General features: G+C 71.6%; 39 protein-coding genes and 1 pseudogene. 17 read left to right on the forward strand and 23 right to left on the reverse strand.

What is annotated here, in order from left to right; all coding sequences use genetic code 11:
• The 5 genes and pseudogenes from ACYF6T_RS38260 to ctaE form a co-directional block, all read right to left on the reverse strand.
• A pseudogene (locus tag ACYF6T_RS38260) lies at window positions 1-473 on the reverse strand (anthranilate phosphoribosyltransferase); the annotation flags it as partial.
• 147 nt (window positions 474-620) lie between these two features.
• The gene (gene qcrB / locus ACYF6T_RS38265; protein WP_461702453.1) at window positions 621-2,258 is read right to left on the reverse strand and encodes a cytochrome bc1 complex cytochrome b subunit; all 1,638 of its coding nucleotides are present in this window, start codon (window positions 2,256-2,258) and stop codon (window positions 621-623) included.
• Window positions 2,255-3,310, reverse strand: a complete 1,056-nt coding sequence (qcrA, locus tag ACYF6T_RS38270; RefSeq protein ID WP_461702455.1) for a cytochrome bc1 complex Rieske iron-sulfur subunit — start codon at window positions 3,308-3,310, stop codon at window positions 2,255-2,257. Before qcrA ends, qcrB begins: the two co-directional genes overlap by 4 nt.
• Window positions 3,307-4,116, reverse strand: coding sequence for a cytochrome bc1 complex diheme cytochrome c subunit (gene qcrC, locus ACYF6T_RS38275; RefSeq protein ID WP_461702457.1), 810 nt, complete (start codon window positions 4,114-4,116; stop codon window positions 3,307-3,309). Before qcrC ends, qcrA begins: the two co-directional genes overlap by 4 nt.
• Before the next feature lie 80 nt (window positions 4,117-4,196).
• Window positions 4,197-4,817: an aa3-type cytochrome oxidase subunit III gene (gene ctaE, locus ACYF6T_RS38280; RefSeq protein ID WP_461702458.1), complete on the reverse strand. Its 621-nt coding sequence runs from the start codon at window positions 4,815-4,817 to the stop codon at window positions 4,197-4,199.
• Window positions 4,818-4,974: 157 nt separating this feature from the next.
• Here ctaE and ACYF6T_RS38285 point away from each other — a divergent pair, with 157 nt between their 5' ends.
• Complete coding sequence (locus ACYF6T_RS38285; RefSeq protein WP_461702460.1) at window positions 4,975-5,376, forward strand: response regulator; 402 nt, start codon at window positions 4,975-4,977, stop codon at window positions 5,374-5,376.
• Window positions 5,377-5,381: 5 nt separating this feature from the next.
• Here ACYF6T_RS38285 and ACYF6T_RS38290 read toward each other — a convergent pair whose 3' ends face one another.
• The 4 genes from ACYF6T_RS38290 to ctaC all read right to left on the reverse strand — a co-directional run bounded on the left by ACYF6T_RS38290 (window position 5,382) and on the right by ctaC (window position 9,862).
• The gene (locus tag ACYF6T_RS38290; protein WP_461702462.1) at window positions 5,382-6,644 is read right to left on the reverse strand and encodes a L,D-transpeptidase; all 1,263 of its coding nucleotides are present in this window, start codon (window positions 6,642-6,644) and stop codon (window positions 5,382-5,384) included.
• 130 nt (window positions 6,645-6,774) lie between these two features.
• Window positions 6,775-7,173 carry a cytochrome c oxidase subunit 4 gene (locus ACYF6T_RS38295; protein WP_461702464.1) on the reverse strand — a complete coding sequence of 133 codons (399 nt, stop codon included), beginning with the start codon at window positions 7,171-7,173 and terminating at the stop codon, window positions 6,775-6,777.
• Entirely contained in the window at window positions 7,170-8,906 is a 1,737-nt protein-coding gene (ctaD, locus tag ACYF6T_RS38300) for an aa3-type cytochrome oxidase subunit I (protein ID WP_461702465.1), read from the reverse strand. The genes ACYF6T_RS38295 and ctaD overlap by 4 nt, the downstream gene beginning before the upstream one ends.
• Window positions 8,903-9,862 (reverse strand): aa3-type cytochrome oxidase subunit II, encoded by a 960-nt coding sequence (ctaC, locus tag ACYF6T_RS38305; protein ID WP_461702467.1) that lies wholly within the window; start codon window positions 9,860-9,862, stop codon window positions 8,903-8,905. The genes ctaD and ctaC overlap by 4 nt, the downstream gene beginning before the upstream one ends.
• Window positions 9,863-10,105: 243 nt before the next feature.
• Between ctaC and ACYF6T_RS38310 the strand changes: the two genes are divergently transcribed.
• The gene (locus ACYF6T_RS38310) at window positions 10,106-11,482 is read left to right on the forward strand and encodes an aminotransferase class V-fold PLP-dependent enzyme (RefSeq protein ID WP_461702469.1); all 1,377 of its coding nucleotides are present in this window, start codon (window positions 10,106-10,108) and stop codon (window positions 11,480-11,482) included.
• A gap of 4 nt (window positions 11,483-11,486) precedes the next feature.
• Here the strand turns inward: ACYF6T_RS38310 and ACYF6T_RS38315 are convergent, their stop codons facing one another.
• Window positions 11,487-12,461 (reverse strand): carbohydrate kinase family protein, encoded by a 975-nt coding sequence (locus ACYF6T_RS38315; RefSeq protein ID WP_461702470.1) that lies wholly within the window; start codon window positions 12,459-12,461, stop codon window positions 11,487-11,489.
• A gap of 133 nt (window positions 12,462-12,594) precedes the next feature.
• Between ACYF6T_RS38315 and ACYF6T_RS38320 the strand changes: the two genes are divergently transcribed.
• Window positions 12,595-12,804 (forward strand): hypothetical protein, encoded by a 210-nt coding sequence (locus tag ACYF6T_RS38320; protein ID WP_461702472.1) that lies wholly within the window; start codon window positions 12,595-12,597, stop codon window positions 12,802-12,804.
• Window positions 12,805-12,993: 189 nt separating this feature from the next.
• The gene (locus ACYF6T_RS38325; RefSeq protein WP_461702473.1) at window positions 12,994-14,976 is read left to right on the forward strand and encodes an ICP22 family protein; all 1,983 of its coding nucleotides are present in this window, start codon (window positions 12,994-12,996) and stop codon (window positions 14,974-14,976) included.
• Between the two features lie 85 nt (window positions 14,977-15,061).
• On the opposite strand, the gene ACYF6T_RS38330 is transcribed toward ACYF6T_RS38325, so the two are convergent.
• Window positions 15,062-15,418 carry a HesB/IscA family protein gene (locus ACYF6T_RS38330; protein ID WP_111002424.1) on the reverse strand — a complete coding sequence of 119 codons (357 nt, stop codon included), beginning with the start codon at window positions 15,416-15,418 and terminating at the stop codon, window positions 15,062-15,064.
• A gap of 267 nt (window positions 15,419-15,685) precedes the next feature.
• Here ACYF6T_RS38330 and nadA point away from each other — a divergent pair, with 267 nt between their 5' ends.
• On the forward strand, window positions 15,686-16,870 hold the full coding sequence (nadA, locus tag ACYF6T_RS38335; protein ID WP_461702476.1) for a quinolinate synthase NadA: 1,185 nt from the start codon (window positions 15,686-15,688) through the stop codon (window positions 16,868-16,870).
• A gap of 16 nt (window positions 16,871-16,886) precedes the next feature.
• Here nadA and ACYF6T_RS38340 read toward each other — a convergent pair whose 3' ends face one another.
• The 4 genes from ACYF6T_RS38340 to ACYF6T_RS38355 form a co-directional block, all read right to left on the reverse strand.
• Window positions 16,887-17,570, reverse strand: coding sequence for a response regulator (locus ACYF6T_RS38340; protein ID WP_461702478.1), 684 nt, complete (start codon window positions 17,568-17,570; stop codon window positions 16,887-16,889).
• Window positions 17,567-18,799 carry a sensor histidine kinase gene (locus ACYF6T_RS38345; RefSeq protein ID WP_461702480.1) on the reverse strand — a complete coding sequence of 411 codons (1,233 nt, stop codon included), beginning with the start codon at window positions 18,797-18,799 and terminating at the stop codon, window positions 17,567-17,569. The genes ACYF6T_RS38340 and ACYF6T_RS38345 overlap by 4 nt, the downstream gene beginning before the upstream one ends.
• A 108-nt stretch (window positions 18,800-18,907) precedes the next feature.
• Entirely contained in the window at window positions 18,908-19,186 is a 279-nt protein-coding gene (gene pspAA / locus ACYF6T_RS38350) for a PspA-associated protein PspAA (RefSeq protein ID WP_461702511.1), read from the reverse strand.
• A gap of 31 nt (window positions 19,187-19,217) precedes the next feature.
• Window positions 19,218-20,009, reverse strand: coding sequence for a PspA/IM30 family protein (locus tag ACYF6T_RS38355; protein ID WP_461702481.1), 792 nt, complete (start codon window positions 20,007-20,009; stop codon window positions 19,218-19,220).
• Window positions 20,010-20,235: 226 nt separating this feature from the next.
• Here ACYF6T_RS38355 and ACYF6T_RS38360 point away from each other — a divergent pair, with 226 nt between their 5' ends.
• The 3 genes from ACYF6T_RS38360 to ACYF6T_RS38370 all read left to right on the forward strand — a co-directional run bounded on the left by ACYF6T_RS38360 (window position 20,236) and on the right by ACYF6T_RS38370 (window position 22,972).
• Window positions 20,236-20,910 carry a DUF3043 domain-containing protein gene (locus ACYF6T_RS38360; protein ID WP_461702482.1) on the forward strand — a complete coding sequence of 225 codons (675 nt, stop codon included), beginning with the start codon at window positions 20,236-20,238 and terminating at the stop codon, window positions 20,908-20,910.
• 80 nt (window positions 20,911-20,990) lie between these two features.
• Window positions 20,991-21,695 carry a class I SAM-dependent methyltransferase gene (locus ACYF6T_RS38365; protein WP_461702513.1) on the forward strand — a complete coding sequence of 235 codons (705 nt, stop codon included), beginning with the start codon at window positions 20,991-20,993 and terminating at the stop codon, window positions 21,693-21,695.
• 206 nt (window positions 21,696-21,901) lie between these two features.
• The gene (locus ACYF6T_RS38370; RefSeq protein ID WP_461702483.1) at window positions 21,902-22,972 is read left to right on the forward strand and encodes a S1C family serine protease; all 1,071 of its coding nucleotides are present in this window, start codon (window positions 21,902-21,904) and stop codon (window positions 22,970-22,972) included.
• A 28-nt stretch (window positions 22,973-23,000) separates the two neighbouring features.
• On the opposite strand, the gene ACYF6T_RS38375 is transcribed toward ACYF6T_RS38370, so the two are convergent.
• Window positions 23,001-23,231 carry a hypothetical protein gene (locus tag ACYF6T_RS38375; RefSeq protein WP_461702484.1) on the reverse strand — a complete coding sequence of 77 codons (231 nt, stop codon included), beginning with the start codon at window positions 23,229-23,231 and terminating at the stop codon, window positions 23,001-23,003.
• A 111-nt stretch (window positions 23,232-23,342) separates the two neighbouring features.
• Between ACYF6T_RS38375 and ACYF6T_RS38380 the strand changes: the two genes are divergently transcribed.
• Window positions 23,343-24,545, forward strand: coding sequence for a bifunctional adenosylcobinamide kinase/adenosylcobinamide-phosphate guanylyltransferase (locus tag ACYF6T_RS38380; protein WP_461702486.1), 1,203 nt, complete (start codon window positions 23,343-23,345; stop codon window positions 24,543-24,545).
• Here the strand turns inward: ACYF6T_RS38380 and ACYF6T_RS38385 are convergent.
• Window positions 24,534-25,058, reverse strand: a complete 525-nt coding sequence (locus ACYF6T_RS38385) for a methyltransferase domain-containing protein (RefSeq protein ID WP_461702488.1) — start codon at window positions 25,056-25,058, stop codon at window positions 24,534-24,536. The genes ACYF6T_RS38380 and ACYF6T_RS38385 overlap by 12 nt on opposite strands.
• A 138-nt stretch (window positions 25,059-25,196) precedes the next feature.
• Here ACYF6T_RS38385 and cobT point away from each other — a divergent pair, with 138 nt between their 5' ends.
• From cobT to ACYF6T_RS38400, 3 genes are all read left to right on the forward strand, one after another.
• Entirely contained in the window at window positions 25,197-26,297 is a 1,101-nt protein-coding gene (gene cobT / locus ACYF6T_RS38390) for a nicotinate-nucleotide--dimethylbenzimidazole phosphoribosyltransferase (RefSeq protein WP_461702490.1), read from the forward strand.
• Between the two features lie 745 nt (window positions 26,298-27,042).
• Window positions 27,043-28,773, forward strand: a complete 1,731-nt coding sequence (locus tag ACYF6T_RS38395) for a phosphatidylglycerol lysyltransferase domain-containing protein (RefSeq protein ID WP_461702492.1) — start codon at window positions 27,043-27,045, stop codon at window positions 28,771-28,773.
• Entirely contained in the window at window positions 28,770-29,516 is a 747-nt protein-coding gene (locus ACYF6T_RS38400) for a hypothetical protein (RefSeq protein ID WP_461702493.1), read from the forward strand. Before ACYF6T_RS38395 ends, ACYF6T_RS38400 begins: the two co-directional genes overlap by 4 nt.
• Here ACYF6T_RS38400 and ACYF6T_RS38405 read toward each other — a convergent pair.
• Window positions 29,414-30,178: a hypothetical protein gene (locus tag ACYF6T_RS38405; RefSeq protein ID WP_461702495.1), complete on the reverse strand. Its 765-nt coding sequence runs from the start codon at window positions 30,176-30,178 to the stop codon at window positions 29,414-29,416. The two genes, ACYF6T_RS38400 and ACYF6T_RS38405, sit on opposite strands and share 103 nt — an antisense overlap.
• A 60-nt stretch (window positions 30,179-30,238) precedes the next feature.
• On the opposite strand from ACYF6T_RS38405, the gene ACYF6T_RS38410 reads away from it, so the two are divergent.
• Both ACYF6T_RS38410 and ACYF6T_RS38415 read left to right on the forward strand, forming a co-directional pair.
• Window positions 30,239-31,033: an adenosylcobinamide-GDP ribazoletransferase gene (locus ACYF6T_RS38410; protein ID WP_461702496.1), complete on the forward strand. Its 795-nt coding sequence runs from the start codon at window positions 30,239-30,241 to the stop codon at window positions 31,031-31,033.
• A 58-nt stretch (window positions 31,034-31,091) separates the two neighbouring features.
• Window positions 31,092-31,709, forward strand: coding sequence for an RDD family protein (locus ACYF6T_RS38415; protein WP_461702498.1), 618 nt, complete (start codon window positions 31,092-31,094; stop codon window positions 31,707-31,709).
• Here the strand turns inward: ACYF6T_RS38415 and ACYF6T_RS38420 are convergent.
• The 5 genes from ACYF6T_RS38420 to ACYF6T_RS38440 all read right to left on the reverse strand — a co-directional run bounded on the left by ACYF6T_RS38420 (window position 31,657) and on the right by ACYF6T_RS38440 (window position 38,182).
• Window positions 31,657-32,436 carry an endo alpha-1,4 polygalactosaminidase gene (locus tag ACYF6T_RS38420; RefSeq protein ID WP_461702500.1) on the reverse strand — a complete coding sequence of 260 codons (780 nt, stop codon included), beginning with the start codon at window positions 32,434-32,436 and terminating at the stop codon, window positions 31,657-31,659. The two genes, ACYF6T_RS38415 and ACYF6T_RS38420, sit on opposite strands and share 53 nt — an antisense overlap.
• A complete protein-coding gene (locus ACYF6T_RS38425; RefSeq protein WP_461702502.1) occupies window positions 32,433-33,095 on the reverse strand; it encodes a spherulation-specific family 4 protein in 663 nt (220 codons plus the stop codon). The genes ACYF6T_RS38420 and ACYF6T_RS38425 overlap by 4 nt, the downstream gene beginning before the upstream one ends.
• Window positions 33,092-34,516, reverse strand: coding sequence for a hypothetical protein (locus ACYF6T_RS38430; RefSeq protein ID WP_461702504.1), 1,425 nt, complete (start codon window positions 34,514-34,516; stop codon window positions 33,092-33,094). The genes ACYF6T_RS38425 and ACYF6T_RS38430 overlap by 4 nt, the downstream gene beginning before the upstream one ends.
• Window positions 34,513-36,033: a GT4 family glycosyltransferase PelF gene (pelF, locus tag ACYF6T_RS38435; protein ID WP_461702505.1), complete on the reverse strand. Its 1,521-nt coding sequence runs from the start codon at window positions 36,031-36,033 to the stop codon at window positions 34,513-34,515. The genes ACYF6T_RS38430 and pelF overlap by 4 nt, the downstream gene beginning before the upstream one ends.
• Before the next feature lie 121 nt (window positions 36,034-36,154).
• The gene (locus ACYF6T_RS38440) at window positions 36,155-38,182 is read right to left on the reverse strand and encodes a hypothetical protein (RefSeq protein WP_461702506.1); all 2,028 of its coding nucleotides are present in this window, start codon (window positions 38,180-38,182) and stop codon (window positions 36,155-36,157) included.
• Window positions 38,183-38,538: 356 nt separating this feature from the next.
• Between ACYF6T_RS38440 and ACYF6T_RS38445 the strand changes: the two genes are divergently transcribed.
• The 3 genes from ACYF6T_RS38445 to ACYF6T_RS38455 all read left to right on the forward strand — a co-directional run.
• Window positions 38,539-40,068 (forward strand): leucyl aminopeptidase, encoded by a 1,530-nt coding sequence (locus tag ACYF6T_RS38445; RefSeq protein WP_461702507.1) that lies wholly within the window; start codon window positions 38,539-38,541, stop codon window positions 40,066-40,068.
• A 264-nt stretch (window positions 40,069-40,332) separates the two neighbouring features.
• Window positions 40,333-41,721 carry a dihydrolipoyl dehydrogenase gene (gene lpdA / locus ACYF6T_RS38450; protein ID WP_461702509.1) on the forward strand — a complete coding sequence of 463 codons (1,389 nt, stop codon included), beginning with the start codon at window positions 40,333-40,335 and terminating at the stop codon, window positions 41,719-41,721.
• A gap of 75 nt (window positions 41,722-41,796) precedes the next feature.
• A partial coding sequence (locus ACYF6T_RS38455) for a biotin/lipoyl-containing protein (protein ID WP_304941279.1) occupies window positions 41,797-41,936 on the forward strand: 140 nt, incomplete at its 3' end.

Below are 41,936 nucleotides of genomic sequence, written 5' to 3' on the forward strand. Positions count from 1 at the left end.
TCCAGGGCCACCTCGGGAACCCGCTTCACGGGCAGTTCCAAGTTGACGCCCAGCTTCTCCAGGACGTCGGAGGCCCCCGACGCCGAGGACGCGGCGCGGTTGCCGTGCTTGACGACCCGGGCGCCCGTGCCGGCGACGACGATCGAGGACATGGTGGAGATGTTCACCGTCTTGGCGCCGTCGCCGCCGGTGCCGACGATGTCGACGGTCGGGCCCGGCACCTCGATGACGTTCGCGTGCTCGTACATCGTCCGCACGAGCCCGTTGATCTCCTCGACGGTCTCGCCCTTGGCCCTCAGCGCCACCACGAACCCGGCGATCTGCGCGTCGGTCGCCTCGCCGCGCATCATCAGGTCCATCGCCCAGGCGGTGTCGTCGGTGCCGAGGTCCTTGCCGTCCAGCAGACCGTTCAGCAGCAGGGGCCAGGAACGGCCCGCCGCGGTGTCGCCTCCAGCGGGGGTCACAGCGCTCATCAGGCCGCTCCTGGGTGTCGTAGAACCATCGGTGTCGTAGAACCAACGCGGTGTGGGCCCACCCTATCCAGCCCCGGGCACGGCGAAGGGCCCCCGTCCGCACACCGGACGGGGGCCCTTCTGCCGTGGCGTGGCGAGCCGCAGCGATCAGTGGTGGCCGTGGCCGCTCGTGATCTCCTTGTACTCCTCGACGGTCGGCTTCGGGATCTGGGACTCCTCACCGAAGTACGCCTCGCTGAGCTTGGCGCGCAGCTTCTCGGAGCCGCTCACCTTGCGCTCGACGCCGTTGTCGTCGACCGTGGGGCCGATCTCGACCGGCTTGTACTGCTCGTGCGCGGTGAGGGTGTGCAGCGCCTCCTGGCTGAGCGGCTCGTGGACCTCGATGAACTCACCGTGCGGCAGGCGCTTGATGATGCCCGACTCGCGGCCGTGCAGCACCTTGTCGCGGTCCCGGCGCTGCAGGCCGAGGCAGATCCGCTTGGTGGCGAGGAAGACCAGCACCGGCACCACGAAGAAGCCGATGCGCACGAACCAGGTGACCGCGTTGATCGACAGGTGGAAGTGCGTGGCCCACAGGTCGTTGCCGCCACCGACCATCAGCACGAAGTACCAGGACACCCACGCGGCGCCGAACGCGGTGCGCGTCGGGGCGTTGCGCGGCCGGTCCAGGATGTGGTGCTCGCGCCGGTCGCCGGTGACCCAGGCCTCGATGAACGGGTAGACCGCGATCGCGACCAGGACCAGCGGGAAGATCATCAGCGGGATGAACACGCCCAGGACGAGCGTGTGGCCCCACAGGTTGATCTCCCAGCCCGGCATGGCGCGGATCAGGCCCTCGGAGAAGCCCATGTACCAGTCGGGCTGGGCGCCGGTGGACACCTGGTCCGGACGGTAGGGGCCCATGGCCCAGATCGGGTTGATCGAGGCGATCGCCGCGATGGCGGTGATGACGCCGAAGACCAGGAAGAAGAAACCGCCGGCCTTCGCCATGTACACCGGCAGCAGCGGCATGCCGACGACGTTGTTGTTGGTCTTGCCGGGACCCGCGAACTGCGTGTGCTTGTGGTAGAAGACCAGGATCAGGTGGCCCACCATCAGGCCCAGCATCAGACCCGGCAGCAGCAGGATGTGCACCGAGTAGAACCGGGCCACGAAGTCGCCGCCCGGGAACTCGCCGCCGAAGAGGAAGAACGACAGGTACGTGCCGACGATCGGCACGGACAGGATCGCGCCCTCCATGAAGCGGACACCGGTGCCGGAGAGCAGGTCGTCCGGGAGCGAGTAGCCGGTGAAGCCGGTGAACATGCCCAGGACCAGCAGCAGGAAGCCGAACAGCCAGTTGACCTCACGCGGCTTGCGGAACGCGCCGGTGAAGAACACGCGCATCATGTGCACGAACATGCCGGCAAGGAAGATCAGCGCGGCCCAGTGGTGGATCTGCCGGATGAGCAGACCACCGCGCACGTCGAAGGAGATGTGCAGGGTCGAGTTGAACGCCTCGGACATCATCTGGCCCTGCAGCGGGATGTAGCTGCCGTGGTACTCCACCTCGTTCATCGACGGGTGGAAGAACAGCGTCAGGTACACACCCGTGAGGATGAGGATGATGAAGCTGTACATGCACACTTCGCCCAACATGAACGACCAGTGGTCGGGGAAGATCTTGCGCATGTTGGTCTTGGCCAGGGAGTAGATCCCCAGCCGGCCGTCGGCCCAGTCGGCGACGCGCTCGCCGGCCGGTGCCTTCCCGCGGGCGCGGGCCTCTTCGTTCGTCGTAGTGCTCATCCGCGCTCCCAGAATGCAGGACCGACGGGCTCCTCGAAGTCGCCGAGCGCCTGGAGGTAACCCTCGTCGTCCACGCCGATGCGCAGCTGCGGCAGGGCGTGACCGGCGGGGCCGAAGATCACTCGGGCACCGTCGGAGAGGTCGAAGGTGGACTGGTGGCACGGGCACAGCACGTGGTGCGTCTGCTGCTCGTACAGGGAGATCGGGCAACCGACGTGGGTGCAGATCTTCGAGTACGCCACGATGCCCTGGTGCGACCAGTCGAGCTCGCGCTTGTCCTTGATGTTGTCCGGCTGGAGCCGGACGATCATCAGCGCCGCCTTGGCGATCTGGGTCTGGAAGTCCTCGTCGGACTCCTCCAGGCCGTCCGGCTTGGCGAAGGTCAGCGAGCCCACGGCCACGTCCTCGGGACGCAGCGGCTCGTTGGTGTTCATGTTGACGAGGCGCTTGCCCTTGGCCCACAGCGTGTGGCGCAGCTTGGTCTCGGGCAGCGGGCCCAGGTCGCGCAGCAGGACGAGGCCGGAGAGCGGCACCAGGGTGAGCGCGCCCAGCATCGTGTTGCGGATCAGCTTGCGCCGGCCGAGCGCCGACTCCTTGGCGCCCTGCTTGAAGTCCGCCAGGACCTTGGCCCGGACCTCCGGCGGCGCCTCGATCGGGTGCCGCTCGTCGGCGATCTCCACGTCGGACATCAGGGTGCGGGCCCAGTGGACCGCGCCCGCGCCGATGCAGAACAGCGCCAGACCGAGGGTCAGACCGAGCGCGAAGTTCAGCGCGCTGATGTGCCCGATCGGGAAGACGTAGATCGACTTGTCCGACGGGACCGCCACGTAGGAGGCGATGAAGCCGATCGTGGCCAGCATCGACACCGTGAACAGCATGGCCACCACACGCTCGGACCGCTTGGCGGCCCGCTCGTCGATGTCCTGGATCCGGTGCTCGTGGGGCGGCAGGCCGGGGTCGGCGAACGGGTTCTGCTCGTCCGCGACGCCTACGGCACCGTGCGCGTCCTGCTCAGCGGGCAGGTTCTCTTCTGGAATGTCTTGGCTACTCATGACTTCTTGGCCTTTGCGGTCCGAGCGGCGACCCAGACGGCGACCGCGATCAGCGCGCCGAGTCCGAAGACCCACGCGAACAGACCTTCGCTGACCGGACCCAGTCCGCCCAGTTCGAGGCCACCGGGGCTCTCGGTGTCGTCCCCGTTGACCGCGTTCAGGTACGCGATGATGTCCTTCTTGTTCTGCTCCGACAGCGTGGTGTCGGGGAACGACGGCATGTTCTGCGGGCCGGTCTGCATGGCCTCGTAGATGTGCTTCGGGGCCACGCCCTCAAGGCTCGGCGCGAACTTGCCGTGCGTCAGCGCACCGCCCTTGCCGGTGAAGTTGTGGCACTGGGCGCAGTTGGTGCGGAAGAGCTCACCGCCCTTGGCGATGTCCGCGCCGTCCGGACCGTACTTGTCCGAGGTCGGGATGGACGGGCCGGCGCCCAGCGAGGCGATGTACGCCGCGAGCTGGTCGATCTGGGCCTGCGTGTAGATGACCTTCTTGCGCGGGACCTGCGCGCCCGGCTGCTGGGCCGGCATACGGCCGGTGCCGACCTGGAAGTCGACGGCCGCGGCGCCCACGCCGACCAGGCTGGGACCGTCGGAACTGCCCTGACCGCCGGTGCCGTGGCAACTGGCGCAGCCTACGGAGTAGAGCTTCTTGCCCTCGTCGATGGCGAGAGACTGGGAGGTTTCATCGGCCTGCGCCTTGCTCGCGGGCGCGAACGCGGCGTACAGCCCCCCAGTGGCCGCCAGCGCGAGGAGTAGGACGACGACCGCCGCCAGCGGATGGCGTCGTCGTGCGGAGAGCTTTTTCACGGATTACCCCGGTGTCAGGATCTTCTGCGTCGATGCTTCTGGGATGTGCGCCCGCGAGGCGCACGCGGGTACGGGCCCGGCTACTTGATCAGGTAGATCGTGGCGAAGAGGCCGATCCAGACGACATCGACGAAGTGCCAGTAGTAGGACACGACGATGGCCGCGGTCGCCTGCTCGTGGGTGAACCTCTTGGCCGCGTAGGTGCGACCGAGGACCAGCAGGAAGGCGATCAGACCGCCCGTCACGTGCAGCCCGTGGAAGCCGGTGGTCAGGTAGAACACCGAGCCGTACGGGTCGGAGGACAGGGAGAGCCCGTCCTTCTTCACCAGCTCCGTGTACTCGAAGATCTGACCGCCGATGAAGATCGCACCCATGATGAAGGTGACGATGAACCAGCCCCGGAGCTTCTTCACGTCCCCGCGCTCGGCGGCGAAGACGCCGAGCTGGCAGGTGAGCGAGGAGAGCACCAGGATCGTGGTGTTGGTCGCGGAGAACGGAAGGTTGAGATGGCTCGCCATCTCCTTCCAGTGATCCGGACCGGTCACCGATCGCAGGGTGAAGTACATCGCGAAGAGGGCCGCGAAGAACATCAGCTCGGAACTCAGCCAGATGATGGTTCCGACGCTGGTGAGGTTCGGCCGGTTGACCGACGGGTGCGCGTGCCCGGTTTCTACTGTCGTTGCTGTCGCCACGACCGACATTATGTCGGTCGCTTATCCCGCCCTCACTCCGGGGGGTGCCGTTCGGAGTGTTGCCACCGTCCGAACCGGTGTTGACGTGGTGTTCACGGGGGTGACAGCGGGAGTAACATCCGCCCCGATGGGCCTGTCCGCACGACGAAGACGTCTCGGAGGAACTATGCAGCCGACCGCCACGGTGCTGGTCTACAGCGACGATTCCAACACCCGCGAGCAGGTCCGGCTGGCGACCGGGCGCCGGCCCGCTCCGGACGCCCCCGTCGTGGAGTTCGTGGAGTGCGCGACGCCCGCGGCGGTGCTGCGCGAGCTGGACCGGGGCGGCATCGACGTGTGCGTCCTGGACGGCGAGGCCGTGCCCATGGGGGGCATGGGGATGTGCCGCCAGATCAAGGACGAGGTGTTCAACTGCCCGCCGGTGCTGCTGCTCATCGGCCGGCCCCAGGACGCGTGGCTGGCGACCTGGAGCCGGGCCGACGCGGCGGTGACGCTGCCGGTGGAGCCGGTGGAGTTCGCGGGGGCGCTGGCTTCCCTGCTGCGCCGCGAGAGGCTGCAGAGCGCCTAGGCGGCTCACACCGCCGTCGGCCGTAGTCGTGCCGTCTGCTCGGGTCGCGGGGTGTCCGGCGTTCCCGCGACCAGGGCGCTGCCCGCGCGCCACTTCTTCCAGCTGAGGTTCCAGTCGCCGAAGCCGTTGCCGAAGGGCTCCATCTCGTCGCCGTTGGAGTTGACGACCTGGACCACGTCCCCCTCGTGGACGTGGTCGAAGAACCACTCGGCGTTGCCGGTGCTCATGCCGGTGCAGCCGTGCGAGACGTTCTCGTAGCCCTGGGAGCCGACGGACCAGGGGGCGGCGTGGACGTACTCGCCGCTCCAGGTCACGCGGGTGGCGTAGTAGACGGGCAGGTCGTATGACTCCGAGGAGCCCTCGGCGATGCCGACGGTGGTACCGCGCATACGTACGTACTGCTGCTTCTCCAGCACGACCTTGACGCCGTTGCGGGTCTCGAAGCCGGGTTTGCCGGTGGTGACGGGGATGTCCTTGATGTCCTCGCCGTTCCTGTAGAACGCCAGGGAGTGGGACGAGGCGTCCGTGACGGCGATGACGCGGTCGCCGATGCCGAGCTTCAGGGGCTTGCTCGCGGCGCCCCACAGGCGGTCGCTGATCTTGACGCCGTCGAGGTCGCTGTGCGCCTGGACGGTGGCGTGGGCGGGCCAGTACTCCTTGGGCCGGTAGTGGAGTTCCTTGTCGTCCACCCAGTGCCAGGCGCCCTCGACGGCCGGTACGGACTCCACGCGCAGGGCGCGTTCGACGACCGCGCGCTGGGCCTTGTCCTTGACAGCCTGGCTCAGTTCGGCCGTGATGGGCTGGCCCACCCCGTACGTGCCCGGCTTGGGCCCGAACTTCACCGACAGGCGCTTCTTGGCGGTGGGCTTGCTGGTGTCGAAGGAGAGGACCTTGCGGCCGGGCGCCCCGTCCTCGTCCTCGGTGCTGACCCGGACCGTGTAGTGGGCGTTGGCGGCCAGCGGAGAGGTGCTGTGCCACCGGGTGCCGTCGGCCGAGAGTTCGCCCGTCACATAGCGGCCTGTGGCGTCCGTGGCGGTGACGTCGGTGATGCGGCCGTCGTCGTCCTGGGCGGTGACCTCCAGGGGCTTGTCCGGGTCGGCCTTCCTGCCGTCGCCCGAGGGGCCGTTGAAGGAGATCTGGTCCGACGCGTCGTACGGCTTCGCGGACAGCGGGTTGCCGCCGCTGCCGCACGCGGTGCCGCCCGCACCGAGGGCGATCACCAGCAGCGTGCAGCTGACGACGGTGCGAGTGCGCGGATTGCGGTTCATGGCTTCACGCTAGGGAGCTTCGTCAACGGCGGCGCGGTGGGTAACTCGTACGAGGGACGAGGGGTGCGCAAAAGCAGGAGCCCGGACCCTCCTGACGGAGTGTCCGGGCTCGCTGGGCGCTCGGTGGGTGCTACTGGGTGCGGTTCTCACCGCGGTAGTACTCGAAGACCCAGCCGTACAGGCCGACCAGGATGATCGGCGCCGAGAAGTACAGCAGCCACCAGCCGATCGCGATCGACAGGAAGGCGAACGCACCACCGACCGCGAGGGCCAGCGGCTGCCAGCTGTGCGGGCTGAAGAACCCGACCTCGCCGGCGTCGTCCGCGACGTCCGCCTCCTTGTTGTCCTGCGCGCCCGCGTCGACCCGCCGGGCGGTGAAGCCCAGGTAGAAGCCGACCATGATGCACAGGCCGAAGGCCAGGAAGAGGGCCGTGGTGCCGGCCGGCTCCTTCGACCACACGCCGTAGACGACCGCCATGGCGAGGATGAAGACGCTCAGCCACATGAACATCTTGCCCTGGATCTTCACTTGCCGGCCTCCTTGCCACCAGCCAGAGCCTTCTCACCGTGCGGCGCGTTCTCCAGCTGGTCGAGCGCGGCGATCTCCGGGTGGTGCAGGTCGAACGCCGGGGATTCGCTGCGGATCCGCGGCAGGGTGAGGAAGTTGTGCCGCGGCGGCGGGCAGGACGTCGCCCACTCCAGGGAGCGGCCGTAGCCCCACGGGTCGTCGACGCCGACCGGCTTGCCGTACTTGGCCGTCTTCCACACGTTGTAGAGGAACGGCAGGATCGACATGCCGAGCAGGAACGAGCCGATCGTGGAGACCGTGTTCAGGGCGGTGAAGCCGTCGGCCGCCAGGTAGTCGGCGTACCGGCGCGGCATGCCCTCGGCGCCCAGCCAGTGCTGCACCAGGAACGTGGTGTGGAAGCCGATGAACAGCGTCCAGAACGTGATCTTGCCGAGGCGCTCGTCGAGCATCTTGCCGGTCATCTTCGGCCACCAGAAGTGGAAGCCGGAGAACATCGCGAAGACGACGGTGCCGAAGACGACGTAGTGGAAGTGCGCCACCACGAAGTACGAGTCGGACACGTGGAAGTCCATCGGCGGCGAGGCCAGGATGACACCGGTCAGACCACCGAAGGTGAAGGTGATCAGGAAGCCGGTCGCCCAGAGCATCGGCGTCTCGAAGGACAGCGAGCCCTTCCACATCGTGCCGATCCAGTTGAAGAACTTCACACCGGTCGGCACCGCGATGAGGAACGTCATGAAGGAGAAGAACGGCAGCAGCACACCGCCGGTGACGTACATGTGGTGGGCCCACACGGTCACGGACAGACCGGCGATCGCGATGGTCGCGCCGATCAGGCCCATGTAGCCGAACATCGGCTTGCGGGAGAAGACCGGGATGACCTCACTGATGATGCCGAAGAACGGCAGCGCGATGATGTACACCTCTGGATGCCCGAAGAACCAGAACAGGTGTTGCCACAGCAACGCGCCGCCGTTGGCCGCGTCGAAGACGTGCGCCCCGAACTTCCGGTCGGCCTCCAGCGCGAACAGGGCGGCGGCCAGGACGGGGAAGGCGAGCAGGACCAGCACCGCGGTCAGCAGCACGTTCCACACGAAGATCGGCATGCGGAACATGGTCATGCCGGGCGCGCGCATGCAGATGATGGTGGTGATGAAGTTGACCGCGCCGAGGATGGTGCCGAAGCCGGAGAAGGCCAGACCCATGATCCACATGTCGGCGCCGACGCCCGGGGAGCGGACCGCGTCCGACAGCGGGCTGTAGGCGAACCAGCCGAAGTCGGCCGCGCCCTGCGGGGTGAGGAAGCCGCCCACCGCGATGAGCGAGCCGAACAGGTACAGCCAGTAGGCGAACATGTTCAGCCGGGGGAAGGCCACGTCCGGGGCGCCGATCTGCAGCGGCATGATCCAGTTCGTGAAGCCGGCGAACAGCGGCGTCGCGAACATCAGCAGCATGATCGTGCCGTGCATCGTGAACGCCTGGTTGAACTGCTCGTTCGACATGATCTGCAGACCGGGCCGGGCGAGCTCGGCGCGCATCAGCAGCGCCATGACGCCGCCGATCAGGAAGAACGCGAAGGACGTGACGAGGTACAGCGTGCCGATCGTCTTGTGGTCAGTGGTCGTCAGCCACTTGATCACGACACCGCCGCGGTTCTGGCGCCGGACCGGCAGCTCGTCCGTGTAGTGGGACCCTGCTGCCGCGGCACCCTGGGGTTCGTTGAGGATGCTCACAGGTTGTTCGTCTCCCGGTTCTTCTCGTGGCTCGTCTGCGCGATGCCGGCGGGAACGTAACCGGTCTGCCCCTTCTTGGCGAGGTCCTTGAGGTGCTGCTCGTAGCGCTCCGGGGAGACGACCTTCACGTTGAACAGCATCCGGGAGTGGTCGACGCCGCACAGCTCGGCGCACTTGCCCAGGAAGGTGCCCTCCTTGTTCGGGGTCACCTCGAAGGCGTTGGTGTGGCCCGGGATGACGTCCTGCTTCATCAGGAACGGCACCACCCAGAAGGAGTGGATGACGTCACGCGAGGTGAGGACGAAGCGGACCGTCTTGCCCTTGGGCAGCCACAGGGTCGGCCCCGGGTTGCCGGTCTGCGGGTTGCGCGTGGCGGGCGTACCGGCGTCGTAGACACCGCCGGCGTTCGCCGGGAACGCGTCCTTGAACCGGTTCGGGATCGCGTCCAGGTTCTTGTCGGTCTTCGCGTCACCGGTGACACCGTCGACGGGCTCGATGTAGTTGAACGCCCAGCTCCACTGGTAGCCGACGACGTTGATGGTGACGTCGGGCTTCTTGTCGAGGCTCAGCAGCTTCGACTCGTCGCGGGCGGTGAAGTAGAACAGCACCGAGACGATGATGAGCGGGACGACCGTGTACAGCGCCTCGATCGGCATGTTGTACCGGGTCTGCGGGGGAACCTCGACCTTGGTCCGGCTGCGCCGGTGGAAGATCGCGCTCCAGATGATCAGACCCCACACCAGCACGCCGACGGCGAGCGCGGCAGCCCAGGAGCCCTGCCACAGGGAGAGGATCCGCGGAGCCTCTTCCGTGGTCGGGGTGGGCATGCCAAGGCGGGGGAAGTCCTTGTATGTGCAACCGGTGGCGGTCGCCAGGACCAGGCCCGCGGTCATTGCCTGCAGCAGCTTCCGCCGCATCGGGCGCCGCGGCGAGCGGTCGGAGCCGTTGGGACTCACGTAGCGCCTTCCCGAGAGTCTCGCCCGCGCGGATCGGCTGCGGCCTGGCCTTCTCGCTGGTCGGTCGCCGCCCTGCGTCGGGCAGGGGTTTGGATGTTTATGCGGACCAAACCCTAGCCGACGCTCTCCGAGGGTTCGCGGGGAGGGGGGCCTAGTGGGGCGGGGGTTCGCTTGTTTGGCGGCTGCGGGCCGGTTGTGGCTGGTCGCGCCGTTCCCCGCGCCCCTGGGAGTTAGCGTTGCCGTGTGCCTTACTTCGATGCCGCCTCCGGTGCTCCGCTGCATCCCGTCGCCCGTCAGGCGCTGTTGGCGTCTCTGGACGAAGGGTGGGCCGATCCCGCGCGGCTGTACAAGGAGGGCCGCAGGGCGCGGCTGCTGCTGGACGCCGCGCGGGAGGCCGCCGCCGAGGCGGTGGGGTGCCGGGCCGACGAACTGGTCTTCACCTCCTCCGGCACGGCGGCCGTACACACCGGTGTCGCGGGCGCGTTGGCCGGCCGACGGCGGGTCGGACATCACCTGATCGTGTCTGCCGTCGAACACTCCTCGGTGCTCCACGCCGCCGACGCGCACGAGGCCGGCGGCGGAAGCGTCACCCACATGGCGGTGGACCGGTCGGGCGCGGTGGATCCGGCCGCCTGGGCCGCCGCGCTGCGGCAGGACACCGCGCTGGCGTGTCTGCAGTCGGCCAACCACGAGGTGGGGACCGTCCAGCCGGTGGCGGAGGTGGCCGAGGCGTGCCGGGCGGCGGGGGTGCCGCTGCTGGTGGACGCGGCGCAGTCGCTGGGCTGGGGGCCTGTCGAGGGCGACTGGTCGCTGCTGACCGCGAGTGCCCACAAATGGGGCGGGCCGGCCGGAGTCGGGCTGCTGGCGGTCCGCAAGGGGGTGCGGTTCGCCGTCCAAGGGCCCGCCGACGAGCGGGAGTCCGGGCGGGCCGCCGGGTTCGAGAACCTTCCGGCGATCGTGGCGGCGGCCGCCTCGCTGCGGGCGGTGCGGGCCGAGGCGGCACAAGAGGCGGTACGGCTGCGGGAGCTGACGGAGCGGATCCGGGCCCGGGTGCCGCGGCTGGTGCCGGACGTGGAGGTGGTGGGGGACCCGGAGCGACGGCTGCCGGGGATCGTCACCTTCTCGTGTCTCTATGTCGACGGGGAGACACTGCTCCACGAGCTGGACCGGGCGGGTTTCTCCGTCTCCTCCGGATCGTCGTGTACGAGCAGCACGCTGACGCCGAGCCATGTGCTGAAGGCGATGGGGGTGCTGAGTGAGGGGAATGTGCGGGTTTCGCTGCCCCCGGGGACGGCGGAGGAGGAGGTGGAGCGGTTCCTGGAGGTGCTGCCGGGGGCGGTGGCGGGGGTGCGCGAGAAGCTGGGGGCGCCGGCGCCGGCCACCGTCGTGGAGCGGGACGCCCTGGTCGTCGACACCCTCGGCAAGCGCTGCCCCCTCCCCGTCATCGAACTGGCCAAGGTCATCGGCGACGTGCCGCTCGGAGGCACCGTGCGCGTCCTCGCGGACGACGAGGCCGCCCGCCTGGACATCCCGGCGTGGTGCGAGATGCGGGGGCAGGAGTACGTGGGCGAGGAGCCGGCGGACCAGGGCAGCGCCTACGTGGTCCGCCGTATCTCCTAGCCGGTCAGCCGAGGTGGACCCGGACCTCCTGGGCCGCCTCGTCGCCGTACGCCTTCGTGAACCGCTCCATGAAGTTCGCCCGCCGCAGCTGGTACTCCTGGGTGCCCACCGTCTCGATCACCAGGGTCGCCAGCATGCAGCCGACCTGGGCCGCGCGCTCCAGGGAGACCCCCCAGGCCAGGCCCGACAGGAACCCGGCGCGGAAGGCGTCGCCGACGCCCGTGGGGTCGGCCTTGCGGTCCTCGTCCGGGCAGCCGACCTCGATCGGGTCCTCGCCGGTCCGCTCGACGCGCACCCCGCGCGAGCCCAGCGTGGTGACCCGGTGGCCGACCCGGGAGAGGATCTCGGCGTCGCTCCAGCCCGTCTTGGACTCGATGAGCCCCTTCTCGTACTCGTTGGAGAAGAGGTAGGTCGCCCCGTCCAGCAGTATCCGGATCTCGTCGCCGTTCATCCGGGCGATCTGCTGGGAGAAGTCGGCGGCGAAGGGGATGGAGCGGGAGCGGCACTCCTCGGTGTGGCGGAGCATCGCCTCGGGGTCGTCGGCCCCGATCAGGACGAGGTCCAGGCCGCCGACGCGGTCCGCGACCGTCTTCAGCTCGATCTGCCGGGCCTCGCTCATCGCCCCGGTGTAGAAGGAGCCGATCTGGTTGTGGTCGGAGTCGGTCGTGCACACGAAGCGGGCGGTGTGCAGGGTCTCCGAGATGCGCACCGAGTCCGTGTCGACGCCGTGCCGCTCCAGCCAGGCGCGGTACTCGTCGAAGTCGAAGCCGGCCGCGCCGACGAGGATCGGGTTCGTGCCGAGCTGCCCCATCCCGAAGGCGATGTTCGCGCCGACGCCGCCGCGGCGGACGTCGAGGTTGTCGACCAGGAAGGAGAGCGAGACCGTGTGCAACTGGTCCGCGACGAGCTGGTCGGCGAAGCGCCCGGGGAAGGTCATGAGGTGGTCGGTGGCGATGGAGCCGGTGACTGCGATGCGCACGGCGTGGACTCTCCTGTGGGGAGAAACTGGGTTGACAGTTCACGCTACCCGGTCACGGCGAGCCTCTGAAGCCGCTAAAACTACCCGATAGTAGATCTTTCTCCGCGGGCTCCGACGTGCTTACGGTGCGAGCATGACGAACCTGAAGGTCCACGCTCCGGCCCCGGTCGACCTGGAAGGCGACCTCGCGTCGCTGCGCGGCGACTGTGCCCGGATGGCGCCTCACTGGGCCGTTCCCGACGAGCTCGCCTCCCGTCCGGTCCCGCCCTCGCTGATCCACGGGGTGACGGTGCCGTCGAGGTCCGCCCGGCTCCTGGACGCGATGTCGGACTACGGCGACTGACCGGGAGGGCCGCGCGGAGCCCGGTTCGGAGCCGGTGGCCCGCATCGGCGCGTTCCGGGGAACCGTGCGCTCCCCCGCTGCGTCCCATCGCCGTCCCCCGTGGAGGGGATGCGGGATACGACCCTCGGCCGGCCGATTTGACAGGGCCGGGTCAGGGTCACCGGGACAGTGCGGCAAAGGAGCGATGCGGTGAACACCGAGCGACCCGACCACCCCGAGCACGACGACGCCGACGGCTTCGCCGGGAAGCGGCGCGCGGGGGAGGAGCAGCGCACCGGGGCTGCGTCCGAGGGGGTCGAGGAGACCACCGTGGAGACGGAGTCGCCGGCGGACGGGCCCGCTGCCGACGCGAAGACGGAGTCGCCGGCGGAGGTCGCGACGGAGTCGCCGTCGACCGAGGGCGCGCCCACTGCGGAGGATGACGCGGGGGCACCGGCCGAGGATGGGCCCGCCGCGGAAGCGCCGGCCGGGGACGGGGCCGCCGCGGAGTCGCCGGCCGAGGGTGGGCCCGCCGCGGAGTCGCCGACCGAGAGCACGGCCGCTGCGGAAGCGCCGGCCGAGAGCGGGGCCGCTGCGGAGGCGCCGGCCGAGAGCGGGGCCGCTGCGGAGGCGCCGGACGAGGACGGGGCCGCTGCGGAGGCGTCGGGGGAGGGGGCTTTCCGGGGTGTGGGCGGGCCCGGTGCCGAGGTCACCGCCGTGGGCGAAGGCGGCGGCGAGGAGATGCCCGGTCGCTCTCGGCGACGCTCCCCCGTCGTCATCGCCTCCGTCGCCGCCGCCGTCCTGCTCCTCGGTGGGGGCGGGGCCTATCTCGCCGCCGCCTCGGGCGGGTCCGGCGGCCGTACGGGCTCCGGGGTGCCCGGCGACGACGGCACCACTCCCCCGCCGCTCGCCCTCGACGGCTACTCGGCGGGCGGCGGCACGAACGGGATCGCGCCCGGGGAACCCAATCCGTACGGCGTGACGTACCAGGTGCGCGGCAGCCTGCCGGACGGGCCGGACGCGGCGTCGGTGTACCGGGCGGCGGGCGAGGTGACCCGGGACGAGGTGGCCCGGCTGGCGAAGTCCCTCGGGCTGGACGGGACGCCGGTGGCGCGGGGGCAGTCCTGGCAGGTGGGGCCGGCGAAGGACGGTTCGGGACCGAGCCTGGTGGTGGACAAGCAGGCGCCGGGGGCGTGGACGTTCCACCGCTACGCGGCCGGGACCAACGCCTGCAAGAGCACCCTGGCCTGCACGCAGGACCCGGCGAACCCGGCCGACGACACGGTGACCGAGGCGGCCGCGAAGAAGGCGGCGGCGCCGGTGCTGAAGGCGATCGGTCAGGATGACGCGAAGCGCGACGCGAGCCAGGTGATGGGCGCCCAGCGGGTGGTGAACGCCGATCCGGTGGTCGGCGGGCTGCCCACGTACGGCTGGACGACGGGGCTGACGATCGGCGCGGGGGGCGACGTGGTCGGCGGGAGCGGCCAGTTGAAGGCGCCGGCGAAGGGGGACACGTACCCCGTGCTCGGCGCGCGCAGGACGCTGGACCTGCTGAACGCGGCGCCCACGACCGACCACCGCATGGGCATCGGCGGCTGCGCCAGCCCCGTACCGCTGAAGGACCGGCTGGAGGCGCCGTGCGGGCAGTCCTCGGCCTCCGGTTCACCGGGGGCGACCGCCACGCCGTCGAGGCAGACGGCCGCGGTCGAGAGCGCGGTGTTCGGGCTGGCCACGCACACCGTGAACGGGCGGAAGGCGCTGGTGCCGTCCTGGCTGTTCCAGGTGCGCGGCGCCGGCGCGCAGGGCGTGTTCACGGTGACGTATCCGGCCGTGGACCCCAAGTACCTGGGCTCCGCCGACACGTCCTCGCCCTCCGCCACCGCCACCTCGGCCCCCCGGGACGTGACGGTGGACCGCTACACCGCCGTCGGCACGAACCTGACCGTGAGCTTCACGGGCGGGGTGTGCGCGGACTACAAGGCGACGGCGGACGAGGGCGCCGACGAGGTGACCGTCACGGTGACCGAGACCCCGTGGCCGGACAAGGTCTGCATCATGATCGCCAAGGAGTACACGAAGGTGCTGCCGCTGAAGAAGCCGCTCGGCGACCGCACGGTGGTCGGCTCGGACGGCAAGGAGATCCCGCGGGGCAAGCCGGGGGCGCGGCTGCCCGGCCCGTACGCCGCACAGTGACCGCGGCCGTACGAGAGCGCGAAGGCGGCGGCCCTGTCGGAGGGGGCCGCCGCCTTCGGTCTGTTCCGCTGCCGGGTGACTCGGCTCAGCTGAAGGAGTCGCCGCAGGCGCAGGAGCCCGTCGCGTTCGGGTTGTCGATCGTGAAGCCCTGCTTCTCGATCGTGTCCACGAAGTCGATGGTGGCGCCGCCCAGGTACGGGGCGCTCATGCGGTCGGTGACGACCTTGACCCCGCCGAAGTCCTTCTCCACGTCGCCGTCGAGGGAGCGCTCGTCGAAGAAGAGCTGGTAGCGCAGGCCGGAGCAGCCGCCGGGCTGGACGGCGACGCGCAGGGCGAGGTCGTCACGGCCTTCCTGGTCGAGCAGGGCCTTGACCTTGGACGCGGCGGCGTCGGTCAGGACGATGCCGTCGGTGACGGTGGTGGTCTCGTCCGATACGGACATCTACATCTCTCCCGGGTTGTACGGAGACTGCTTGCCGACGGTTGCAACCGGCGGGGCCGCGGATTCATTCCGGGCCGGGCACTTGTCTTTCGCCTGTCCTTTCATGCTCGCACACCCGCGACGAAGCGGACAGCGCCCCAAAGGCCCTTCCGGCCGGTCCGGCGCCGGGATTCATGTCACATCGACGCTATGACCATCGTCAAAGTGACGTGAACCGGGTTATGATAGATAACGTCAGATCGACGAAAAGTAGAAAGGGTGCGTGTCGTGACCACCGCCCAGACCACGGAGCTCGACGTGCAGCCGACTCCGCTCGCCCTGTTGCTGCTCGGCCGCGAGGCCGACCCGAAGAGCGAGCGGGGCGTCGAGTGCCCCGGCGACCTGCCCTCGCCCTCCGACCCGGACCTGGTCGAGCGCGCCCGCGCGGCCAAGGCCAAGCTCGGCGACAAGGTGTTCGTGCTCGGCCACCACTACCAGCGTGACGAGGTCATCCAGTTCGCCGACGTCACGGGCGACTCCTTCAAGCTGGCCCGGGACGCAGCCGCCCGCCCCCAGGCCGAGTACATCGTGTTCTGCGGTGTGCACTTCATGGCCGAGTCGGCGGACATCCTGACCTCCGACGACCAGAAGGTGGTCCTGCCCGACCTCGCCGCCGGCTGCTCCATGGCCGACATGGCGACGGCCGAGCAGGTCGCCGAGTGCTGGGACGTGCTGACCGAGGCCGGCATAGCCGAGCAGGTCGTGCCGATGTCGTACATGAACTCCTCCGCCGACATCAAGGCGTTCACGGGCAAGCACGGCGGCACGATCTGCACCTCGTCCAACGCCCGGCGGGCCCTGGACTGGGCCTTCGAGCAGGGCGAGAAGGTCCTGTTCCTGCCCGACCAGCACCTGGGCCGCAACACCGCCGTCCGCGACATGGGCATGTCCCTCGACGACTGCGTGGTCTACAACCCGCACAAGCCCAACGGCGGTCTGACGGCGGACGAGCTGCGCGCCGCGAAGATGATCCTGTGGCGGGGCCACTGCTCGGTGCACGGCCGGTTCTCGCTGGACTCGGTCAACGACGTGCGCGCGCGCATCCCGGGCGTCAACGTCCTCGTGCACCCCGAGTGCCGGCACGAGGTCGTGGCCGCGGCGGACCACGTCGGCTCGACGGAGTACATCATCAAGGCCCTGGAGGCGGCCCCGGCCGGCTCCAAGTGGGCCATCGGCACGGAGCTCAACCTGGTCCGCCGGCTCGCGAACCGTTTCGCCCCGGAGGGCAAGGAGATCGTCTTCCTCGACAGGACGGTCTGCTTCTGCTCGACCATGAACCGCATCGACCTGCCCCACCTGGTCTGGGCCCTGGAGTCCCTGGCCGAGGGCAAGCTGGTCAACCGCATCACGGTCGACAAGGAGACGGAGGCGTTCGCCAAGCTGGCGCTGGAGCGGATGCTGGCGCTGCCGTAGGCCACCGACCCCGCCGTCACTCCACCCGCGGCCGTACCAGTCCCGACTCGTAGGCGATGACCACCAGTTGGGCCCGGTCGCGGGCGCCGAGTTTGGCCATGGCGCGGTTGACGTGGGTCTTCACGGTCAGCGGGCTGACCTCCAGGCGTTCGGCGATCTCGTCGTTGGAGTGGCCGCCGGCGACCTGGACCAGCACCTCCCTCTCGCGGACGGTGAGGGCGGCCAGCCGCTCCGAGCGGGCGGGGTCGTGGTCGCCGTCCGCGCCGTCGCCCTGGGCGAGGAAGCGGGCGATCAGGCCCTTGGTGGCGGTCGGCGAGAGCAGCGCCTCGCCGCCGGCCGCGACGCGGATGGCGTTCAGCAGCTCGTCCGGTTCGCTGCCCTTGCCGAGGAAGCCGGAGGCGCCGGCGCGCAGGGACTGCACCACGTAGTCGTCGACCTCGAAGGTGGTGAGGATGACGATGCGCACGTGGGCGAGGGTGGGGTCGGTGCTGATCATGCGGGTGGCGGCGAGGCCGTCGGTGCCGGGCATCCGGATGTCCATCAGCACGACGTCGGCCCGCTCCTCCTTCGCCAGCCGCACCGCCTCCGCGCCGTCGGACGCCTCGCCCACCACCTCCATGTCGGGCTCGGAGTCGACGAGCACGCGGAAGGCGCTGCGCAGCAGGGCCTGGTCGTCGGCGAGCAGGACGCGGATGGTCATGCGCTTCCCCCGGTGGTGGCCGTACGGGTCTTGACCGGCAGGATCGCATGGACGCGGAAACCGCCGCCGTAGCGGGGACCGGTGGTGAGGGTGCCGCGCAGGGCGGTGACGCGCTCGCGCATGCCGAGCAGCCCGTGGCCGCCGCCGCTGCCGGGGTCGTCGTCCTCGCCGGCACCGTCGTCCAGGACGGTGATCTCGATGTTCGGCCCCACCCGGACGACGCTGACCTCGGCCTTCGCCTCACCCCCGGCGTGCTTCTGCACGTTGGTGAGGGCTTCCTGGATCACGCGGTAGGCGGCGAGGTCGACGGCGGCGGGGAGGGCGGTGCCGTGGTCGGCGCGGGCGACCTCGACGTGCAGGCCGGCGCTGCGGAAGGTGCCGACGAGTTCGTCGAGGCGGTCGAGACCGGGGGCGGGTTCGGTGGGGGCCTCGGGGTCGCCGGACTGCCTCAGCAGGCCGACGGTGGCGCGCAGTTCGTTGAGCGCGGAGCGGCTGGCCTCGCGGACGTGGGCGAGGGCTTCCTTGGCCTGGTCGGGCCGCTTGTCCATGACGTGGGCGGCGACACCGGCCTGCACGTTGACGAGCGCGATGTGGTGGGCGACGACGTCGTGCAGGTCCCGGGCGATCCGCAGGCGTTCCTCCGCGACCCGCCGGCGGGCCTCCTCCTCCCTGGTCCGCTCGGCCCGTTCGGCGCGTTCGCGGATGGCCTGGACGACGGCTCTGCGGCTGCGCACGGCGTCGCCGGCGGTGGCGCCGATGCCGGTCCAGGCGAAGATGGCGAGGTTCTCCTGCGCGTACCAGGGCAGCGGGCCGGCGAGCATGGCGGCGCCGGTGAGGACGGTCATGGTCAGCAGGCCGAGGCGCCAGGTGGTGGAGCGGTCCGTGGTGGCGGCGACGGTGTAGAGGGCGACGACGGCGGACATGGCGACGGGAGCGCGGGGTTCGCCGGTGACGCACTCGACGACCGAGACGGTGCCGGTGAGGGCGAGGACCGTTCTCGGGGCGCGGCGGCGGAGGACCAGGGCGAGGGCGCCGAGGACCATGAGGACGAGGCTGAGGGGGTCGGGGGTGCGGACGCCCCAGGTGACACCGTCCCCGCCCCGGTCCCCGTGCGGGTCCACGAACGAGCCGGCCACCATGCAGGCGAGAACGCCGGCCGCCAGGGCCGCGTCCAGCGCGAGGGGGTGCGCGGTGAGGCGGCATCGGGCGCGTTCGAGTGTGGTGCTCACGGTGGGAAATCTACGGGTGTCCCGCGCGCGCCGGAATCGAAGGTGGCCGTACCTTTGCCGCCGGCCCCCCGCGTCGGCCCCGAACGGGCCTCGTCCCGGGGCGGCCGGTCAGCCGGGGATCAGGCCGTCGTCGCTCAGGAGGTCCCGGACCTCCTCCAGGGTGGCGTCCGGGGAGGGGAGGATCAGTTCCGAGGGTTCCAGGGAGTCGTCGGGGAGGGGTTCGCCCAGGTCGCGGACCTTGGCGAGGAGGGCGTGGAGGGTGTGGCGGAAGCCGGGGCCGTCGCCGTTCTCCATCTCCCTCAGCAGGTCGTCGTCGAGCTTGTCGAGTTCGGCGAGGTGGCTGTCGGCCAGCCTCACCTGGCCCTCCCCCATGATCCTGACGATCATGTCGCCCATCTAGGCCTCCTAGGCGTGGCCCCTACTGCTTGTCGAAGCGCGGGGTGTCCTGCGGCTGCTGCTGGGACTGCGACTGGCCCGTGCCGCCCTCGATCGCCTGCTGGGGCGTGCCACCGGCCAGCTCCGCCTTCATGCGCTGCAGTTCCAGCTCTACATCCGTACCACCGGAGATCCGGTCCAGCTCGGCGGCGATGTCGTCCTTGTGCATGCCGGTCGGGTCGTCCAGCGCCCCGGAGGCGAGCAGTTCGTCGATCGCGCCGGCGCGGGCCTGCAACTGCGCCGTCTTGTCCTCCGCGCGCTGGATCGCCAGCCCGACGTCGCCCATCTCCTCGGAGATGCCGGAGAACGCCTCGCCGATCCGGGTCTGGGCCTGCGCGGCGGTGTACGTGGCCTTGATGGTCTCCTTCTTCGTACGGAAGGCGTCCACCTTGGCCTGCAGCCGCTGGGCCGCGAGGGTGAGCTTCTCCTCCTCGCCCTGCAGCGTCGCGTGCTGCGTCTCCAGGTCCGTCACCTGCTGCTGGAGCGCGGCCTTGCGCGAGAGCGCCTCGCGGGCGAGGTCCTCCCGGCCCAGCGCGAGCGCCTTGCGGCCCTGGTCCTCCAGCTTCGAGGACTGCTGCTGGAGCTGGTTGAGCTGGAGCTCCAGTCGCTTGCGCGAGGTGGCCACGTCGGCGACACCCCGGCGGACCTTCTGGAGCAGTTCCAGCTGCTTCTGGTACGAGTAATCGAGGGTCTCGCGCGGGTCCTCGGCCCGGTCAAGGGCCTTGTTCGCCTTCGCGCGGAAGATCATCCCCATACGCTTCATGACACCGCTCATGGGCTTCGCGCGCCCCCTTCTGACGGACTTCCAGCTCCAGCTCTGCGACAGAACCCACAGTACGGGCCCTGCATCCATTGACGCACTGTTCGGGGACGGATGCGCTCATCCCCAAGGACGACTGCGCTCGCTCCCGCTCCGGCGTGAGGAGTAGGTGTCCCCCCAGGGAACCCACAGGGACCCCACCGGCGCCGGAAGCACGCGCATCGTCCCCTCTGTCCCTTACATGACGACTGGTGTTGCCGGATCGTTCCCCGCCGGGCTGGGGTCCAACCCCGGGCACCCCGTACCCTTGGCTTTTGTGTTCCGTAGCCGTGCCAAGGATGAGAAGGCCGCCGTCGTCGACAAGGCGCCGGTGACCGACTCCAAGCAGCCCCGCGACCCGCAGGCCCCCAAGGGTCGCCCCACGCCCAAGCGCAGTGAGGCCCAGTCCCAGCGCCGCAGCGTCGCCACCACGTCGATGACGCGCAAGGACGCCGCCAAGCGGCAGCGCGAGGAGCGCCGCGCGCAGCTCGAACGGCAGCGCCAGGCGCTGGCGGGCGGCGACGAGCGGTATCTGCCCGCCCGGGACAAGGGCCCGGTGCGCAAGTTCGCGCGCGACTGGGTCGACTCGCGGTTCAACGTGGCCGAGTTCTTCCTGCCGATGGCGGTCGTCATCCTGGTGCTGAGCATGGTGCGGGTGGGCGCGCTGCAGAGCATCGCGCTGCTGCTGTGGCTGGTGGTGATCGTGCTGATCGTGCTGGACGCGATCGTGTCCGGTTTCCGGCTGCGCAAGCGGCTCGCCGAGCGCTTCCCCGACCACAACCGCAAGGGCGCCGTCGCGTACGCGCTGATGCGCTCCCTGCAGATGCGCCGGCTCCGGCTGCCGAAGCCGCAGGTCAAGCGCGGAGAGCGGCCCTGAGCACGACGTCGTTCTCCGGGGGCGCGGCGGACGCCTGGCTGGACGGGCTGGGCGGTCTGCGCAATGTCGTACGGCAGGAACTGGTCGCCCGGCAGCTCGACGAGCAGATAGCCGGGCGGTTCCCGGTCGGACAGCGGCTGCGGGTGCTCGACGTGGGGATGGGCCAGGGCACGCAGGCGCTGCGGCTGGCCCGGGCCGGACACCAGGTGACCGGGATCGAGCGGGACCCGAGGATGATCGCCGCGGCGCGCGAGACGCTGGCCGCCGAGCCGGAGGGCATCCGGGAGCGGGTCCGGCTCGTCCAGGGCGACGGGCGGGACACCGGCGTGCACTTCCTGCCGGGCAGTTTCGACGTGGTGCTGTGCCACGGGGTGCTCATGTACGTCGAGGAGCCCGACCCGCTGCTCGCCGGGCTGGCGCGGATGCTGGCCCACGGCGGGCTGCTCTCCCTGCTCGTCCGCAACGGCGACGCGCTGGCCATGCGGCCGGGCCTGGCCGGCGACTGGGCGGGCGCGCTCGGCGCCTTCGACACCGTGGCGTACACCAACCGCCTCGGGCTGGACGTCCGCGCCGACCGCCTCCAGACCCTGACGGACACGCTCGCCGGGATCGGCGCACCGCTGCATGCCTGGTACGGCGTACGGGTCTTCACGGACACGGCGGCCGACGACGCCCCGGCCCCGGCCGGCCTGGAGACCCTGCTGGCGGTGGAGGAGCGGGCCGGGCGGACGGATCCGTACCGGTCGGTGGCGGCGCTGCTGCACCTGTGCGGGGTGCGCGGCTAGGTCGCCCCCCGAAGCCGGCTCCTGGAGGCTCGCTCGTGCCGGAGGCCGGCCGCCGGGCTGGGCGTGTTCGTCCGCGCGTGGCCGATGGCCGGCGGGTGGCCGCGGGCACGGGTTCGGGCTTGGGGACACGGCGCACGATCGCCCGGCCGGTCCCGTTCGGGCGAACACCGCACGACCGGCGTGCACTCCGACGCGAGACTCGGTGCATGGACGTCACCCGTATCCGTGCCCTTCGTCTGCTCGTCCCGCTCGCCGCGTTCGCGCTCGTGTCCGGCTGCTCCGGCTCCGGTTCCTCCGGGGAGAGGGAGGAGTCCGCCACGCAGGCCGCGCAGGTCGCCGCCGTGCGGCGGGACGGCGGGGATCTGCAGAGCGACTACCAGAAGGTCATCAAGTCCGTTCTGCCGTCGGTCGTGCAGATCCAGGCGCGCAACGACCTGGGCTCGGGCGTGGTGTACGACGACCAGGGGCACATCGTCACCAACGCGCACGTCGTCGGCGACGAGAAGTCCTTCAAGGTGACCATCGCCAACAGCGAGGACACCCTCACCGCGCGGCTCGTCTACTCGTACCCGCAGCAGGACCTCGCCGTCATCAAGCTGGACAAGGTGCCGGACGGCCTGAAGGCGGCGGTCTTCGGGGCCTCCGCGAAGGTGGACGTCGGCCAGATCGTGCTGGCGATGGGCTCGCCGCTCGGGCTGTCGTCCAGCGTGACGCAGGGGATCGTCTCCGCGGTCGGCCGGACGGTGAGCGAGGGCAGTACGGACGGCGGCACCGGCGCGACGATCGCCAACATGGTGCAGACCTCGGCGGCCATCAACCCCGGCAACAGCGGCGGCGCCCTGGTGAACCTCGACGGACGGGTCGTCGGCATCCCGACCCTCGCCGCGGCCGACCCGAACCTCGGCAACAGCGCGGCGCCCGGCATCGGGTTCGCGATCCCGGCGTCGATGGTGAAGACGGTCGCCGACCAGATCGTGAAAAGCGGCAAGGTCACCGACTCCGGCCGCGCCGCGCTCGGCATCACGGGCCGCACGGTCGTGGACGACACCTACCGGGCGGCGGGCGTCGCCGTCGTCCAGGTGAGGAACGGCGGAGCCGCCGACCAGGCGGGCATCGAGGCGGGGGACGTCATCACCCGGCTCGGTGACACCGACATCACCACCATCACGTCACTCTCCGAGGCACTGGCCGAGGACCGGCCCGGCCAGAAGACGACGGTCACCTTCACCCGCAACGGCAGCGAGAAGACGGTGGACGTGACGCTGGGCGAGCAGTGAGGGGCCGGCCCCTCACCGCCCGTGGCTCCTACGACTCCTGCGACTGCTGCGACTCCTCGGCGTGCAGGCTCATCGGCCCGTAGATCTCCGTACTGTCCTCGAACAGCCGCACCTGGTCCGCGCCCCCGTCCAGCAGGGCCTTCCAGTACTCGCCGATCCAGGACTCGGCGTCGCCCTGCGTGGTGAACTCCTCGGGCTGCACCGCGGGCTGGACCTCCGCCCCGTCGGCCTTCTCGAACCGCCACGTCCATGCCGCCATGTACGCCTCCCGTCTCCGACACCTGCGCAACAGCAGCCGGATCTTGGTCCGGCTCCTGCCTGAAGCCTAGTCGGACGGGCAACACCTGCGCAGACAGGCGAAAATCACACCGTGGACGTGACTCTGCTCGGCACCGGTGCCCCCGCGGGCCTGCCCCGCCCCGACTGTCCCTGTGCCGCCTGCGCGGCCGCGCTCGGCGCCGACGCGCGCGCGGCGACCGCGTTGCTCGTGGACGGAACGCTGCTGCTGGACCTCACGCCGGGCGCGGTGTTCGCGGCGGCGCGGGCCGGGCATTCGCTGGGCGGGGTACGGCAGGTGCTGCTGTCCCATCCGCACGACGGGCCCGCCGTCGAGGTGCCGGCGGGGCTGCCGCAGCCCGGACGGGTGCCGGACGGGCGGGAGTTGGCGCTGCTGACGGGGCACCGGGTGCGGGCGGTGGCGATGGACGCGCCGGGCACCGGGTACGCGGTGACCGGCCCGGACGGCAAGCGGCTGCTGTACCTGCCGCCCGGGGGCGCGCCGGCCGGTCTGGAGAACGGCACGGCGGAGTCGTACGACATGGTGCTCGCCGATGTGGTGGGGCGGCCGGACGCGCTGGCGAAGCTGCGGGCGGTGGGGGCGCTGGGGCCGACCACCGATGTCGTCGCCGTCCATCTCGACCACGACGTGCCGCCGGGCGCCGAGTCGCGGCGGCGGCTGGCCGCGGCCGGCGCGCGGGCCGTGCCGGACGGCACGACGCTGGCCGTGGGCGCCTACGAGGACGTGCCCGACGTGCCGCGGCGGACGCTGGTGCTGGGCGGCGCCCGGTCCGGGAAGTCGGTGGAGGCGGAGCGGCGGCTGGAGGCGTTTCCGGACGTCCTGTACGTGGCGACCGGCGGCTCGCGCGGGGGCGACACCGAGTGGGCCGCCCGGGTCGCCGCGCACCGGGAGCGGCGGCCGGGGTCGTGGCGTACGGCCGAGACGTGTGACCTGGTGCCGCTGCTGGCCGAGGACGGGGCGCCGCTGCTGGTGGACTGTCTGTCCCTGTGGCTGACGGACGCGATGGACTCCGTGGGGGCGTGGGACGACGCGGTGTGGGCGGAGGGCGGGGAGCGGGCGCTGCGCGAGCGGGTGCGGGAGCTGACGGACGCGGTGCGGGCGAGCCGGCGTACCGTCGTCGCCGTCTCGAACGAGGTCGGCTCGGGCATCGTGCCGGCCACCGCGTCCGGCCGGCGCTACCGCGACGAACTCGGGCGGCTGAACGCCGCGTTCGCCGCCGAGTGCGAGCAGGTGCTGCTCGTGGTGGCGGGGCAGGCGCTGGTGCTACGCGGGTGAGGGCGCCCGGCGCGCGACGATCCGGCGTGTCCTGGAGGGCAGCCGGCCGAGGTCGAGGGGACGGCGGGGCGGGGTGAGGAGGGTGCAGGGCTGGTCGTCGAGTCCGGCGCGGATCTCGTCCGGGGCGGGGGTCTCGACCAGGAGGAGGCCGCCGGGGCGGACGAGGGCGAGCGCCGCGCGGAGTTCGCCGGTGCCGGACGGGGCGCGCAGGACGGTGACGACGTCGTAGCGGGCGCGCAGGGCCTCGGCGATGTGCGGATCGGTGACCTGGCCTGCGTACGCCTCCTCGATCCGTTCGGCCTCGGCGGCGTGCAGCACGCGGACGGTGGTGTCGATGCCGTCGAAGGAGGTGTACGGGAAGAACCGCCTGGCGGCCTGGGGGAAGTCCGCGTCGCCCGTGCCGACGTCCAGCCAGCTCTCCGGTTCGGGCAGGAGCCCGAAGACCGCGCGGGCCGTGGCGTGGTGGCGGCGGCGCCGTTCGAGGTCGCTGACGCGGGTGCGCAGGCGGTTCATGGGCGGCTCCCGGAGACGTGGAACAAACCTCGACAAAAGGGAAAGTATGGGATCCCGATCTTGAGGGCAACGACGTCCGGTGCGCGTGGTGGCCATGTGGCGCCGTGCCGTTCGGCCGGTGCCGGTACTGTTCGGCGAATGAGCTCGCTTAATCTCGACGACTTCACCGATCTGATCGAGCGCCCCGACGGCGGGGTGCGCCGGGACGCCGAGGCGCGCCGGGAGCGTCAGATCGTGCCGCCCGGGTCGCTGGGCCGCCTCGACGACCTGGGTGAGTGGCTGTCCGCGGCGCAGTCCGCGGTGCCGGTGCGGCCGATCGAACGGCCGCGGGTGGTCCTCTTCGCCGGTGACCACGGGATCGCCGAACTGGGCGTCTCCGCACGGCCCGCGGGCAGTGCGGCCCGGCTGGTGCGGGACGTGCTGGAGGGCGGCCGTCCGGTGTCGGTGCTGGCGCGGCGGCTCGGGGTGCCGGTGCGGGTCGTGGACCTGGCCCTGGACTGCGACCCCGAGACGCTGCCGGACGAGGTCGTACGGCACCGGGTGCGGCGCGGCAGCGGGCGGATCGACATCGAGGACGCGCTGACGCCGGAGGAGGCCGAGGCGGCCTTCCGGGCCGGGATGGCGGTGGCCGACGAGGAGGCCGACTCCGGTACGGATCTGGTGGTGCTCGGCGATGTGAGCGTGGGCGGGACGACGCCGGCGGGGGTGCTGATCGCGGCGCTGTGCGGGACCGACGCGTCCGTCGTGACCGGGCGGGGCGGGCTGGCGATCGACGACCTCGCGTGGATGCGGAAGTGCGCGGCGATCCGGGACGCGTTGCGGCGGGCCCGGCCCGTGCTCGGGGACCAGTTGCAGTTGCTGGCGGCGGTGGGCGGGGCGGACCTGACCGCGATGACCGGGTTCCTGCTGCAGTGCGCGGTGCGCAAGACGCCGGTGATCCTGGACGGGGTCGTGGCGGCGGCGTGCGCGCTGGTGGCGCAGCGGATCGCGTTCCGGGCGCCGGACTGGTGGCTGGCGGCGCACGACAGCGGGGAGCCGGGGCAGGCGAAGGCGCTGGACCGGATGGCCCTGGAGCCGCTGCTGTCGCACGGCGTGACGGTGGGCGAGGGCGCGGGCGCGCTGCTCGCCCTGCCGCTGGTGCAGGCCGCGGCGGCGCTGGCAGCGGAACTCCCGGAGAACCCGGAGGAGCCGGAGGAGCCGGAGGCCGTGGAGGAGCCGGAAAAGGAGGTCGAGGCGTAGGAGGGCTGGGCCGGCCCCGGCACCGCCGGACAGCACCGTCGTGGCTGAGCACCGCCGCGGCGGAAAGAGCCGACCGGCGCAAGAAGGTGACCGGCGCGAGGGCGTGACCGGCAGGAACGCGTGACCGGGAAATGGGTGCGACCGGCGTGAACACGCGACCAGCTGCGGCATCGTCGGCGTGAATGCGTGGCCTGCGGGAGGGCGTGGGCGGCGGGAATGCATGGCCTGCCGGAGGGCATGGGCGGCGTGAATGCATGGCCTGCCGGAGGGCATCGTCGGCGTGAATGCGTGGCCTGCGGGAGGGCATGGGCGGCGTGAATGCGTGGCCTACGGGAGGGCGTGGGCGGCGTGAATGCGTGGCCTACGGGAGCGCATGGGCGGCGGGAATGCGTGGCCTGCGGGAGGGCGTGGGCGGCGTGAATGCGTGGCCTGCGGGCGGGCATCGTCGGCGGGAATGCGTGGCCTGCGGGCGGGCGTGGGCGGCGGGAATGCGTGGCCTGCGGGAGGGCGTGGGCGGCGGGAATGCGTGGCCTGCGGGCGGGCATCGTCGGCGGGAATGCGTGGCCTGCGGGCGGGCATCGTCGGCGGGAATGCGTGGCCTGCGGGAGGGCGTGGGCGGCGGGAATGCGTGGCCTGCGGGGCGGCGTGGTCAGGCGGAGGGGTCTTTGGGGGGCGGCGGACGTGCCCGCATTGCAGTCGGAAGAATGAGCCGGTTCTCCGGGTGTCGCCCATATGATCCTTCCCTATGGGAGATGCCCGAATTGCCCCAAGGCGGGCCGCCGCGTTCGCCGTCTGGTACCTGCGGATCGTCGCGTTCGTCAACTTCCTGAGCGCCCTGTGGGTCTCCCTGGGCCAGGACGTACGGCGGCACAACCAGGAGAACTTCTTCACGCCGTACCTGCTGACCGCCGGCTTCGCCTCCGGCGTGTTCACCGCGTTCCTGGCGATCACCATGCGCCGCCGCAAGCGGGCCGCCTGGATCCTGAACCTCGCCCTGGCCGGCCCGTTCCTCGCGCTGTTCGCCCTCGCGATGGGGTTCCCGGAGATCCGGGCGTACGCGCAGAACTGGGTCTCCCTGGCCCTGACCGCCGCCTTCGTCGCCGCCCTGCTCGTCGGCCGGCGGGAGTTCTACGCCAAGGGCGACCGGTCGAACCCCAGGCTCGCCGCCGGCGTCGCCGTCGGCGGCACGCTGGCCGCGTCGCTGCTGGCCGCCCTGCTGGTGACCGTCACCAACCGGGCGCACGGCGCCTCCACCTTCCCCGAGCGCTGGCGCTACGGCACCCTGCGGCTGATCTCCGTCGCCGTGGACGAGTCCCGCTTCCCCGGCATCGACGCCCCGAACTGGGTCAACGTCGCCGTCAACGTCCTCAGCACCGCCCTCGTCCTCGCCGTGCTCTACGCCGCCTTCCGCTCCCGCCGCGCCGTCGACCCGCTGACCGAGGACGACGAGAAGCGGCTGCGGGAGCTGCTGGAGCGGCACGGCGAGCGGGACTCGCTGGGCTACTTCGCGCTGCGCCGGGAGAAGAGCGTCGTATGGTCGCCGACCGGCAAGGCGGCGGTGGCGTACCGGGTGGTGGGAGGCGTGTCGCTGGCCTCGGGGGACCCGGTCGGCGACCCGGAGGCGTGGCCGGGGGCGATCGAGCCGTGGCTCGCGCAGGCGCGGGCGCACGGGTGGATCCCGGCGGTGATGGGGGCGGGCGAGGAGGCCGGGACGGTGTACGCGCGGCACGGGCTGGACGCGCTGGAGCTCGGTGACGAGGCCGTCGTGGAGGTCGCCGACTTCACGCTGGAAGGGCGGGCGATGCGGACCGTGCGGCAGGCCTACAACCGGGTCCGGCGGGCCGGGTACACGGTGCGCGTGCGGCGGCACGAGGAGATCCCGGCGGACGAGATGGCGTATCTGCTGCGGCGCGCCGACGACTGGCGGGACGGGGCCACCGAGCGCGGTTTCAGCATGGCGCTGGGGCGGCTCGGCGATCCGGCGGACGGGCGGTGCGTGATGGTCGAATGCACGGACGCCGAGGGGGAGTTGAGGGCGCTGCTGTCCTTCGTGCCGTGGGGGCCGAAGGGGCTCTCCCTCGATCTGATGCGGCGCGACCGGGACTGCGACAACGGGCTGATGGAGTTCATGGTGATCGATCTGCTGCGCCGCGCCCAGGAGATCCGGATCACGCAGGTCTCGCTCAACTTCGCCATGTTCCGCTCGGTCTTCGAACGTGGGGCGCGGCTCGGCGCGGGACCGGTGCTGCGGCTGTGGAGGTCACTGCTCGGTTTCTTCTCGCGGTGGTGGCAGATCGAGTCGCTGTACCGGGCCAACGCCAAGTACCGGCCCATCTGGGAGCCCCGCTTCCTGCTGTTCGAGAAGAGCGCGGACCTGCCCCGCATCGCCGTCGCGTCGGCGCGGGCGGAGGGGTTCCTGGAAGCGCCGGGGCTGCCGAAGTGGATGCATCGACGGCACCTGGAGAGCCACAGATGACGAGCCTCGCCCGCTGGGCCCGCGCCGAATGGGGACTGCTGTACGTCACCGTGCGCGAGCCGCTGCTGAAGCGGCCCTGGCGGGCGGTGCCGATGACGGCCGGGGCGGTGCTGGTGACGGCGGTCGTGCAGATCGTGCAGAACCGGTCGTGGGGGTACCAGCCGGTGCAGGACCTCGGGGCCGTGCGGGCGCAGGACCCGCTCTGGCTGGCGCTGCTGCGCACTCCCCTGTCGCTGTTCGTGCCCGCGCCGGACCTGCCGGTGTGGGGGGCGCTGGCGCAGATCCTGCTGGTGTTCGGGATCGCGGAGATCTGCCTGGGCTGGTGGCGCACGCTCGGCATCGCGTACGCCGCCACCCTCGCCGGCACGCTGTACGCGCGCATGGGCATCGCGCTCGGCCCCGGCGACCCGCTGGGCCTGCCCCGTGCGGAGGCCGGCGTGGTGGACACCGGCCCGTCGGCGGCCGTGGTGGGCCTCGCCGTCTTCCTGGGCTGGCGGTACGGGGCGTACGTCACCGCCGGCGCGGTGGCGCTGGCGATGGTGGTGGAGGTCGTCCTGAAGGAGAACCTGGCCGGCCGCGAGCACCTCGCGGCGATCGGGGCGGTGGTGGTGCTGTGCGGGGCGTCGGCGCTCGGCCGCCGTCAGCGGGGTCCCAGGGCGCGGTCCGGCGCGGCGTCGGGCCGGCCGCCGATCCAGTCCTGGACAGTGCGGCGCGGACCGGCCCAGCGGCGGTCGTGCCGGTAGGCGCGCAGGGTGGCCCTGGCGCGGGCGCGCGGCCGGCGGCGGTAGAAGCGGCGGGCCCAGGGCGAGGCGGGGCGGGCCAGCCGGACGGTGCCGATCAGGCCCAGCAGCGGGACGATCACGCTGAAGACCGCCATCCGGGGCTTGCCCTTGCTCAGCACGGCCAGCGAGAAGAGGAAGTTGACCACCACGGTGGTGATCACGCCCCCGCGGTCGTGCAGTTCCTGCTGACTCACGTCGTTGACGCCGAACGGCGCGAACCCCGACAGCACCAGCCCGACCAGGGCCGCCGTCACCACCACGACCTCGACGCTCTTGCGGCCCTCCTCCGTCCAGTAGACGTCGTCGAGGTGCAGGATCAGCGCGAACTCGTCCAGCACCAGGCCCGCGCCGGTGCCGAACAGCACCGCGCACACCGCGGCGCCGAAGCCGTGCCGCCCGCTGGCGACCGCGCCGAACCCGCCGACGACGCTGAGCACGACGCCGGGCACGATGTGGTGGATGTGCAGCCCGCCCGCCTTGACGTTGCCGAAGGGGCCCTTGCCCGCCCGGATGAGCCGGGTGATCACCCGGGTGACCAGGAACGTCAGCACGAACGCGGTGAGCGCGAGCAGCAGCGGCAGCTTGCCCGGCTCGACGATGTTCCGCTGTAGCCAATGTCCCATATGGGCACCTTATCCACGGGCGCCGCGGGACTCCCGGCGATCGCCGGGTAACCTGCGCCGGTGCCCGAACCCACCAAGACCCCCTGGCCGGACGGCCTCCGCTTCGCCTTCGGCACCCTGACCGTCTTCCCGGTCCGGGTGACCCGCTGGGACCGGGCGGCGGCGCGCGGCGGCATGCTGTGCGCCCCGCTGGCCGGACTGGCCGTGGGCGCGGGCGCGGCGGCGCTGGGCGTGCTGCTGCTGTGGCTGGGCGCGGGCGCGCTGCTCGCCGCCGTGGCCTCCGCCGCCGTACCCGCCGTCCTCACTCGCGGCCTGCACCTGGACGGCCTGGCGGACACCGCCGACGGGCTGGGCAGCGGCAAGCCCGCCGAGGACGCGCTGCGCGTCATGAAGCAGTCGGACATCGGCCCGTTCGGCGTGCTCACCCTCGTCTTCGTGCTGCTGGCCCAGGTGGCCGCGCTGGCCCAGGCCTACGGCGGCTCGTGGGCCCGGGGCGCGCTCGCGGCCGTCGTCTCGGCGACCGCGGCCCGGCTGGCGCTCACCCTGGCGGCCCGGTCGGGCGTACCGGCGGCACGGCCCGAGGGGCTGGGGGCCGCGGTGGCGGGGGTGGTCCCGGTCCGCGGGGCGCTGCTCGCGGCGGCCGCCGTGACCGCCGCGGCCGGGGCCGGGGGCGCGTGCCTGGGGGCGTACGACGCCGTCCGCACGGCGCTGGCGGTCCTGCTGTCCGCCGGGGCCGCCGAACTCCTGCTGCGCCACTGCACGCGCCGCTTCGGCGGGGTCACCGGCGACGTGTTCGGCGGGCTGGCGGAGACGGCGGCGACGGTCTGTCTGCTGGTGTTGTCCCTGGGCCGCTGACAGGGGCACTAAAGTCTCCCGGCGTACATGGACACAGTGATCGTGATCGGGGGAGTCTGTGCCCAAGTCCCGTCGTGCCCTTGCCTGGTTCGTCGACTTCGCGCTGGTGCTGGCGCTGGCGTCGGCGCTCGCCGTGCTGACCTTCCACCGGGTATCCGCGCTCGTCACCGACGTGCCCGAACTCGCCACCCGTGGCGGCCTGGACCTGCTCACCTCGCGCGGTGACGTCGTCGGCACCTCGGAGCACCTCGGGCTGTCGCTGTGGGACAAGGTGGTGCTGGACGTGGAGGAGGCCTTCGGCCTGCTGATCGTCGCCACCTTCCTCTACCAGTGGGGCTGCCTGGCGCTCGTCGGGCGCACCCTCGGCAAGGGGCTGCTCGGTCTGAAGGTCACCCCGAGCAGGCCCCGCCGTGCCGCGCTGCGCGCCGCCGTCACCACCACCGCCGACATCGCCGTCTACGCCGTCGCCTGCGTGCTGCTGGTCGAGGGCCACTTCCTGCTGTCGGTGCTGGTGTGGGCGGTCGCGGTCGCCGTCTTCTTCCTCAACGCCCTGCCGGTCCTCTTCCCCGGCCGCCGCTCGCTGGCCGACCGGGTGGCCGGGACGGCGGTGACGGGGTTCGGCCTCAGCAGGCCCGGCGCCACGCCCCCAGCTCGTACTTCTTCAGCATCGAACTGAGCTTCAGCCGGCGGGACTCGGGGCAGAAGCGGCTGGTCGGCAGCTCGTACTCGACGTGGAAGACCGGCTTGTCCGCCTTGATGAAGGGCGTCAGGTCGGCGCACTCGCCGTACTGCGCGCACTGCTCGTTGACCGCGAAGTCGAAGTCGCCGACCAGCTGCGGGATCTGGTCGAGGTCGTTCTTCAGGCCCACGGCCATGCCCCGGTCGTGGGCCAGCTTCGCGACGAGCCGGTTGTAGCGGAGCTGGTCGGCGGCCTTGAGGGGAAAGCCCGTGCGGTTCTTGTAGCCGTCCATGTTGTCGGGCTCGACGGCGTCGAAGCCCTTGTCCCGGCACATGTCGATGCGGTCCGCCATCAGGGGTTCGAGGACGTCGGTGCGGCGGATGTCGAGCCAGCGCTCGCCCTTCCAGCCGTTGCCCCGGCCCAGCACGGAGGCGGGGAACTTCTTCGCGTCCGGCCGCCAGTCCTCCCAGGCGCCGGTCGACAGGTAGCAGATGACCTTGCGGCCGTCGCGGTGCAGGGCGGTGACGGTGGTCTCGGACTGGTCGAAGCCGTCGATGTCGTAGACCGGCACGTCCACCGAGGTGTCCAGCCTGCCGCTGAGCTGCCACTGCCAGGCGACGCCCGCGTGCGGCCGCCAACGGCCGCCGGACGGCTTGGAGTCGGACTCGGTGGTGCACCCCGCCAGCAGCACGAGCAGGGCGAGGAGGAGGACGGGGCGTCTCACGGCGCGGGCTCCAGGGTGTGGGGAAGCGTTCCCCAAGGATGATCGCCCATGCCCGGTACCGCACAGTGCAGGGTGGCCCCCCGCGCACGGGCCGGCCCGGCCAGGTCGACGTCCGCGGGGACGCCGTACACCAGGTGGCACAGGCGCGTTCCGGGGGTGCCGCGCCAGGGCTGCGGGGGCAGCCGGCGGTACGACGTCCAGGTGCCCTCGAAGGTGACGAGGACGTCGGCGAGGCGGGCGTAGGCGGGGTGGGGGGTCGTGCCGTGGTTGAGGACGAGCGTGCCGGCGCCGGCGCCCCAGGCGGCCACCGCGAGCCGCTGGTAGTGCGGGAACTCGCCTGTTCCGGCGGAGACCTGGTCCAGGAAGGCGCCGTCCGTGCGGTACCAGTCCCGGAACCGGACGAGGTCGCCGACCACGTCGGCGTGGGCTCTGCGGCCGTAGTCGGTGTCGGTGTACCCCAGCACCCGCACCCCCGCGGCCCTGAGCCGGGCGGCGACCTCGGCGAACGCCGGGTCGGGCCGGGCGCCGGGGCCGCTGGCCGGGTTGAGGACGACGCCGTGCAGGCGGGGCGCGGCGGCGACGATCGCGGCCCACTCGGCGGGGCGGGCGGAGGGGTGCTCGTAGTACGGGACCAGCAGGTCCGTGCGGGGCTTGTTCATCGGTGGGTGGTCGCCTTTCCCGACAGCCCGTACACCAGGGCCGCTTGGACGGCCGCCGCCGTGCCGTGGGCGAGGAGGCCGACCGTGTCCGGGGTGCCGGTGTGGGTGAGCAGAGCGGCGGTCTGCGCGAGGGCCGCGGCGCAGCAGGTCGCCGTCGCGGACTCCACGGCGCCGAAGGACTGCAGCAGCAGGCCGGTCCACAGCACGACGCCGAGCAGGAGCAGGTCGGCGAGGTGGACGCCGGTGGCCGCGGTGGTGAGGGCGAGGGCGAGCAGGACGGCGAGGTAGGCGGACAGGCAGGCGGCGGCCGTGCGGGTGATGCGGCGGCGGAAGGCCGTGGGGGTGGTGCTGGCGCGCAGGGCGGTGTGGCCGGCGCTGCGGAAGCGGTGCAGCAGCCATTCGGCGGGACCCATGCTCAGGGTGAGGGCGACGATCGCGTTGCGGTGACTGAACAGGACGAGGGTGCCGGTGGCGAGGCCGAAGAGGGCGTGAGGGAGGGAACCGATGATGCGGGGGGCCGTTGTCGTCGGTCGTCTGCGGGTGGGTGGGGGTTGAACGCGCCCGCGCACCGGTGACCGCACACCGAACAGAGCCCCGCGCCCCTTCGGGGCGCGTATCGCCGGACTTGCTTCGACGAGCCCCAGCACTGCGACCGCCGTCAGGGAGAGCAGGAGCAGCGTCAGTCTCAGCGGGCCCGGTACGGGGTGCAGCAGGGTCAGCGGGGCGCCCGCCGACAGCGGCGACAGGGCCAGGAACAGGGCGCGTTCGCGGCCCAGGACCAGGAGTGTCGTCGCCGCTGCGAGGTAGAGGGCCTGGGCGGCCGCGAAGGCGAGGGTGGTGGGGTCGGTGCGGGCGGATACGGCCAGGGCGGTCAGGGCGCCCAGGAGGATGCCGGGTGGGGCGCCCCGCAGGAGGGCGCGGCGGGCCGCCGCCGGGTCGGCCGCGCCGAGCCAGGTGTACGCCCGGTGGGCCAGGCCCTGGTTCCAGGCCCAGCCGGCCAGGGCGCCCGCGAGCAGCGGGAGCGTGTCGGTGAGGAAGGGGGCCGCGAGGACGTAGCCGAGGCCGGGGAGGGCGAAGACGACACCGCGCAGCAGACAGGCCGACAGGCCGGCGCGCCAGGGGTCGCGGGGCGGGCGGTGCGGTTCGGGGTGGCGGCGGGGGACGCGGCCGTAGAGCTCCTCGGCGAGCGCGAAGGAGTTCTTCACGCCGTACTGCTCGCGTATCCGGTCGTCCGACATGCCGTCGGACTCCAGCAGGGCGGCGATCTCGTCGGGGTGGACGGCGGCGGCCACGAAGTCGCCGAGGCGGGCGGCGAGTTCGTCGACGGGATCGGGCTGCGCCCAGCCCGGGACGCGCTGGCGGGGGATCGCCGGGAGGGTGTCCGGGCGGGACTCGGGGGGCATGTGGATGCTTCCGCTCACCAGCCGGTCCCGTCCGTCGCGACCTTCTCGTACCAGGGGTCGCGCAGTTCGAGGGTCCAGTCGGCGACGGTCTCCACGGCCGGCTCGTAGACCACGGGACGGCCCGCGAGCTCCTCGTAGATCGTCCGGAAGGCGTCCACGGAACGGCGCAGGGTGAACCGGTCGATGACCCGCTGCCTGCTCAACTCCCCGAGCTTCAGGCGACGTTCGTCGTCGCGGAGGAGGGTGAGCGCGGCGGCGGCCATCTTCTCGGGCTCCCGCGGCGGGACGACCAGACCGGTGTCGCCGACGGCCTCGCGCACCCCGCCGACGTCCGTCGAGACGGTCGTACGGCCGCAGGACATGGCCTCGATGATGGAGAACGGGAAGCCTTCGGAGATGGACGACAGCATCACGACGTGACCGGCGGCGTAGGCCCGCCAGACCTCGCTGACACGGCCCTCGAAGGTGACGCCGTCGGTGACGCCGAGTTCGGCGGCGAGCTTCTCCAGGCGGGTGGCGTAGGCCTCGCCGCCGGGTGGGACCGGGCCGAACAGGCGCAGCCGGGTGTCGGGGAGTTCGGCGCGGACCATGCCGTAGGCGCGCAGGAGTGTCTCCAGGTCCTTGATGGGGTCCACGCGGCCGCACCAGGTGAGGGTGGGGACGGCGGGCTCCGGGCCGGCGTGCGGGAAGGCGTGCGGGTCGACGCCGTTGTAGACCGTGCGGATCTTGCCGGCGTCGGCGCCGCCGCGCTCCTCCCAGCGGCGGTTGTACTGGTTGCAGGGGGTGATCAGGTCGGCGGCGCGGTAGCCGAGGGAGTTGAGCTCGCGGTAGAAGCCGAGCATGAACGCCTTGACGGGCCAGCGCTGTTCGGCACTGCGGTAGCCGAGGTAGCGCTCGCGCAGGTAGATGCCGTGCTCGGTGAGCAGGAAGGGCACGCCGTCCAGGTGGCGGGCGGCGAGGGCGGGCAGGGTGGCCAGGCCGCTGCTGACCGCGTGGGCGACGGAGTCCTCGGGGATGCGGACGCCGAGCGGGCGCAGGGCGTGTTCGAGGAGGTCGGTGGCGGTCAGGGCGTCGTGGACGGTGGGGCGGGCGGCGGCCGTGGGCAGGTGGGGCATGGTCCAGATGCCCATCAGGGCGTGCAGCGCGGACTCGGTGCGCAGGGCCGCCGACAGGGCGCCGTCGCGGGCGAGTTCGGCGAGGTCGTAGAGGGCCTCGCCGAAGTCGCAGCGGGCATCGGGGGCGAGGAAGGAGAGCAGGAGGCGTTCGTAGGAGTCGGTGAAGCGGCGGCGGGCCTTTCCGCGGGGTGCGCGTCTGCGGCCGGGGCGGGGGCCCCAGGTCGGCACGGAGGTGTGGTGGCGGACGTTGGGCGGCAGCTCCCAGGTCACGGGTTCGCGGCCGCTGCCGGTGAGCGAGACGATGTGGAAGCCGACCTCCGGCATGCCCTTGACGAGCTGGTCGCACCAGGTGCTGACGCCGCCGTGGACGTGTGGGTAGGTGCCTTCTGTGAGCATGGTGACGTGATCGCCGGTGCGCATCGCTGCGCTGACTCCCCCCTGTGATGCGGATGATGTGCGGGGGACTGCGGACCGGATGCCGGGTGCGGGTGGGTTGTGGCTGGTCGCGCAGTTCCCCGCGCCCCCTTGGGGCGCTTGTGCCTTACGGCAGCTTCAGCGTGACTGCCGTCTGCAGGGCCGCTGGTGTGGTCCAGGCCGAGCGTTCGCCTGCATAGGGCGTGCCGAACGCCGTGCTGCCCAGGGTCAGTTGCTGCTGGGTGCCGTCCGGGGCCGTCACCGGGATCCGGGTGCCCGACGGGGCCGTGATCGTGATCGTCTTACCGATGCGGTAGGCGGTGACCTTGCCGGCGTCCACGGCCGTCTTCCAGGCCGCGCGGCGCTGGAGTTCCGTGCCGATGGCGCTCTGGCGGAGGTTGACGACGGGGGTGTTGTCGGCGAACAGGGCCCCGTAGTCGGCGAGCACCTTGTCCAGGACCGGGTACAGGATGCGGTCCTCGGCCAGGTTGGACTGGTGCGCGTAGTGCGGGCGCGGGTCGTTGGCCAGCACGTGCCCGAGGTCGGTGTGCGCCTCCTTGGGGACGATGTACGCGTCGTAGCCGGACGCCGTGTCCAGCGGCGCGTCCAGACAGGTGGACGTGGCGTTGTTCTCGCAGACCCCGCTGCCGCCGGCGGCCCTGGACGTGTAGATCCAGTTGTACTCGTCGGCCATCTCGGCCTTGGTGCCGACGTTGTAGTACACGTTCATCGGATGGCGCGGCACGGTCAGCGTGCTGCTGCCCACCGCGCGCTGCTCGGGCTCGCGGGAGTTGTCCGAGGCGGTCCACCGCACCCCGTTCGAGGCCAGCGCAGGAGCGAGGCCGGGGTTGTCGTCGGGCTGTTGCGGCAGCGTCTTCAGGCCCGAGTGCTCGCCGGTGACCAGTTCGCTCCGGTCGGTCGGCAGGCCGTGCGAGGCCGCCCAGTTGTCGTTGTCCGAGATCTCCGCGGAGATCTCGGCCCGGCTCAGGTACTGCGTCGAGCCGTCGGCGTTCTTCGCGCAGCTCCACGGCACCGTCGAGGTGTCCTGGACGCAGCCGAGGAACTTGTGCGTGTAGGTGTGGTTCACCCAGCGGAACTTCGCCCTGTCCGCGAGGAGTTGCGTGGCGAGGGCGTCCGTGCCGCCGTTCTCGCTCTTCCACTCCTCGCCGGAGCCGGCGTTGAACACCATGTCGAGCGTGAAGCCGTGGCTCTGCTCCCACTGGGCGGCGTACACCGCGTCGGCCGCGGTCATGCGGATCGGCGTGGTCCCCCGGCCGTCCCCGTCGGCGCAGTCGAAGTCGCCGGGCGTGCAGTTGCGTCCGGTGTCCCAGCGGCTGTCGGGCGCGAAGACGTCGTCGACGTGGACCGCGAAGTAGTTGCGCGCCTGCCCCAGGTGCACGCCCTGGGTCAGCCACTCGACGATGCCGCGGGCCAGCACCCGGAACTGCTGCTGGTACTGGTTGTAGGCGAACGTCAGCACCAGTTCGCGGCGCCCGTCGTGCGCGTACTCGCCGATCAGGCTGCCGCGCCCGCCGCCGCCCGGCACGGCGGCGTCGAGGTAGCTGGTGAAGCCGGTGCGGGGCGTGGCCAGGAAGCCGTAACTCTCCTGGACGGACGGCGAGTCGTCCTCGAAGGCGAGGGCGCCGTCGAGATAGCCGAAGTACCCGGCCTTGCCGGCGGCGGTGAGGTCCGCCTCGCTGCCGTCGAGAGTGCCGGCGTAGGAGCTGTAGTCCAGGCCGACCTCCGGGTGGGCCCAGGTGTAGGCGTCGACCTGCGGAATGCCGTACGTCCTCTCGTACGTCTCCAGCGCGGTCTGCTCGGCCGAACCGGCCCCGAAGGGCGCCTCGTTCGGCAGGACCACGCCCTGGTACCTGGCGCGCAGCCGGCCGCCCACGGTGTCGCTGAGGAACGCGTCCGTGATCGCGGGGCGGTTCGCGTCGTTCAGGTCGACGGTCGTGTACGGGATGCCCGTGCTTCTGAGCTGGGCGGTGATGGCCTGCACGGGGCTGTCCCCGTTGTCGACCACCAGGACCCTCAGGTCGATGCGCGGCTCGTCCGCGGCCGCGGCGCCGGGGACACCCAGCCCCAGCGCCAGCAGGCCGGCGGTCGTCGACAGCACGGCCGTGTTCCTCCATCGGTGCGCTCGGTGCGCCATGGTCGTCCCTCCCCCCGACAGCTCCCCCGGGCCACGCGAAAGTGTGAGGCAAAAGGGGGAAATCTGTGGAAATCATGCGAAGTGGTGAGCGGGTCGCTCACCGGAACCTCACGAGTGTGACCCGGGTCACCGGGTGTGAGGATCGGGAAGTGGCCACGATCAAACCTCAAGGTGAACGTCCGCAGGAATGAGCGAACGCACGCACGCGCGTAGGCTCGTGCAGAAAGTGCGCCGTACCGGGGACGGCCCCGTCCGCCACCGCTCCCTCTGGCCGCCGCTAGGGTCGGCTGCCGGGCCCGGTCGACCCACCGTTATCGGCCACAGCAACTTCACATCGGAAGCGAGATCTCACCACCGTGACCACTCTCACTCTCAGCACCGCCGCGGCGCCCGGTCTGCGGGCCGACGCGATCGTGATCGGTGTCGCCAAGGGCGCCAAGGGCGGCCCCGTCGTCGCGCCCGGCGCCGAAGCCGTGGACAAGGCCTACGACGGCAGGCTCGCCGGCGTCCTGGAAACCCTCGGGGCCTCCGGTGCCGAGGGCGAGGTGACGAAGCTGCCGGCACCGTCCGGCTTCAAGGCCCCGCTGGTCGTGGCGGTCGGCCTGGGCGCCGAGCCCGACAAGGACGCCGGCTACGACGCGGAGGCGCTGCGCAAGGCCGCGGGCGCCGCCGCCCGGGCGCTGGCCGGCAGCAGGAAGGCGGCCTTCGCGCTGCCGGTCGCGGAGGCCGGCCACGTCGGCGCGATCGGCGAGGGCGTGCTGCTGGGCGCGTACTCCTTCGACACGTACAAGGAGAGCGGCAAGGACCCCAAGGCGAGGAACGGCAAGGCGCCGCTCGCCGAGGCCGCGCTGCTGGGCGGCAAGCCGCGGGACGCCGCGTACAAGGGGGCGGTCGCGCGGGCCACCGCCGTCTCCGAGGAGCTCAACCGCGCGCGCGACCTGATCAACACCCCGCCGAACGACCTGAACCCGGAGGCGTTCGCCGCGATCGCCTCGGCGGCGGCCAAGGAGCACGGCATCAAGGTGCAGGTGCTCGACGTGAAGGCCCTGGAGAAGGGCGGCTACGGCGGCATCCTCGGCGTCGGCGCGGGGTCGGCGTCGGGGCCGCGGCTGGTGAAGCTGTCGTACACCTCCGCCAAGGCGAAGAAGCACCTCGCGTTCGTCGGCAAGGGCATCACGTACGACTCGGGCGGCATCTCGCTGAAGCCGGCCGGTCACAACGAGACGATGAAGTGCGACATGAGCGGGGCGGCGGCGGTCTTCGCGGCCGTGGTCGCCGCGGCCCGGCTGGGGCTCGAGGTGAACGTCACCGGGTGGCTGGCGCTCGCCGAGAACATGCCCTCCGGCTCCGCGACGCGGCCGGGTGACGTGCTGCGCATGTACAGCGGCAAGACGGTGGAGGTGCTCAACACCGACGCCGAGGGCCGGCTGGTGCTGGCCGACGCGCTGTGGGCCGCCTCGCAGGAGAAGCCGGACGCCATCGTGGACGTCGCCACGCTCACCGGCGCGATGATGCTGGCGCTGGGCAGCCGGACGTTCGGGATCATGGCGAACGACGACGCGTTCCGCTCCGCGGTGCACGAGGCCGCCGAGGAGGTCGGCGAGCCGGCCTGGCCGATGCCGCTGCCGGAGCACCTGCGCAAGGGCATGGACTCCCCCACCGCCGACATCGCCAACATGGGCGAGCGGATGGGCGGCGGCCTGGTCGCCGGTCTCTTCCTGCGCGAGTTCGTGGGCGAGGGCATCACCTGGGCGCACCTGGACATCGCGGGTCCGGCGTTCAACGAGGGCGGTCCGTTCGGCTACACGCCGAAGGGCGGTACGGGTACGGCGGTGCGGACCCTGGTCCGGCTGGCGGAGCTGACGGCCGCGGGCGACCTCGGCTGAGGCCGCCCGGACGAGGGGGCTCCGCACGCGGGTAGGGCGGAGCCCCCTTTTCACGCGGTGCTCGACCGGACGTGCCGCCGGGCGCTCAACTGAACGTGCGACGTCTCACACACCGGCCCGGCGTCTCGTCGGCCCCCGACAAGTGCGAAGATGGGGCTCGGCAGGACAGGGCCCCCACCACAGGGCCGAAGAAAGAGCGGCCGGACACCAGCCGCCGACCGGTCAGGGTTGACCGGCGTGGCGCACATGCATGGAGGACGTGACGTGGCGAACGACGCCAGCACCGTTTTCGACCTAGTGATCCTCGGCGGTGGTAGCGGTGGTTACGCCGCGGCCCTGCGCGGGGCGCAGCTGGGCCTGGACGTCGCCCTGATCGAGAAGGACAAGGTCGGCGGTACCTGCCTGCACCGGGGGTGCATCCCCACCAAGGCCCTGCTGCACGCGGGCGAGATCGCCGACCAGGCCCGCGAGAGCGAGCAGTTCGGTGTGAAGGCCACCTTCGAGGGCATCGACATCGCCGGGGTCCACAAGTACAAGGACGGCGTGATCGCCGGCCTGTACAAGGGCCTGCAGGGCCTCATCGCCTCGCGGAAGGTGACGTACATCGAGGGTGAGGGCCGGCTGTCCTCCCCCACCTCCGTCGACGTGAACGGCCGGCGGATCCAGGGCCGCCACGTGCTGCTGGCGACCGGCTCCGTGCCGAAGTCGCTGCCGGGCCTGGAGATCGACGGCAACCGGATCATCTCCTCCGACCACGCCCTCGTCCTGGACCGCGTGCCGAAGTCCGCGATCATCCTGGGCGGCGGTGTCATCGGCGTCGAGTTCGCCTCCGCCTGGAAGTCCTTCGGTGCGGACATCACCGTCATCGAGGGCCTCAAGCACCTCGTCCCGGTCGAGGACGAGAACTCCTCGAAGCTTCTTGAGCGCGCCTTCCGCAAGCGCGGCATCAAGTTCAACCTCGGCACCTTCTTCCAGAAGGGTGAGTACACGGCCGACGGTGTCAAGGTCACCCTCGCCGACGGCAAGGAGTTCGAGGCCGAGATCCTGCTGGTCGCCGTCGGCCGCGGCCCGGTCTCGCAGGGCCTCGGCTACGAGGAGCAGGGCGTCGCCATGGACCGCGGCTACGTCCTCGTCGACGAGTACATGCGGACGAACGTCCCGACCATCTCCGCCGTCGGCGACCTCGTCCCGACGCTCCAGCTCGCGCACGTCGGCTTCGCCGAGGGCATCCTGGTGGCGGAGCGTCTGGCCGGTCTGAAGACCGTGCCGATCGACTACGACGGTGTCCCCCGGGTCACGTACTGCCACCCGGAGGTCGCCTCCGTGGGCATCACCGAGGCCAAGGCCAAGGAGATCTACGGTGCGGACAAGGTCGTCGCTCTGAAGTACAACCTCGCGGGCAACGGCAAGAGCAAGATCCTCAACACCGCGGGCGAGATCAAGCTCGTCCAGGTCAAGGACGGCGCCGTGGTCGGCGTCCACATGGTCGGCGACCGCATGGGCGAGCAGGTCGGCGAGGCCCAGCTGATCTACAACTGGGAAGCGCTGCCCGCCGAGGTCGCCCAGCTCATCCACGCCCACCCGACGCAGAACGAGGCGCTGGGCGAGGCTCACCTGGCCCTGGCCGGCAAGCCGCTGCATTCGCACGACTGACCCTCGGTCGGCGAAGCGACTCCGCGACGTCGCGACGACACAGACTTCCGCAATTCGTAAGGAGCAACCGAAACCATGGCGGTTTCCGTAACCCTTCCGGCGCTCGGCGAGAGCGTCACCGAGGGCACTGTCACCCGCTGGCTGAAGGCCGAGGGCGAGCGCGTCGAGGCCGACGAGCCGCTGCTGGAGGTCTCGACCGACAAGGTCGACACCGA

The sequence above is a fragment of the Streptomyces sp. 7R007 genome (assembly GCF_054850255.1).

What these genes read in the sequence shown, in the direction of transcription:
- ACYF6T_RS38290 (WP_461702462.1), bottom strand. Translation starts at nt 6,644, where the DNA reads ATGAACCGCAATCCGCGCACTCGCACCGTCGTCAGCTGCACGCTGCTG.
- ACYF6T_RS38425 (WP_461702502.1), bottom strand. Translation starts at nt 33,095, where the DNA reads ATGAACAAGCCCCGCACGGACCTGCTGGTCCCGTACTACGAGCACCCC.
- ACYF6T_RS38320 (WP_461702472.1), top strand. Translation starts at nt 12,595, where the DNA reads ATGACGAACCTGAAGGTCCACGCTCCGGCCCCGGTCGACCTGGAAGGC.
- ACYF6T_RS38360 (WP_461702482.1), top strand. Translation starts at nt 20,236, where the DNA reads ATGACGACTGGTGTTGCCGGATCGTTCCCCGCCGGGCTGGGGTCCAAC.
- ACYF6T_RS38405 (WP_461702495.1), bottom strand. Translation starts at nt 30,178, where the DNA reads ATGGGACATTGGCTACAGCGGAACATCGTCGAGCCGGGCAAGCTGCCG.
- qcrA (WP_461702455.1), bottom strand. Translation starts at nt 3,310, where the DNA reads ATGAGTAGCCAAGACATTCCAGAAGAGAACCTGCCCGCTGAGCAGGAC.
- ACYF6T_RS38285 (WP_461702460.1), top strand. Translation starts at nt 4,975, where the DNA reads ATGCAGCCGACCGCCACGGTGCTGGTCTACAGCGACGATTCCAACACC.
- pelF (WP_461702505.1), bottom strand. Translation starts at nt 36,033, where the DNA reads ATGCGCACCGGCGATCACGTCACCATGCTCACAGAAGGCACCTACCCA.
- cobT (WP_461702490.1), top strand. Translation starts at nt 25,197, where the DNA reads ATGAGCTCGCTTAATCTCGACGACTTCACCGATCTGATCGAGCGCCCC.
- pspAA (WP_461702511.1), bottom strand. Translation starts at nt 19,186, where the DNA reads ATGATCGTCAGGATCATGGGGGAGGGCCAGGTGAGGCTGGCCGACAGC.
- qcrB (WP_461702453.1), bottom strand. Translation starts at nt 2,258, where the DNA reads ATGAGCACTACGACGAACGAAGAGGCCCGCGCCCGCGGGAAGGCACCG.
- ACYF6T_RS38340 (WP_461702478.1), bottom strand. Translation starts at nt 17,570, where the DNA reads ATGACCATCCGCGTCCTGCTCGCCGACGACCAGGCCCTGCTGCGCAGC.
- ACYF6T_RS38400 (WP_461702493.1), top strand. Translation starts at nt 28,770, where the DNA reads ATGACGAGCCTCGCCCGCTGGGCCCGCGCCGAATGGGGACTGCTGTAC.
- ctaE (WP_461702458.1), bottom strand. Translation starts at nt 4,817, where the DNA reads ATGTCGGTCGTGGCGACAGCAACGACAGTAGAAACCGGGCACGCGCAC.
- ACYF6T_RS38395 (WP_461702492.1), top strand. Translation starts at nt 27,043, where the DNA reads ATGGGAGATGCCCGAATTGCCCCAAGGCGGGCCGCCGCGTTCGCCGTC.
- ACYF6T_RS38330 (WP_111002424.1), bottom strand. Translation starts at nt 15,418, where the DNA reads ATGTCCGTATCGGACGAGACCACCACCGTCACCGACGGCATCGTCCTG.
- ACYF6T_RS38370 (WP_461702483.1), top strand. Translation starts at nt 21,902, where the DNA reads ATGGACGTCACCCGTATCCGTGCCCTTCGTCTGCTCGTCCCGCTCGCC.
- ACYF6T_RS38375 (WP_461702484.1), bottom strand. Translation starts at nt 23,231, where the DNA reads ATGGCGGCATGGACGTGGCGGTTCGAGAAGGCCGACGGGGCGGAGGTC.
- ACYF6T_RS38355 (WP_461702481.1), bottom strand. Translation starts at nt 20,009, where the DNA reads ATGAGCGGTGTCATGAAGCGTATGGGGATGATCTTCCGCGCGAAGGCG.
- ACYF6T_RS38385 (WP_461702488.1), bottom strand. Translation starts at nt 25,058, where the DNA reads ATGAACCGCCTGCGCACCCGCGTCAGCGACCTCGAACGGCGCCGCCGC.
- ACYF6T_RS38440 (WP_461702506.1), bottom strand. Translation starts at nt 38,182, where the DNA reads ATGGCGCACCGAGCGCACCGATGGAGGAACACGGCCGTGCTGTCGACG.